Annotated in this window: 62 protein-coding genes and 1 riboswitch (2 of these 63 only partly in view); of the genes, 32 read left to right on the forward strand and 30 right to left on the reverse strand. The window is 67.5% G+C overall.

Annotated features, from left to right (window positions below; translation table 11 throughout):
• From ABIC32_RS03145 to ABIC32_RS03185, 9 genes are all read right to left on the reverse strand, one after another.
• Positions 1-510: the 5' portion of a hypothetical protein gene (locus ABIC32_RS03145; protein ID WP_307512605.1), read on the reverse strand. Its footprint begins 354 nt before the window's first position; 510 of the gene's 864 nt are visible here — the first part of the coding sequence; the start codon lies at positions 508-510; its stop codon lies off the left edge, out of view.
• A complete protein-coding gene (locus ABIC32_RS03150; protein WP_307512607.1) occupies positions 507-875 on the reverse strand; it encodes a hypothetical protein in 369 nt (122 codons plus the stop codon). The genes ABIC32_RS03145 and ABIC32_RS03150 overlap by 4 nt, the downstream gene beginning before the upstream one ends.
• A gap of 5 nt (positions 876-880) precedes the next feature.
• Positions 881-2,347 (reverse strand): alpha/beta hydrolase, encoded by a 1,467-nt coding sequence (locus ABIC32_RS03155; protein ID WP_354072267.1) that lies wholly within the window; start codon positions 2,345-2,347, stop codon positions 881-883.
• 57 nt (positions 2,348-2,404) lie between these two features.
• Positions 2,405-3,436, reverse strand: coding sequence for a Holliday junction branch migration DNA helicase RuvB (ruvB, locus tag ABIC32_RS03160; protein ID WP_199060003.1), 1,032 nt, complete (start codon positions 3,434-3,436; stop codon positions 2,405-2,407).
• Positions 3,437-3,449: 13 nt separating this feature from the next.
• Positions 3,450-4,067, reverse strand: a complete 618-nt coding sequence (ruvA, locus tag ABIC32_RS03165; protein WP_354072270.1) for a Holliday junction branch migration protein RuvA — start codon at positions 4,065-4,067, stop codon at positions 3,450-3,452.
• A complete protein-coding gene (gene ruvC / locus ABIC32_RS03170; protein ID WP_055753940.1) occupies positions 4,064-4,582 on the reverse strand; it encodes a crossover junction endodeoxyribonuclease RuvC in 519 nt (172 codons plus the stop codon). The genes ruvA and ruvC overlap by 4 nt, the downstream gene beginning before the upstream one ends.
• A gap of 46 nt (positions 4,583-4,628) precedes the next feature.
• The gene (locus ABIC32_RS03175) at positions 4,629-5,324 is read right to left on the reverse strand and encodes an MgtC/SapB family protein (protein ID WP_165118331.1); all 696 of its coding nucleotides are present in this window, start codon (positions 5,322-5,324) and stop codon (positions 4,629-4,631) included.
• A 76-nt stretch (positions 5,325-5,400) separates the two neighbouring features.
• Positions 5,401-5,919 (reverse strand): hemerythrin domain-containing protein, encoded by a 519-nt coding sequence (locus ABIC32_RS03180; protein WP_174087201.1) that lies wholly within the window; start codon positions 5,917-5,919, stop codon positions 5,401-5,403.
• Between the two features lie 84 nt (positions 5,920-6,003).
• Positions 6,004-6,777 (reverse strand): YebC/PmpR family DNA-binding transcriptional regulator, encoded by a 774-nt coding sequence (locus tag ABIC32_RS03185; protein ID WP_055753937.1) that lies wholly within the window; start codon positions 6,775-6,777, stop codon positions 6,004-6,006.
• A gap of 148 nt (positions 6,778-6,925) precedes the next feature.
• Here ABIC32_RS03185 and ABIC32_RS03190 point away from each other — a divergent pair, with 148 nt between their 5' ends.
• Positions 6,926-7,126, forward strand: a complete 201-nt coding sequence (locus tag ABIC32_RS03190; RefSeq protein ID WP_055753936.1) for a hypothetical protein — start codon at positions 6,926-6,928, stop codon at positions 7,124-7,126.
• A gap of 4 nt (positions 7,127-7,130) precedes the next feature.
• Here the strand turns inward: ABIC32_RS03190 and ABIC32_RS03195 are convergent, their stop codons facing one another.
• A complete protein-coding gene (locus tag ABIC32_RS03195; protein WP_354072274.1) occupies positions 7,131-8,414 on the reverse strand; it encodes an arsenic transporter in 1,284 nt (427 codons plus the stop codon).
• An 81-nt stretch (positions 8,415-8,495) separates the two neighbouring features.
• Between ABIC32_RS03195 and ABIC32_RS03200 the strand changes: the two genes are divergently transcribed.
• Together ABIC32_RS03200 and arsC are read left to right on the forward strand one after the other, a co-directional pair.
• Positions 8,496-8,831, forward strand: coding sequence for an ArsR/SmtB family transcription factor (locus tag ABIC32_RS03200; protein WP_354072276.1), 336 nt, complete (start codon positions 8,496-8,498; stop codon positions 8,829-8,831).
• Between the two features lie 5 nt (positions 8,832-8,836).
• Entirely contained in the window at positions 8,837-9,241 is a 405-nt protein-coding gene (gene arsC, locus ABIC32_RS03205) for an arsenate reductase (glutaredoxin) (RefSeq protein WP_354072278.1), read from the forward strand.
• A 15-nt stretch (positions 9,242-9,256) separates the two neighbouring features.
• On the opposite strand, the gene ABIC32_RS03210 is transcribed toward arsC, so the two are convergent.
• Positions 9,257-9,775 (reverse strand): PadR family transcriptional regulator, encoded by a 519-nt coding sequence (locus ABIC32_RS03210; protein WP_354072280.1) that lies wholly within the window; start codon positions 9,773-9,775, stop codon positions 9,257-9,259.
• Positions 9,776-9,832: 57 nt separating this feature from the next.
• Between ABIC32_RS03210 and ABIC32_RS03215 the strand changes: the two genes are divergently transcribed.
• A complete protein-coding gene (locus ABIC32_RS03215; protein ID WP_354072282.1) occupies positions 9,833-10,741 on the forward strand; it encodes a retropepsin-like aspartic protease in 909 nt (302 codons plus the stop codon).
• Between the two features lie 22 nt (positions 10,742-10,763).
• On the opposite strand, the gene ABIC32_RS03220 is transcribed toward ABIC32_RS03215, so the two are convergent.
• On the reverse strand, positions 10,764-11,297 hold the full coding sequence (locus ABIC32_RS03220) for a MarR family winged helix-turn-helix transcriptional regulator (RefSeq protein WP_295217572.1): 534 nt from the start codon (positions 11,295-11,297) through the stop codon (positions 10,764-10,766).
• A 47-nt stretch (positions 11,298-11,344) separates the two neighbouring features.
• The gene (locus ABIC32_RS03225) at positions 11,345-11,779 is read right to left on the reverse strand and encodes an acyl-CoA thioesterase (RefSeq protein ID WP_055806518.1); all 435 of its coding nucleotides are present in this window, start codon (positions 11,777-11,779) and stop codon (positions 11,345-11,347) included.
• 111 nt (positions 11,780-11,890) lie between these two features.
• Between ABIC32_RS03225 and ABIC32_RS03230 the strand changes: the two genes are divergently transcribed.
• Together ABIC32_RS03230 and ABIC32_RS03235 are read left to right on the forward strand one after the other, a co-directional pair.
• The gene (locus tag ABIC32_RS03230) at positions 11,891-13,021 is read left to right on the forward strand and encodes a zinc-dependent alcohol dehydrogenase family protein (RefSeq protein ID WP_354072285.1); all 1,131 of its coding nucleotides are present in this window, start codon (positions 11,891-11,893) and stop codon (positions 13,019-13,021) included.
• Between the two features lie 79 nt (positions 13,022-13,100).
• Positions 13,101-13,712 carry a hypothetical protein gene (locus ABIC32_RS03235; protein ID WP_354072287.1) on the forward strand — a complete coding sequence of 204 codons (612 nt, stop codon included), beginning with the start codon at positions 13,101-13,103 and terminating at the stop codon, positions 13,710-13,712.
• 4 nt (positions 13,713-13,716) lie between these two features.
• Here ABIC32_RS03235 and ABIC32_RS03240 read toward each other — a convergent pair whose 3' ends face one another.
• On the reverse strand, positions 13,717-16,200 hold the full coding sequence (locus ABIC32_RS03240; RefSeq protein WP_354072289.1) for a S9 family peptidase: 2,484 nt from the start codon (positions 16,198-16,200) through the stop codon (positions 13,717-13,719).
• 202 nt (positions 16,201-16,402) lie between these two features.
• Here ABIC32_RS03240 and ABIC32_RS03245 point away from each other — a divergent pair, with 202 nt between their 5' ends.
• Positions 16,403-17,185 (forward strand): hypothetical protein, encoded by a 783-nt coding sequence (locus ABIC32_RS03245; protein ID WP_199059994.1) that lies wholly within the window; start codon positions 16,403-16,405, stop codon positions 17,183-17,185.
• A gap of 28 nt (positions 17,186-17,213) precedes the next feature.
• Here the strand turns inward: ABIC32_RS03245 and ABIC32_RS03250 are convergent, their stop codons facing one another.
• The 8 genes from ABIC32_RS03250 to ABIC32_RS03285 form a co-directional block, all read right to left on the reverse strand.
• Entirely contained in the window at positions 17,214-18,059 is an 846-nt protein-coding gene (locus tag ABIC32_RS03250; protein ID WP_199059993.1) for a ribokinase, read from the reverse strand.
• On the reverse strand, positions 18,056-19,009 hold the full coding sequence (locus tag ABIC32_RS03255; protein WP_354072292.1) for a nucleoside hydrolase: 954 nt from the start codon (positions 19,007-19,009) through the stop codon (positions 18,056-18,058). Before ABIC32_RS03255 ends, ABIC32_RS03250 begins: the two co-directional genes overlap by 4 nt.
• Before the next feature lie 49 nt (positions 19,010-19,058).
• Positions 19,059-19,736, reverse strand: coding sequence for a cysteate racemase (gene cuyB / locus ABIC32_RS03260; protein ID WP_354072295.1), 678 nt, complete (start codon positions 19,734-19,736; stop codon positions 19,059-19,061).
• Positions 19,733-20,938 (reverse strand): chromate efflux transporter, encoded by a 1,206-nt coding sequence (gene chrA / locus ABIC32_RS03265; protein WP_354072297.1) that lies wholly within the window; start codon positions 20,936-20,938, stop codon positions 19,733-19,735. Before chrA ends, cuyB begins: the two co-directional genes overlap by 4 nt.
• 39 nt (positions 20,939-20,977) lie before the next feature.
• Positions 20,978-21,481, reverse strand: a complete 504-nt coding sequence (locus tag ABIC32_RS03270; protein ID WP_199059989.1) for a hypothetical protein — start codon at positions 21,479-21,481, stop codon at positions 20,978-20,980.
• A 130-nt stretch (positions 21,482-21,611) separates the two neighbouring features.
• Entirely contained in the window at positions 21,612-21,770 is a 159-nt protein-coding gene (locus ABIC32_RS03275; protein WP_199059988.1) for a DUF3253 domain-containing protein, read from the reverse strand.
• Between the two features lie 14 nt (positions 21,771-21,784).
• Positions 21,785-22,795 carry a D-cysteate sulfo-lyase gene (cuyA, locus tag ABIC32_RS03280; RefSeq protein ID WP_354072300.1) on the reverse strand — a complete coding sequence of 337 codons (1,011 nt, stop codon included), beginning with the start codon at positions 22,793-22,795 and terminating at the stop codon, positions 21,785-21,787.
• Between the two features lie 91 nt (positions 22,796-22,886).
• Positions 22,887-23,417: a hypothetical protein gene (locus tag ABIC32_RS03285; RefSeq protein ID WP_066555367.1), complete on the reverse strand. Its 531-nt coding sequence runs from the start codon at positions 23,415-23,417 to the stop codon at positions 22,887-22,889.
• A 110-nt stretch (positions 23,418-23,527) separates the two neighbouring features.
• Between ABIC32_RS03285 and ABIC32_RS03290 the strand changes: the two genes are divergently transcribed.
• Together ABIC32_RS03290 and ABIC32_RS03295 are read left to right on the forward strand one after the other, a co-directional pair.
• Positions 23,528-24,370, forward strand: a complete 843-nt coding sequence (locus ABIC32_RS03290) for a TIGR02587 family membrane protein (protein WP_354072302.1) — start codon at positions 23,528-23,530, stop codon at positions 24,368-24,370.
• Positions 24,371-24,374: 4 nt separating this feature from the next.
• Complete coding sequence (locus ABIC32_RS03295) at positions 24,375-24,752, forward strand: hypothetical protein (RefSeq protein WP_354072304.1); 378 nt, start codon at positions 24,375-24,377, stop codon at positions 24,750-24,752.
• Positions 24,753-24,759: 7 nt separating this feature from the next.
• Here the strand turns inward: ABIC32_RS03295 and ABIC32_RS03300 are convergent, their stop codons facing one another.
• Entirely contained in the window at positions 24,760-25,167 is a 408-nt protein-coding gene (locus ABIC32_RS03300; RefSeq protein WP_091750051.1) for a BLUF domain-containing protein, read from the reverse strand.
• A 133-nt stretch (positions 25,168-25,300) separates the two neighbouring features.
• Positions 25,301-25,410, forward strand: a riboswitch (TPP riboswitch).
• 140 nt (positions 25,411-25,550) lie between these two features.
• On the opposite strand from ABIC32_RS03300, the gene thiC reads away from it, so the two are divergent.
• A complete protein-coding gene (gene thiC / locus ABIC32_RS03305) occupies positions 25,551-27,380 on the forward strand; it encodes a phosphomethylpyrimidine synthase ThiC (RefSeq protein WP_354072942.1) in 1,830 nt (609 codons plus the stop codon).
• Here thiC and ABIC32_RS03310 read toward each other — a convergent pair whose 3' ends face one another.
• A complete protein-coding gene (locus tag ABIC32_RS03310) occupies positions 27,381-28,652 on the reverse strand; it encodes a DUF4062 domain-containing protein (RefSeq protein WP_354072307.1) in 1,272 nt (423 codons plus the stop codon).
• Positions 28,653-28,700: 48 nt separating this feature from the next.
• Here ABIC32_RS03310 and ABIC32_RS03315 point away from each other — a divergent pair, with 48 nt between their 5' ends.
• The 3 genes from ABIC32_RS03315 to ABIC32_RS03325 all read left to right on the forward strand — a co-directional run bounded on the left by ABIC32_RS03315 (position 28,701) and on the right by ABIC32_RS03325 (position 30,550).
• Positions 28,701-29,120, forward strand: a complete 420-nt coding sequence (locus ABIC32_RS03315; protein ID WP_354072309.1) for a zeta toxin family protein — start codon at positions 28,701-28,703, stop codon at positions 29,118-29,120.
• The gene (locus tag ABIC32_RS03320; RefSeq protein WP_336978546.1) at positions 29,117-29,290 is read left to right on the forward strand and encodes a hypothetical protein; all 174 of its coding nucleotides are present in this window, start codon (positions 29,117-29,119) and stop codon (positions 29,288-29,290) included. Before ABIC32_RS03315 ends, ABIC32_RS03320 begins: the two co-directional genes overlap by 4 nt.
• Positions 29,291-29,683: 393 nt before the next feature.
• Positions 29,684-30,550, forward strand: coding sequence for a hypothetical protein (locus tag ABIC32_RS03325; protein ID WP_354072312.1), 867 nt, complete (start codon positions 29,684-29,686; stop codon positions 30,548-30,550).
• A 163-nt stretch (positions 30,551-30,713) separates the two neighbouring features.
• On the opposite strand, the gene ABIC32_RS03330 is transcribed toward ABIC32_RS03325, so the two are convergent.
• Together ABIC32_RS03330 and ABIC32_RS03335 are read right to left on the reverse strand one after the other, a co-directional pair.
• On the reverse strand, positions 30,714-31,379 hold the full coding sequence (locus ABIC32_RS03330) for a DsbA family oxidoreductase (RefSeq protein WP_137722429.1): 666 nt from the start codon (positions 31,377-31,379) through the stop codon (positions 30,714-30,716).
• A 66-nt stretch (positions 31,380-31,445) separates the two neighbouring features.
• Positions 31,446-32,303 carry a DUF1206 domain-containing protein gene (locus tag ABIC32_RS03335; RefSeq protein ID WP_354072314.1) on the reverse strand — a complete coding sequence of 286 codons (858 nt, stop codon included), beginning with the start codon at positions 32,301-32,303 and terminating at the stop codon, positions 31,446-31,448.
• Positions 32,304-32,432: 129 nt separating this feature from the next.
• Between ABIC32_RS03335 and ABIC32_RS03340 the strand changes: the two genes are divergently transcribed.
• Positions 32,433-32,615, forward strand: a complete 183-nt coding sequence (locus ABIC32_RS03340; RefSeq protein WP_055806575.1) for a hypothetical protein — start codon at positions 32,433-32,435, stop codon at positions 32,613-32,615.
• Positions 32,616-32,740: 125 nt separating this feature from the next.
• Positions 32,741-33,439: a Crp/Fnr family transcriptional regulator gene (locus tag ABIC32_RS03345; RefSeq protein WP_153923351.1), complete on the forward strand. Its 699-nt coding sequence runs from the start codon at positions 32,741-32,743 to the stop codon at positions 33,437-33,439.
• On the opposite strand, the gene ABIC32_RS03350 is transcribed toward ABIC32_RS03345, so the two are convergent.
• From ABIC32_RS03350 to ABIC32_RS03360, 3 genes are read right to left on the reverse strand one after another with little or no spacing between them, the layout of a single operon-like run.
• A complete protein-coding gene (locus ABIC32_RS03350) occupies positions 33,436-34,893 on the reverse strand; it encodes a sensor histidine kinase (RefSeq protein ID WP_354072316.1) in 1,458 nt (485 codons plus the stop codon). The two genes, ABIC32_RS03345 and ABIC32_RS03350, sit on opposite strands and share 4 nt — an antisense overlap.
• Positions 34,890-35,570, reverse strand: a complete 681-nt coding sequence (locus ABIC32_RS03355) for a response regulator transcription factor (protein WP_017505887.1) — start codon at positions 35,568-35,570, stop codon at positions 34,890-34,892. The genes ABIC32_RS03350 and ABIC32_RS03355 overlap by 4 nt, the downstream gene beginning before the upstream one ends.
• Complete coding sequence (locus ABIC32_RS03360) at positions 35,570-35,905, reverse strand: hypothetical protein (protein WP_055806585.1); 336 nt, start codon at positions 35,903-35,905, stop codon at positions 35,570-35,572. Before ABIC32_RS03360 ends, ABIC32_RS03355 begins: the two co-directional genes overlap by 1 nt.
• A 228-nt stretch (positions 35,906-36,133) precedes the next feature.
• On the opposite strand from ABIC32_RS03360, the gene ABIC32_RS03365 reads away from it, so the two are divergent.
• The 17 genes from ABIC32_RS03365 (at position 36,134) to ABIC32_RS03445 (ending at position 53,863) form a co-directional block, all read left to right on the forward strand.
• Complete coding sequence (locus ABIC32_RS03365) at positions 36,134-36,499, forward strand: hypothetical protein (protein WP_354072319.1); 366 nt, start codon at positions 36,134-36,136, stop codon at positions 36,497-36,499.
• Positions 36,500-36,850: 351 nt separating this feature from the next.
• Positions 36,851-36,940 (forward strand): potassium-transporting ATPase subunit F, encoded by a 90-nt coding sequence (locus tag ABIC32_RS03370; protein ID WP_105625212.1) that lies wholly within the window; start codon positions 36,851-36,853, stop codon positions 36,938-36,940.
• Between the two features lie 18 nt (positions 36,941-36,958).
• Positions 36,959-38,668, forward strand: coding sequence for a potassium-transporting ATPase subunit KdpA (gene kdpA, locus ABIC32_RS03375; protein WP_354072321.1), 1,710 nt, complete (start codon positions 36,959-36,961; stop codon positions 38,666-38,668).
• An 18-nt stretch (positions 38,669-38,686) separates the two neighbouring features.
• Complete coding sequence (gene kdpB / locus ABIC32_RS03380; RefSeq protein WP_354072324.1) at positions 38,687-40,753, forward strand: potassium-transporting ATPase subunit KdpB; 2,067 nt, start codon at positions 38,687-38,689, stop codon at positions 40,751-40,753.
• Positions 40,753-40,908, forward strand: a complete 156-nt coding sequence (locus ABIC32_RS03385; protein ID WP_156363166.1) for a hypothetical protein — start codon at positions 40,753-40,755, stop codon at positions 40,906-40,908. Before kdpB ends, ABIC32_RS03385 begins: the two co-directional genes overlap by 1 nt.
• Positions 40,901-41,617, forward strand: a complete 717-nt coding sequence (locus ABIC32_RS03390) for a TorF family putative porin (protein ID WP_112861891.1) — start codon at positions 40,901-40,903, stop codon at positions 41,615-41,617. The genes ABIC32_RS03385 and ABIC32_RS03390 overlap by 8 nt, the downstream gene beginning before the upstream one ends.
• A gap of 10 nt (positions 41,618-41,627) precedes the next feature.
• Complete coding sequence (gene kdpC, locus ABIC32_RS03395) at positions 41,628-42,206, forward strand: K(+)-transporting ATPase subunit C (RefSeq protein WP_153923135.1); 579 nt, start codon at positions 41,628-41,630, stop codon at positions 42,204-42,206.
• Entirely contained in the window at positions 42,207-44,891 is a 2,685-nt protein-coding gene (locus ABIC32_RS03400) for a DUF4118 domain-containing protein (RefSeq protein WP_354072327.1), read from the forward strand.
• Positions 44,891-45,580, forward strand: a complete 690-nt coding sequence (locus tag ABIC32_RS03405) for a response regulator (protein WP_039246385.1) — start codon at positions 44,891-44,893, stop codon at positions 45,578-45,580. The genes ABIC32_RS03400 and ABIC32_RS03405 overlap by 1 nt, the downstream gene beginning before the upstream one ends.
• Before the next feature lie 74 nt (positions 45,581-45,654).
• A complete protein-coding gene (locus ABIC32_RS03410; RefSeq protein ID WP_354072329.1) occupies positions 45,655-46,596 on the forward strand; it encodes a histone deacetylase family protein in 942 nt (313 codons plus the stop codon).
• A 2-nt stretch (positions 46,597-46,598) separates the two neighbouring features.
• Positions 46,599-47,129 carry a 2'-5' RNA ligase family protein gene (locus ABIC32_RS03415; protein ID WP_354072331.1) on the forward strand — a complete coding sequence of 177 codons (531 nt, stop codon included), beginning with the start codon at positions 46,599-46,601 and terminating at the stop codon, positions 47,127-47,129.
• A 735-nt stretch (positions 47,130-47,864) separates the two neighbouring features.
• Entirely contained in the window at positions 47,865-48,497 is a 633-nt protein-coding gene (locus tag ABIC32_RS03420) for a DUF4129 domain-containing protein (protein ID WP_354072333.1), read from the forward strand.
• Positions 48,494-49,720, forward strand: a complete 1,227-nt coding sequence (locus tag ABIC32_RS03425; protein WP_354072335.1) for a DUF4350 domain-containing protein — start codon at positions 48,494-48,496, stop codon at positions 49,718-49,720. Before ABIC32_RS03420 ends, ABIC32_RS03425 begins: the two co-directional genes overlap by 4 nt.
• Positions 49,707-50,663 carry an AAA family ATPase gene (locus tag ABIC32_RS03430; RefSeq protein ID WP_354072337.1) on the forward strand — a complete coding sequence of 319 codons (957 nt, stop codon included), beginning with the start codon at positions 49,707-49,709 and terminating at the stop codon, positions 50,661-50,663. Before ABIC32_RS03425 ends, ABIC32_RS03430 begins: the two co-directional genes overlap by 14 nt.
• Positions 50,660-51,976 carry a DUF58 domain-containing protein gene (locus tag ABIC32_RS03435; RefSeq protein WP_354072339.1) on the forward strand — a complete coding sequence of 439 codons (1,317 nt, stop codon included), beginning with the start codon at positions 50,660-50,662 and terminating at the stop codon, positions 51,974-51,976. Before ABIC32_RS03430 ends, ABIC32_RS03435 begins: the two co-directional genes overlap by 4 nt.
• Positions 51,973-52,995: a stage II sporulation protein M gene (locus ABIC32_RS03440; protein ID WP_354072341.1), complete on the forward strand. Its 1,023-nt coding sequence runs from the start codon at positions 51,973-51,975 to the stop codon at positions 52,993-52,995. Before ABIC32_RS03435 ends, ABIC32_RS03440 begins: the two co-directional genes overlap by 4 nt.
• Positions 52,985-53,863: an RDD family protein gene (locus ABIC32_RS03445; protein WP_354072343.1), complete on the forward strand. Its 879-nt coding sequence runs from the start codon at positions 52,985-52,987 to the stop codon at positions 53,861-53,863. The genes ABIC32_RS03440 and ABIC32_RS03445 overlap by 11 nt, the downstream gene beginning before the upstream one ends.
• Before the next feature lie 12 nt (positions 53,864-53,875).
• On the opposite strand, the gene ABIC32_RS03450 is transcribed toward ABIC32_RS03445, so the two are convergent.
• On the reverse strand, positions 53,876-54,422 hold the 3' portion of the coding sequence (locus ABIC32_RS03450; RefSeq protein WP_354072345.1) for a DUF7847 domain-containing protein. It continues 380 nt past the right edge of the window; the window shows 547 of its 927 coding nt (coding positions 381-927); its start codon lies beyond the right edge, outside the window — the gene reads right to left on this strand; it ends in the stop codon at positions 53,876-53,878.

Raw genomic sequence — 54,422 nt, forward strand, 5'->3', positions numbered from 1 at the left:
GGCCGTCAGCGGCGCCAGCGTCTTCCACGACCCTCTCGCCGCCGTCAGCAACCCGGTCGCCCCCACGGCGAAAGCCAGGCTGGCGGCCCCGTCGAAGCCCGCGCCGAACGTCAGGATCGCCAGGGCGGCGACGCCTGCCGTCCACACATCGTCAGCATCCTGCGCCACGATCCAGAGCAGCGGCGCGCCCAGCAGCGAGGCGGGGTGGATCAGAACCGGCCCCAGCGCCAGCCAGCGATGCGCGCCTTGCATCTCCACGCCCGTCGTCAGCATAAAGACTGCGACGACCAGGATCGCCGCCGCAGAGGTCAGCTTCGGACCACGGCTCGGCCGCGCCATCCGCGACGCCGCCCACAGCGCCATGGCCCCGATCAGAAACGCCGCGGCCTGGACCGCAACCGACGCCGTCCCCGCACCGGCCGCCCGGATCGCCAGCAGGCTGATCGCCGCCGTCGCCGTGACCTGTGCGATCAGGGCGAGCGCTGGCCCCTTCAACCGCCGAGGGATCACGGCTGGCGGTTCGGCGCGGCCATGAAGCCGGGGCAGTAGCTTTGGCGCATTTCGCGGAACTCGGTCGGCAGGGGGTCGTCGCTGAACAGGATGCGATTGGGGATGGAGACGAAGCCCACCGCCGGCCCGCCCGCGACGCGCCCGACATAGCCGCACACCGATCGCCTTTCGCCGTTCTCGGCGTAGCGCAGCTCGGCGCCGCGCCCCGCCTGGGTGCGGATCTGGCGCATCACCCGCGCATCGGCCGGCTCGGGCGACGGGGTGTTCACCGGCTGCATCAGCACCCAGACGCCGACCGCGCACAGGGCGAGAACCAGCGCCGCCGCGATCATCAGGCGCTGCTGAAGCGGGCTGCGATGGCGCATCACCCTCATGCGGCGGGCGCATCCAGGGTGAAGTCCAGCGGCGTGTCGGCGGCGGGCAGGCAGGTCCGATCCACCGGCTTGGACGGATCACGCAGGAAGTCACGCGCCATCTTGCGCGTGCAGGGGCTGGCGTTGATGACGCCGTGGGTCGCATTGGTCACGATCACCACCTGGCTGTTCGAATAGCCCTTGGCGGCGGCCTCGGTCAGCGGCGGCGGACAGCCCGGATCGATCTCGGCGGCGACGAACAGGGTCGGGATGTCGGTCTGGACAGGCAGATTCTCGATCGGCAGCGCCGGCCGTTCGCCCACCGCCGCGCAGACGTCGAACAGCCGCGACAGCGACGGAACCAGCACCTCGGCAACCGGATCGCCCGCCGCCCCGGCCGCCAGCCGCGCCTTGGATTCGAACGGCAGTTCTTCCTTGCACAGATGCGCCATGTGCTGGCCCTCGAAATAATAGGTGCGGTCCTCTGCGATCTCCGCGACCGGCGTCAGGTCGCCGGCGATGATCTTGTCCAGATCGACCGGCAGGCTGCGCACGCCCGTCGCGCTATAGGTCGTGTCCATCAGGAAGGCCGACAGGTCGTCGACGTTGAAGGTGCGCCCGTCCTTGCCCGTCACCGGACCGGCCAGCCATTTGCGCACCTCGGCCTCGAACCGCGCCTGAAGGTTGGGATGCCGCGCCGCGCACGCCGTCTGGGCCGCGCATTTGGCCAGGATGATCTTCACCGCCGCCGAAACCTGTTCGGGTGTGCCGACGGCCCAGTTGCCCTCGGGCGGCCAGGGGCTGTCCATCACGGCGGCGCGCACGATCTGGGGCTGGTGGGTGATGACCGCCGCCTCGATGCGCGGGCCATACGATCCGCCCCACAGGTCGATCTTGGCCAGACCCAGGGCCTGGGCCATGTCCTTCACATCGTCGGCGATGGCGGCGGCGTTGTACTGGTTCAGGTCGATCCCTTGCGCCTGATATCCCTTCAGACAGGCGATCAGCCCGTCGCGGTCCTTGTCGGACGGCGGCCCCGCATCGGTCAGCTCGACGCCCGGACAGTCCATCGACGGAGTGCTCGCCCCGCCGCCCCGCTGGTCGAACAGGATCACGTCCTGATCCACCGCAAAGGCTTCCGGATTGCGACGCAGCGCCGCCAGCATCCGCCCCGCCCCCGGCGTCAGGGCCCCGCCCGGCCCGCCATGGAACATCACCATCGGCGGCAGCGCCTGACCCGAGGCGTCCTTGTAGGGCGCGCTGGCCTTGAAGATGACCACCGCGATGTCGATGCGCCGATCGCTAACCGAGCCATCGCGCGCCTCGTCCACCGTCAGGGTCCCGCACCGCACCTCGCGCAGACCCGTCGGCCAATCACTGGGACAGGCCTTGTCGGTGAAGACGGGGGCCGCCGCCCTCGCAGGCGGCGCCAGACCGGTCAGGCCGACCGCAAACGCCATCACGGCCAGGGTGCGCAGGATCATGGGACGACGGCTCCGGTTCGCCCCCAGCAAACCCCCGCCCGCCCCGCTTGGCAACGCCTATTCGAACAGGTCGCCCGGCACGGGTCCGGCGGCGGGTTGCGCCGGCGCGCTGAGGCCCAGATGCGCATAGGCCTTGGCGCAGGCCATGCGGCCGCGCGGGGTGCGCATGATGAAGCCCTGCTGCAGCAGATAGGGTTCGATCACGTCCTCGACCGCGTCGCGCGCCTCGGCGATGGCGGCCGCCAGGGTGTCCATCCCGACCGGCCCGCCGCCATAGTTCTCGATCAACGCCTTCAGGAACCGCCGGTCCAGGCTGTCCAGCCCGGCCTCATCCACCTCCAGCCGCGCCAGCGCCCGCGCCGCCACCAGTTTCGAGATCGTCTCCGCCCCCTCGGCCGAGGCGAAATCCCGCACCCGGCGCAGCAGGCGCCCGGCGATGCGCGGCGTGCCGCGCGCCCGCGACGCGATCTCGCGCGCGCCGCCTTCATCGATCCCCGCGCCCATCTTGCGCGCCGTGCCGCGCACCACCGCCGTCAGTTCGTCGGGAGTGTAGAACTCCAGCCGCAGCGGAATGCCGAACCGGTCGCGCAACGGCGTGGCCAACAGGCCCGCCCGCGTCGTCGCCCCCACCAGCGTGAACGGCGCCAGATCGATCCGCACCGAGCGCGCCGACGGCCCCTCGCCGATGATCAGGTCCAGCACATGATCCTCCATGGCCGGATACAGGATCTCCTCGACCTGGGGGCTCAAGCGGTGAATCTCGTCAATGAACAGGACGTCGCGCGGCTCAAGGTTGGTCAGGATGGCCGCCAGATCGCCCGCCTTGGCCAGGATCGGCCCGGAGGTCGCACGGAACCCCACGCCCAGCTCGCGCGACACGATCTGCGCCAGCGTCGTCTTGCCCAGTCCCGGCGGTCCGAACAGCAGCACATGGTCCAGCGCCTCGGCCCGCCCGCGCGCCGCATCGATGAAGACCTTCAAATTGCCTTTGGCCTGCGACTGGCCGACGAATTCCGACAACGTCTGCGGCCGCAGCGCGCGATCGAAGGATTCGCCGGTCTCGGCCTCGGGGGAGATGACGCGGGTCATGTCGATGCGGCTCTCATCGGCCCAACTCCTGCAGCGCCGAGCGGATCACCGCCGACAGCTCCGCCTCTTCGCCCAGACGGATCAACGCCTGATCCACGGCCCGGCGCGCATTGACCTCGGCGACGCCCAGCCCAAGCAGGGCGGACACGGCCTCGCCGGTGATGGACGGAACGGGCGGTGCGATCTCGACGTGCATCCCCGGCGGGACCGGCGCAAAACTGACGTCGCCCAAGGGCTTGCCCTTCAGCTCGGTCACGATCCGCAACGCCAGCTTCGGCCCCACGCCGTTGGCCCGCGCCACCGCCGCCTTGTCCTCGCGCGCCACCGCCGACGCCAGTTCGCCGGGCGGGAGGACGTCCAGCACCGCCAGCGCCGCCTTGGGCCCCACGCCCTGAATGGCCAGCAGGGTCGTAAACGCCCGCCGCTCATCGCGCGTCAGAAATCCATACAGGCGCGGCCCCGCATCCTCGCTCCACTGCGAATGGACATGCACCGTCGCCTCGTCGCCCGGCGCCGGCAGCCGCCCCAGCGTCCGCGCCCCGCACGACACGACATAGCCCACGCCGGCGCAGTCGATCAGGCATTCCGCCTCGCCGACCTCGGCCAGCACGCCTCTCAACCGCCCGATCACGCCGCCCCCCGGTGCATCGCTTCCAGCAGGGATCGCTTCCTGAGTTGCGCATGGGTGATCGCGACGGCCAGGGCGTCGGCCGCATCCGCCTTCACGTCGCCCGCGGTCGGCAGCAGCCGTTTGACCATGAAGGCGATCTGGCTCTTGTCCGCATGGCCCGCGCCCACCACCGCCTTCTTGATCAGGTTCGGCGAATATTCCGCCACCGTCAGACCCGCCTTGGCCGGCGCCAGCATCACCGCCGCCCGCGCATGACCCAGCTTCAGCGTTGAGGACGGGTTCACATTGACGAACACCTCTTCCACCGCCGCCTCCTCGCAGCCGTGGTCGGCGCAGATCGTCCCCAGCGCCTCGAACAGATGCAGCAGCCGCTCGCTGAACGGCGCGGTCTCGGGCGGGGCCACCACCCCGTGCGCCACCCACCTCAGGCGCGCGCCATCCGACACCACGACGCCCCAGCCGGTGCGTCGCAGACCGGGGTCCAGGCCGATGATTCTGACAGGTTCGTTCGCCATCCGTTCCCCTCATGCCGCAAAGAGGGTTATCGGGCAATGAACGGTTTCAGTCGTCGCGCGGGTCTAGGCTGTAGGCGACCACGCCCGGTATGGCGCACAGCTGTTCCGCCAGCCGCTTCAGCTGGCTTTCCTCGGCAGCCTTCAATCGCCAAGTCCGTCGAACGGTCTGTCCATCGATCAGCTCGAACCGGTCGTGTCGCGCGTCCGCGTCTATGGCTTTCAGCGCCGCCTCGATCGCCGGCTCCGGCGACGCCTCGCGCCGCTCCCAACACACTTCGGCGTCCACCACCGTGCGCGCGGGCAAACGCCCGTTGATCAGCCTCAACCCGATCAGGATCAGCGCCGTGACCACCGTCGCCGCCGTCCCCAGCGCATAGAGGCCTGCCCCGAACAGAATGCCGATCGCCGAGGTGATCCACAGCGACGCCGCCGTGGTCAGCCCATGGATCGAAAATCCGGTGCGGAAGATCACCCCGGCGCACAGGAACCCGATCCCTGTCAGCACGCCGTGCGCCATCCGCGTCGGGTCTGTGACGATGTTCTCGTCGGGCAGGGCGCGGAACGCCCAATCGGCCTGCGACATGGCAGCCAGCATCAGTAGGGCTGACGCCAGGCTGACCAGGATGTGCGTTCTGAGGCCCGCCGCCCGGCCCCGCCATTCGCGCTCGAAGCCGATGACCCCGCCCGCGATCACCGCGCCGAGGATCGGCAGGACGGCGCCTTCCAGACTACCCAGATTCATCCGCGCTCAACGACGGGCCGAGCGCTGATGTTCCTTGGACGGACGATGCTGCGACATCGTGGTCGCAGCGCCCGCCTCAGCCGTGCTTTTCGATATAGGTCTCGGGGTCCTTGTTCACCGGCTTGACGCCGGTGATGTGCTCGGCCTCGAAGGCGGCGAACTTGACCGCCAGCTCATGGCGCGTCTCGACGTCGGCGTTCATGCGGAAGTCGGTCAGCCCCTGCCGCTCTTCCTCGCCCATGTGTTTGGAGTTGACGACGTTCGCCTCGCCCACGGCGTCGAACCAGGCCTTGGTGCCGACCTTGTGCTTTTCGACCGCCTTGACCGCGTCGCGCAGCTTGTTGTGGTCTTCGATGGCGTCTTCGGTCTCGCCCTCGACCGTGCCGTCCTCGGCGTCATTGGCGCCCTCGCCCTGCTTCAGCAGCTCGGGATAGAAGAACCGTTCCTCGGCCTCGGCGTGCACATCCAGGAACGCCGACAACCGCGACCAGACGGCGCTCAGCGCATCGGTGTCCTTGGGGTCGATCTGTTCGATGATCGCAAACAGCCGACGCTGTTCGGCATGGTCGTCGAGGATCAGCTGGGTGATGTCCATAGGGGGCTCCAGGCGTAACGGTGAAGCCTCGTTACGCCCGGCGCACGACCCGGTTCCGTGCGAACGACTCGCGGTCGTTCGGGATCAGCCCGCGTACTTGGCCGCGTCCTCGTCGGAGATGTCCTCGTTCGAATAGACCGCCGACACGTCGTCCTCGGCGTCCAGCGCGTCCAGCAGCTTGAACAGGGTGCCGACGGCCTCGCCGGTCACCGGCACTTCGGACTGCGGCTTCCAGACGATGGCGGTGGACTTGGGATCGCCCAGCACCTTGGACATGGCCTCGGCGACGTCGTTCAGATCCTCGAAGGCGGTCCAGATCGTGTGGCCCGGCGCGTCCTCATAGATGTCGGGCTTGACCAGATCGCTCTCGACGTCCTGGGCGCCGGCCTCGATGGCGGCCTCCATGACGGCGTCTTCCGAACCGGCCTCGGCGGCGTAGGTGATCTTGCCCACCTTGTCCCACATGAAGGCGACCGAGTTCATCTCGCTCAGCGCGCCGCCGTTCTTCTTGAAGGCCGCGCCGATGTTGGACGCCGCGCGATTGCGGTTGTCGGTCAAAGCTTCGACGATAATGCCCACGCCGCCCGGACCCCGGCCCTCGTAGCGGACCTCTTCCATCGTATCGACGTCGCCGCCGGCGGCCTTATTGATCGCGCGCTGGATCACGTCCTTGGGCAGGCTTTCGGCCTTGGCGTTGTTGACCGCCAGGCGCAGGCGCGGGTTCGCCGCCGGATCCGGCAGGCCCGACTTGGCCGCCACGGTGATGTCGCGCGACAGTTTGGAGAACAGCTTGGAGCGCTGCGCATCGGCGCGCCCCTTGCGGTGCATGATGTTCTTGAATTTCGAGTGGCCGGCCATGGGATCGTCTTTGAGCGTTCTGAACCTGAGCCGCGCCTCCTAAACGAAGAGCGGCATCCTGTCACGATACGCCGATCGGGGGCGACAGGGGTGGAACCTGTACCGTTTGGGCGTATTGATCCGGGCAAGACAGACGGAGCGTAAAGCCATGACCGCAGACGACACCATCTATGAAGCCGAAGGCTATATGGACGAGGACCTGCACGAGGCCGACATTGTCGAGTGGTACGAAGCCCGCCCGGTGACCGTCTCCACCGCCGTCGCCACCGGCGCCATCGTCACAGCCTTCACCCTGGGCGCCCTGACCGCCGTCGGCGCCCTGTTCCTGATCGGCCGTCTGGACGACTAAGGCGCTAGACGCTTAGGCGTAAGGCCAGGGCCGCTAGGGCGACGCCCAGGACAGGCAGGGTGAGCACCACGCCCACCTTGAAATAATAGCCCCAACCGATCTTCACGCCCTTTCGCGCCAGGACGTGCAGCCACAGCAATGTGGCCAGCGAACCGATCGGCGTCATCTTCGGCCCCAGGTCGCTGCCGATGACATTGGCGTAGATCATCGCCTCCCTCGCCGCGCCGGTGGCGCCCGAGGCGTCGATCGACAGGGCGCCGATCAGGACCGTCGGCATATTGTTGGCGATGGCCGACAGGAAGGCCGTCAGGAACCCGGTTCCGAAGGCCGCGCCCCAGACCCCGCCCTGCGCGAATCCGTCCAGCAGGCCCGCGATCTGGCGTGTCAGGCCGGCGTTGCCCAGCCCATAGACGACCAGATACATCCCCAGTGAGAAGATCACGACCTGCCACGGCGCCTCGCGCAGCACCTTCGTCGTGCTGATGACCGCGCCGCGCCCCGCCACGACCAACAGGACGACCGCCCCCGTCGCGGCGACGGCGGACACCGGCACCCCTCGCGGTTCCAGCACGAAGAAGCCGATCAGCAGAAACGCCAGGATGATCCAGCCCCAGAGGAAGGTCGCCCGGTCCTTGATCGCGCTGGACGGCGTGGCCAGGCGCTCCACGTCATAGGCCTTGGGAATATCGCGCCCGAAGACCACAAACAGCACCATCAGCGTCGCCGCGATGCTCGCCAGGTTCACCGGCGCCATGACCGCCGCATAGCGGTCGAAGCCGATGTCGAAGAAGTCGGCTGAGACGATATTGACCAGGTTGGACACCACCAGCGGCAGGCTGCCCGCATCCGCGATGAAGCCCGCCGCCATCACGAAGGCCAGCGTCGCCATGGGGCCATAGCCGAGCGCCAGCAGCATGGCGATGACGATGGGCGTCAGGATCAGCGCCGCCCCGTCGTTGGCGAAGACCGCCGACACCGCCGCGCCCAGCAGGACGAACAGGACGAACAGCCTGCGTCCATGGCCGCCGCCCCATCGCCCGACATGCAGCGCCGCCCATTCGAAGAAGCCGGCCTCGTCCAGCAACAGGCTGATGATGATGATCGCGACGAAGGTCGCCGTGGCGTTCCAGACGATGTCCCAGACCACGGGGATGTCGGCCAGGGTGACGACGCCCAGCAACAGCGCCGCCGCCGCACCGCCCATCGCGCTCCAGCCGATCTGCAGCCCCTTCGGCTGCCAGATCACCAGGGTGATGGTGACCGCGAAGATCAGAAAGGCGACGATCATGGGCGGCTCCATCTCGGCCGACCGACGACCGCAGAGCCCCCTCTATCTTGCACGACACTACATTTCCAGTATCTTGGAATAATGGAATCCGAACCGGCCATTCTGGCGCTCGCCGCCCTGGCGCAATCCACGCGACTGGACGCCTTCCGGCTGCTTGTCCGCCATGCGCCGGACGGCCTGCCGGCCGGAGAGATCGCCGATCGTCTCGCCGTCCCGACCAATACGATGTCGGCGCATCTGGGCTTGCTGTCGCGCGCCGGACTGATCTCGTCCCAAAGGCGCGGCCGGTCGATCATCTACCGGGCCGATCTGGATCGACTGGGCGAGGTCGTGCTGTTCCTGCTCAAGGACTGCTGCCAGGGCCGCGCAGAGCTTTGCCAACCTTTGCTGGCCGAACTGGCCCCCTGCTGCGACTGAGGCCAATGGACGTCGTCATCTATCACAACCCCGCCTGCGGCACGTCGCGCAACACCCTGGCCCTGATCCGTCACGTCGGGATCGAACCGCATGTGATCGAATATCTGAAGACTCCGCCCAGCCGCGCGCTGGTGGCCCAAATGGTGGAACGGATGGGCGGATCGGTGCGCGACATCCTGCGCGAAAAGGGCACGCCCTACGCCGACCTCGGCTTGGAGGACACGAGCTTGTCGGACGACCAGCTGCTGGACGCCATCGCGGCGCATCCGATCCTGATGAACCGCCCCATCGTCCTCTCGCCCCTGGGGGTGAAGCTGTGCCGCCCGTCCGAGACGGTTCTGGACCTGCTGCCCGACCATCTCGCCAAGCCCTTCGTCAAGAAAGACGGCCAGGTCGTTCTCGGCGCCTAGGGGCGGGCGCGAAGTCTATGACGTGCGTTGCCCGTCCAGCCAGTCCAGGCGGCTGAGCTGCAGGCTGATGGCCAGTTCGATGCGGGGACGCTCGATCGGGTCCAGCGACACCACATACTGACGTAGGACGGCGATTTCCGCCTCCACCGTGCGCTTCAGGGCCGCCAGGGCCTCGGCCTTTCGGGCTGGCGGCAGGCGCTCCCACATGCCTGAGCGCAGGCGGAAGGGGTCCAGACCGACGCTCGTGGCGCGCTCGGCGTCGCAAATCCAGTCTTCCATCACCGCGACCCCCTGCGGCGTCAGGGACAGAAGAACCGTGCCCCGACCCGAGCCCGTCTCGGCCGCGTCGATCACGCCACGCTCCGTCAATCGTCGAATGGCCGGATAGACGGCGCCCGCGCTGCCCCTCCATTCCAGAGACATCGACTCCTGGAACGCCTTGCGGACCTTGAAGGCGGTCGTGGCGCCGCGATGATGGATTTCCGACAGGATGGCGCCTTCCAGCTCCGTCAGGCTTCCTTGCCGATTGTTCATTTGACCCGATCCGACTCGATAGTCCTAATCGGACTATCGACGTCCATGGAGGAATGCATGATCCGGTCCCTGTTCAAACGCGCCATGGCGGCGTCCTGCCTGGCCGGGGCCAGCCTATCGGCTGGCCTCGCTGCGGCGCAAGCCGCACCCGTCGCTCAAGCGACCCCTCAGGCGACCGCGTCGGCGCCGGCGGCCGCTGTGGCCCGCATCCCGCTCTATGTCTCGGACGGCCGGGCGCTTCTGATGATGCGGATCAACGGCGGCCATCCTGCGCCCGTCGTCTTCGACACCGGCACCAACGGCAACCTGATCTACAAGTCCTACGCCGACGACATCGGCATGCCGAACGTGGGCCCATCCCAGTCCAGGGACGGCAGCACGGGACTTATGGTGCCCGGCTATACGACCAGCCTGAAGGGCGTGACCCTGGGCGGCTATGCGATCACCGAGGGCCCCGCCACGGTCTTCGAGTTCAGGGACGAGGACGAAGTCGGCATCTTCGGCCCCAACAGCTTCCACGGAAAACTGGTCGAGATGAATCTGGCGAAGGGCGAGCTTCGCATCATGGCGCCAGACGCGCCCCAGCGTCCCGAGGGCCCCGGACACGCCTATTCCGACGACGAACACCTGCCGGTCGTCGCCCTGGACCTGCCGGGCGCCTCGGTCGAGGCCACCCTGGACACCGGCAACGACAGCGCCTTCCTCCTGCCGCTGTCTCTGGTCAGTCAGATCAAGCTGAAGGGCGAACCACGCAAGATCGGCATCGCGACCTCGGCCGCCGGAACCCAACCCGTCTACGAGGCCCAGGCCGATGGCCCGGTCAAGGTCGGCGGCGTCGTGGTCGACAGCCCCAAACTGCGCTTCATCGAGGGCGGAACTCCCAATGTCGGCCTGCCCATGATGCGCAAGTTCCGGTTCGTCTTCGACCCCACCAACGAACGCACCTGGGTTCTGGCGGGCGACTGATGGTCAGGGCGGTCCGATGTCTTCAGGCGTCGGACCGTTCGGGCGTCTGCGGGACGCGATCCGTCAACAGCTTCAGAACCTTGGCGGTGATGGCCAGTTCCTCGTCGGTGACGCCCGCCAGCAGTCGGGTGCGATCCTCGCGCGCCACACGATCAGAGGCGTTCAGCGCAACCAACCCCTTGGGCTCCAGCCGGATCAGATTGGCGCGTCCGTCGCCGCTCAGCGGATGGCGCGACACCAGCCCCTCTTCGATCGACAGCTTGACGCGGCGCGACAGCGACGCCTCCGATATCCGCAGGATCGCCGCCAGCTCCGACTGCGTCAGACCCTTGGGCTTGGACGCCAGAACATACAGGTGCGCACGCTGAGCCGCCGTATAGCCTCGACCGCGAAACAGCGCATTGGCCCGCGTGATCCACGCCCGGGCCACGAAGGCGATGCGCATGGACACGACCAATTCCAGGCTTCCGCGCGGATCGTCCCCGGTCGTCGCTGCATCCGCCTCCGTAAAGCTCAGATAGAAGGCGTCATCGAGATCGGCGGGGTCGGAAGACATCGGCATCACGCAAACAGGCGCTGGATTTCAGGCGAAGGGCGACAGCTCTACCCCGCGCGCAGGTTCTCTACCACGCTCCTCAACCGCGCCGGCAGCGGCTTGGGCCGGCGGGTTTCGGCGTCGACATAGACGTGGACGAAATGGCCGATGGCGGCGGGAACATCCACGCTGCGCTTGAAGACCGCAAAGCCGTAGGTGACGCTGGAGGTGCCGATCGCATCGACCTTGATCCCGACCTCGATCACATCGGGAAACTTCAGCGACGAGGTGTAGCGACAGCCCGAATCCACCACCAGGCCGATGGACTCGTCCAGCGCATTGGCGATCAGCAGGTGGGCGTTCACCGCAGAGTCCACGAACTCGTAGAATTTGGCGTTGTTGATATGCCCGTACTGGTCGTTGTCGGCCCAGCGGGTGGAGACCATGTGAAAGGCCTTGTAGGTCGCCCGTTGCGCCAGCGCGCCCTCGTCTCGTTTCGGCATCGTCGTCTCCCTCGGCGACGCGAACCGTCGCTCTCCATCCCGACGCTCTAGCTTGGACGACGTTAGGTCAAGCGCCTATCGGTAGCTTGTTGATGACGAAGGCTTGACCACATGATCCTTAAGACTCGCGCCGCCGTCCTGTCTGACATGGGCGCCGCCCGCCCCTACGCCGACAGCCGCCCCCTTTCGGTCCAGACCGTCACGCTGGACCCGCCCGGCCCCGGCGAAGTGCTGGTCGCGATCAAGGCGGCGGGCCTGTGCCACTCGGACCTTTCCGTCATCAACGGCGACCGCCCCCGCCCCCTGCCCATGGCCCTGGGGCACGAGGCGGCGGGCGTGGTCGAGGCGCTGGGGGATGGCGTCACCGATCTCGCCATCGGCGATCACGTCGTCATGGTCTTCATGCCGTCGTGCGGCCACTGCAACCCGTGCGCCGGCGGCCGTCCCGCCCTGTGCGAGCCTGGCGCCGCCGCCAACGGCCGGGGCGAGCTTCTGTCCGGCGCTCGCCGCATCTTCCGCGAGGGCGAGCCCGTCAACCACCACCTTGGCTGCTCCGCCTTCGCCGAGCGGGCCGTCGTCTCGCGCCGCTCCCTGGTCAAGATCGATCCCGACCTGCCGTTCGAAGAGGCGGCCCTGTTCGGCTGCGCCGTCCTGACCGGCGTCGGCGCCGTGGTGAACACCGCTGGCGTCAAGGCGGGCCAGAGCGTCGTCGTCATCGGTCTCGGCGGCGTGGGCCTGGCCAGCGTGCTCGGCGCCCTGGCCTCGGGCGCCAGCCCCGTCGTCGCCGTCGACCTGTCCGAGGACAAACTGGCCCTGGCCCGCACCCTCGGCGCGGTCGAAACCGTCAACGCCGCCGACCCCGATGCGGTCGATCAGGTCCGCGCCCTGACCAACGGCGGCGCTGACTTCGCCTTCGAAATGGCCGGCTCGGTCCGGGCGCTGGAGGCGGCGTGGAAGATGACCCGGCGCGGCGGAACCACCGTCACCGCCGGCCTGCCGCCGCCCGATGCGGCGCTGGCCGTCAACGTCGTCTCCCTGGTCGGCGAAGAGCGCACGCTGAAGGGCTCCTACATCGGAACCTGCGTCCCCAGCCGCGACATCCCCCGTTACGTCGCCCTGTATCGCCAAGGCCGCCTGCCGGTGGATCGGCTGATGAGCGGCGTCATTCCCCTGGATGACATCAACACCGGCTTCGACCGCCTCCACGCCGGCGAGGTCGTGCGACTGATCGTCAGACCCTGACGACACTGTAATCCCGCCGCCCGGTTTCGGCCGTAAATTCGCAGACCAATGTCCGCCCAAGCTTCAGCGGAGATCTCCCATGCGCCCGTCTCGCCTGTCCTGCGCCGCCGCGATGTCGGCCGTCGTCGTCGCCTTCGCCGTTCCGGGCCTGGCGCAGGCGCAGGAGACCTCGCCTCAAAACAACGCTGAGATGGCCGCCATCTTCGCCGCCGACCAGGCCGTAAGGCAGAACCTGACGCCGGACTTCTTCAAGGACCGTGCCCGCGTCACAGCAATGCTCGCCGAAGACGCCGCGCGCCGGGTCCAGACCCGCGCCCTGCTGGACGCCGGCGCGCTTAGCACCGGCGAGGACTATCGCGCCGCCGCCTTCGTGTTCCAGCACGGCTCCACGCCCGAGGATTATCTGCTGGCCCATAGCCTGGCCGTCGCCGCCGTCGCCAAGGGCTCGCCCGAAGGCGCCTGGATCGCCGCCGCGACGCTGGATCGCTATCTGCAGATGACCGAAAAGCCGCAGATCTACGGCACCCAGACCCGCAAGACCCGCGACGCCCCGGCCACCCTCGATCCCTACGACCGCGCCCTGATCCCCGACAGCCTGCGCGCCGTCTTCGGCGTCCCGCCCCAGTCGGAACAGGACGCCCGTCTGGCGGCCGTCAACGCCGCGGCGGAGGCCGCGGCGTCCAAGCCCTGATTGCTCAGTTCGCGGCGGGCTTCGGCGGGGCGTTCTTCACATACTGGTCTAGCCAGCGGGTCATCTCCCACAGGGTGTGGCCCACGGATTCTCGCGCGCGGTATCCATGCGCCTCCAGCGGCAGGGTGACGTAACGCGCCGTCGCCCCCAGCCCCTTCAGCGCCGCATAGAAGCGCTCGGACTGCACCGGGAAGGTGCCCGAGTTGTCGTCCGCCTCGCCGTGGATCAGCAGGATCGGTTCGTTCAGCTTGTTCGCATAGGTGAAGGGCGACATCTCGGTATAGACCTCGGTCGCCTCCCAATAGTTGCGCTGCTCGGACTGGAAGCCGAACGGCGTCAGGGTGCGGTTATAGGCGCCCGACCGCGCGATCCCGGTGCGGAACAGATCGCTGTGCGCCAGCAGGTTCGCCGTCATGAAGGCGCCGTAGCTGTGGCCGCCGACCGCGATCCGGTCGCGGTCCGCCACGCCCATGCCGACCACGGCGTCGACCGCAGCCTTCGCATCGGCGACCAGCTGCTCGACATAGGTGTCGTTCGGCTCGGCCCCGTCCTTGCCGATGATCGGCATGGAGGGGTTGTCGAAGATCGCATAGCCCTGGGTCAGCAGGAACAGATGGCTGGACCCGCCCGGCCGTACGAACCGGTTCTGCACGTCCACCGTCTGGCCCGCCACCGCCGCATCGGTGAATTCGGCCGGATAGGCCCACATCAGCATCGGCAGCGGCCCGTCGCGGTCCTTGTCGTAACCGGCCGGCAGATACAGCGTCCCCGACAGCTTGACCCCGTCGGCCCGCTCATAGGTCACCAGTTGCCGCGTCGCCTCGGCCAGTTGCGGCGCCGGATCGGGGAAGTTGGTCAGCCGCGTCGTCTGGCCCGTCGTCAGATCGCGGATCTGCAGGTTGGGCGGATCCAGCCGCGTCTCGCGCTGCGTCACCACCCGCTTGCCGTCCGCATCCAGGAAGCCGACCACGGCCTCGTAATCCGTATTGGCCGAGGTCCACAGCCGTTCGCTGCGTCCCGTCGCCGGGTCCATGGCGGCCAGGAAGGGGAACTCGCCCTGCGGCGTGGCGCCGGCGCCTGACATCAGAATGCGCCCCTGCGGATCGAAACGGATCACCGAACGGCCCTGCGCATTCGGCTGGGTCACCGGCTGGCCCGGATTGTCGTAGCGCGCCTGATAGTTCCGCTCCAGCAGCACCCGGCCCTCGCCAGGATTGGACGGATCGACCACGAAACGCGTCTCATGCCGGGTGTTGAACCAGCGGCTGTTGACGATGGCCAGGTCGTCCCGGCCCCAGACGACGCCGCCAAACCGTTCTTTCAGGTCGATCAGCTTCACGGGCTCGGCCGTGAACGGCGCCGCCTGCATGAAGACCCGGTCCCGGAACTCGGCCGCCTTGCGGATGTCCCCGCCGTCCAGCGCCTCGACCCAGGTCAGGGTCGCCGGCGCATCGGCCCGCCATTCGACCGAGCGCGGCCCCGGCGCCACGGCGTCGAAGGCGGTCGGCACATCGTCCCTCAGCGGCAGGTCGGCGACCGTGCGCACCACGCGACCGTTCAGATCCGTCACCACGATCTCGGTCGGGAATAGGTCGTCCGGCACCGCATAGGAGTAGGGCCGCTTGGCGATCTCATGCAGGATGTATTTGCCGTCCGGCGACACCGACGCGTCCAGATAGACCGCCGGCGCCCCGATCGTCCTTGCACGGCCGTTCAGCGGAACCAGCGTCAGCTGGCTGGTGAAATAATGGTCGAACAGGGCCTCGTCGCCAGGGTTCGACAACAGGTCCTGATAGGTCCGCACCGGCGCGACCCGCCCGGCCGTCTCCTCGATGTTCGGCCCCGTGGGCGCCGCCGTCACGTCCGGCGCCGGACCGCGTCCCGCCGGCACCGCCTCGACCAGCAGGCCCGAACTGTCGGGCAGCCACTCATAACCCGTCCCGCCGGTCATATTGACCACCGGATCGGTCAGCTTGCGCGCCCGCGCCGAGGCCACGTCCACCACCCACAGCTCCAGCCCCGTCGGCCGGTCCAGCACGAAGGCCAGCGACTTGGCGTCCGGCGAGAACCGCGGCGCCGTGAACCGCGCGCCGTCGGGCAGGGCCACGACGCGAGGTTGCCCGCCATCCACCGCCTGCAGGCTCAGACCCGTCAGCCACGCCACCCGGCTTTCGGCCGCGCCATTGTTCCTCGGATTGATCCGCGTCCCCGCCAACCGCAGCATCGGCTCGGCCAGGGCCTTGATGCTGGGCAGGTTGGACCGGTCCATCAACACCAGCGTCCGCCGATCCGGGCTCAGCATCGACGACGGCGTCGGCTTGGCGTCCAGGATGTCCGCGATCGGCGCCGGCGGCTGCTGATAGACCATCGGTCCCGCAGCCGGCCCCGCGTTCTGGGCCCCCGCGTTCTGGGCTAACGCCCCACCCGACACGCCGCTCAGCAGCACCGCCGCCAGAACCAGCCCAACCCCACGTCCACGCATCATCATCGTCTGAAGTCCCCACAAATCCCGAACCCCAGACCTAACCCCGCCTTTCCACCGCCGACAACCCGTTTCGGCGTTACAGTGTCACATTGGCGCGGCGACGCCTGCGCCTGGCCCAGTCGATCCTCGACATATCGCTGATATTCCAGATTGCCGCAGTCGGGCTTCGGCGTTAAGTTTCGCCGGAAACATCGGGGGGTGTGTCATGGCGACTGCGAACAGGATGGGCGGGGCCGACCGCACTTCGGACCGCGTCTTTCCGGGGCTGGCCGTCGTCATGGCGCTTGTCGTCGTGGCAGGCTTTTCGCTTCAGCTCGCCATGGGCCGTTCCAGCTTCGAGGCCCCGCTGCTGGTCCACGCCCACGCCGTGGTCTTCATGGGCTGGGTCGTCATCTTCCTGGTTCAGAACCTGTTGATCGCCACGGGCCAACTGCGTTGGCACCGACCGCTGGGCTGGCTGGCGGCTGCATGGCTGGCGCCCATGCTGATCCTGGGCTGGCTGGTCACCGAGGCCATGGTGCGTCGGGGCGACGTGCCCTTCTTCTTCCGGCCCTTGCAGTTTCTGGTCTTCGATCCCCTCTCGCTCGCGACCTTCGTCGGCCTCACCATCGCGGCGGTGTGGCTTCGTCGGTCGACGGACTGGCATCGCCGCCTGCACTATTCCGCCATGGCGATCCTGCTGGGGCCGGCGGTCGGTCGGCTTTTGCCCATGCCCTTGCTGATCCCCTGGGCCTGGGAGGCGACGACGCCCGTCACCCTGGCGTTTCCGGTCATCGGCATGATCATCGATCTGGCGAAGACCCGCCGGATCCACCCCGCCTGGTTCTGGGGTCTGGGGGTTCAGATCGCCATGATCGCGGCGATCGAGGCACTCACCTGGTCGCCGCTCGGCCTTCAGCTTTACCAGACCGTCACGGCCGGTTCTCCCGGCGCGACCGTCGCGCCGCTCGCCTTCCCGACGCCCCCCGGTCCGCCGCCAGGGGTCTGACCACGATGAAGAGGCGCAGACCGCGTCCCTACCCCGCCAGCAGCGCCTCGACCTGATCGCGCTCCGGCGCTGAGGGCTGCGCGCCCGGGCGGGTCGCGGCGAAGGCTCCGGCGGCGCAGGCGAAGCGCAGCGCCTCGGCCGGGTCCATGCCTTCCAGCAAAGCCACCGTGATGGCGGCGACGAAGGCGTCGCCTGCGCCCGTCGTATCGACCGCCTCGACGGCCGGCGGGGTCGCCCAGGCCATTTCGACGCCGCGCTGATACATGGCCGCGCCTCGTGCGCCCTTGGTGACGACGACCCGTCCCCCGCCCCGGTGCAGGCCGTCGCCATAGAAGGCCGCCTCGGTCTCGTTGACGACGATCAGGTCGGCGCGGCGCAGCAGCAGTTCCGACACCGGCGCGGCGGGCGCCAGATTGGCGCAGACGAAGCCCGTCGCCCGACCCACCGCCGCCTCGACCGTCTCGATCGGCAGCTCCAGCTGAACGATCAGCGCGCCCTCGATCCGCTGCGGCAGTTGTTCAGGGGTGACCATGTGGTTGGCGCCGGCCGCGACCACGATCTGGTTCTCGCCGGTCGGATCGACGGCGATCAGGGCCACGCCCGTCGGGGCCGCCACATCCACCTCCACCCCCGCCAGATCGACGCCCAGGTCTTCCATCAGGGCCAGGGCCTCGCCGGCCATGGCGTCGTCCCCGACCCGCCCGATCAGGCTGGCCTCGGCCCCCAGTTTCTCGGCCGCCAGCGCTTGGTTGGCGCCCTTGCCGCCGGGATGCCGCGCCAGGGTCGCCCCGGTCACCGTCTCACCCGGCGCCGGCAGTTGGGGCGCGGTGGCCACCAGATCCAGATTGATCGAGCCGACGACGGTGATCCTCATGCGGCGGCCTCCAGCGCCTGAGCCTTCAGCTTGCCGACGATCAGGTCGAACACCCCTTGCGCGTCCGCCGCGACCGCCCAGCGATGCCGCGCCGTCGCCGGATCGATCCGGAACTCCACCGCCGTATGCCCGCGCGTCAGGTCCGAACTTGTCTCCACCTCGATCCGGCAGGGATTCGTCTCAAACAGGTCGGGCTTGATCAGCCAGGCGATGGGACAGGGGTCATGCAAGGGGGCTGCATCCCACCCCACGATCTCGCGCTCCACCCGCTGCGAGAACCGCAGCGTCGACGCCGCCGCCCGCGCGGCCTCGCTGTCGATGGCCTCTATCGCCACGATCCGGTCCTCGGTCGCGCGCACCTGATGGGTCGCATCCAGGCCGAAGGCGACCACCTGACATCCCGATCCGAACACCACCGCCGCCGCATCCGGATCGGCCCAGATGTTGAACTCGGCGGATGCGGTGACATTGCCGCCTTCCGACCGCGCCCCACCCATGACCGCCACCGGCCCCAGTCGCTCGGCCAGCCGCCGCTCACGCCGCATCGCCAGCGCCAGATTGGTCATCGGCCCCAGGACGGCGATGGCGACCGAGGCTTCGGGCCGGCTCATCACCAGATCGACGATGGCGTTGGCGGCCGGCCCGTCGCCGACGATCCCCGTCGGTTCGAACGGCTCCAGATCGCCCAGACCCTCGACGCCGTGAAACTCGCCCGCCCCCGCCGGCGGACGTTTCAGCGGCCGCTCCGCCCCGCCGAACACCGGCACGTCCTCGCGCCCGGCGATCTGGCGGATGATCCGCGCATTGCGCTGGGTCTTGGCGCCGGGAACATTGCCCCCGACCGTGGTGACGGCCAGCAACTCCAGCTCGGGCGCGGCGAAGGCCAGAAACAGCGCCACGGCGTCGTCCACGCCGGGGTCGCAATCGATGATCAGGGACTGAATAGACACCGCCCATGACTAGGCAGGCCGGCCGCGCGGAGCAAGCCGCAACCGCGCCTCACACCCGACACGCCTGCACGCAGGCCTGGGCCAACACCTCGGCCGAATCCGTCAGCGGGATCGGCGCATCCTCGGCCTTCAGCAGCAGCGGCACCTCGGTGCAGCCGGCGATCAGCCCATGCGCGCCCGCATCCGCCAGGGCCTGGGCCAGGCGCGACATCCCTGCCCGCGCCGCCTCGCCGACATCGCCGCGCTTGACCCCATAGACCAGGCCCATGAAGGCCTCGCGGTCCGCCCCCTCCAGCAGCACGGTGTCGATACCGCGCGCCGCCAGCGCCTGCGTGTAAAGCCGCTCGCCCCCCGGCGTCGCCAGCACCCCGATCCGCTTAACTCCAGAAGTCGCCGCCGCATCCGCCGTCGCCGCGATCATGTCGATGAAGCGCAGGCCCTTCGCCTCGCACGCCGCGCGGATGCTGCCCGCCTGGGCGTGGGCGGTGTTGCACGGCATGGCGATCACCTCGGCCCCCGCCGCCGCCAGCCCCTCGGCCATCTGTCCCAGCACCACCTCGGCCTCGCCCGGCCGCGTGTTGCGATCGGGCACCTGGGGGTTCAGGTCCATCACCACCCGGATGTGATCGGCGTCGCCTTCCGCCGGCGTCAGCGCCTGCACCCGCGCCAGAAACGCCACCGTCGCCGCCGGTCCCATGCCGCCGATGACGCCCAGGATCTTGCTCATCGCATCACGCCCCATCCCACGACCGCGGCGGCGGCCAGAACTGCCGGCACGGCGTAGCGGCTCTTCCAAGCCCACGCCACCGCCAGGGCGCCCGCAAAGATCGCTGCAGCCGCCGCCATCGACGGCGCCCGCTGCAAGGTCGCCCAGCCCAGCTCCACGCTGGTCGCGGCGATGATCCCTACGACGGCGGCGGCGACCCCGGCCAGAAGATCGTGCAGCCGCCGGTCCTCGACCACCGCCTCCAGCCGCTCATAGAAGATCATCGAAAAGGCGAAGGCGGGCGCGAACACCCCGACCGTCATCGCCAGCGCCCCGCCCCAGCCCGCGACCACGAAGCCGACGAAGGTGCAAAAGATCACCAGCGGCGCCGGGATCACCCCCGCAAAGGCGATCCCGTCCAGAAACGCCCCATCGTCGATCAGCCCGCGCCCCACCGTATCGGCGCGCACATAGGGAATGGCGGTATAGGCGCCGCCGAACGTCAGCAGCCCCGCCTTCAGCCCCGTCCAGAACATCGCAACCCAGCCGACGTCGCCCGCCGGCCCCGCCGTCTGTCCGAGGACCGGCCCACCGTCCCCCAGCCCGTACATCGCCAAGGCTGCAACGACCGCCAGCACCACGACCCCGACGGCCAGGCCGACCCGCCCGGCCCAGACCAGCACATAGGCCGCCCCGCCCGCCGCCAGCACGATCCAGAACGCCGCCCCGGCCAGGGTCGCCACAAAGCCGACGACGGCGACGGCCCACAGCCAGCGATCCTCCAGGATATGCGATCCGATCTTGCAGACGGCGCGCACGATCACCGCCACCACCGCCGCCTGAACGCCCAGGAACGCCCCGGCCAGCAGGCCCACGACCGGCGACAGCGCCACATAGGCCCAGCCGATCCCCAGCATCAGCATCAGCCCGGGCAGCATGAACCCCAGGCCCGCCAGCAGGCCGCCGATCCGCCCCCGCGCCCGCATGCCCATGTGCACGCACAGCTCGTGCGCCTCCGGCCCCGGCAGGACCTGCAACACCGCCAGCAGCCGGTTGAACCGCGCGCTGGACATCCAACGGTCCTGATCGACCAGCTCGCGCCGGATCATCGCGATCTGCGCTACCGGCCCGCCAAACGCCAGCAGCCCGAACCGCGAGAACCGCAAAAACACCGCCGTCAAAGACATCGCCGGCGGGACAGGTTCGATCTCGCGCACCGTCATTTGATCACCTGATCTCGCCCAAACCGTTGGCGATAAAGGCTAGTCGGCGGAAGTTGCCATCCTTGCCTCAAATCGCTCGATCTTCGGTCTCAAAATCCAAACACCGAGCAGAGCAAAGAACATGAGGAACATTGTCACAACGATCTGTCCCGCCGATGCTTGGCCGTTGAAGACGTCAGCGTTTTCCAGCGCCTGAGCGGCAAACCATAAGGCGACAAAAAATACGATGAAGAACGCCAAGGCGGCGGGGCTGTTCTGCATCGACCAACCCGCCAATGCCGCAATAATCGGCATTATCGGGGGGACGGCAAACAACCATCCCCAAGTCACCCCAGCACCAGGCGCTCCGCAGGCTTTCGCCACCCTGAAAATCGACCAGCACCAAAGGCAGGTGGCGGCGATCGGCAAAGCCGTCACAATCCCCCGTATCAGTGGGGTTACGTGCAGCCCTGACAGCACAATCTGCACGACCATCGCAACGACGAGAACGGCGGTAAGGACTGCAGGGTGTAGTCGCGCGAAATATCTGGAAAGCTCAACCATAGATATCCGTTATCGGCATTCCGGGAAAACACAACCTTCGGATACCGCGTCAGCCAACGCCCCGCGCGATCCGATAGGGCCCCGCACGCATCGCCAGCGGCCGCCCCTTCCAGCTCAGTCGCACCGCGCCCTAGTTCACAAGGGCGTCCACCGCGGCGTGAACCTGCGGCATCGCCTCGCGCGACGCGCCGCCCTCGCCCGCGACCACCCGCGCGACCTCGCTGGGGCAGACGGTGGCGTCCTCGGCGCGGGCGGCCAGCAGCGCCAGGGTCGCCTCGCGCGGATCCATGACGGACGGCGCGCCTACAGCACCCCTTCGATCTCGGTCTGATAGCCGAACAGCCCCTGCGCCCCGCCGGTGTGCAGGAACACCACCGTCTCGCCCCCAGAACCAGAAGTGAACCGACCGGCCCGCGCCAGGGCGATCAGCCCCTTCATCGCCTTGCCGGAATAGACCGGGTCCAGCACGATCCCGTCCAGACGCGCGGCCAGGGTCAGGGCGTCGATCACCCCCTGGTCGATCAGGCCATAGCCCTCGCCGACATAGTCGCAGTCGGCGACCACCCTTTCCCTCGTCACCCGCCCCGGCTGGCCCAGCAGGGCGGCCGTTTCCTCGGCCAGTTTGAAGACGTTCGCCTCCTGCTTGTCCTTGGGCGCCCGCACCCCGATTCCCAACACGGGAATGTCCGCCCCCATGACCGCCAGCCCGGCGACCAGGCCCGCGTGAGTGCCCGCGCTGCCTGTCGCCGTCACGATCCGGTGGACCTCCAGATCCATCTCATCGGCCTGGACCACGATCTCGCGCGCGCAATCGACATAGCCCAGCGCCCCGACCGGGTTCGATCCGCCGCCGGGAATGACATAGGGCTTGCCGCCCCGCGTCCGCACCTCGGCCGCCGTCTTCTCCAGCTCGGCGACCATGTCCGTCCCGCCCGGCACGGTGCGCAGGGTCGCGCCGAACAGCCGATCCAGCAGCACGTTGCCGTTGCCGACATAGTCCGTCGCCTTGGACCCCGTCCGCTCTTCCAGAATGATCTCGCAGGCCAAGCCGTGCGCCGCCGCCGCCGCCGCTGTCTGGCGCACATGGTTGGACTGCACCGCCCCTTGCGTCACCAGCGTATCGGCGTCCTCTTCGAACGCCGCGCCCAGCAGGAACTCCAGCTTGCGGGTCTTGTTGCCGCCGCCGGCCAGGCCGGTGCAGTCGTCGCGCTTGATCCACAGATCCAGACCCAACTCCTCCGACAGGCGGGGCAGCGGCTCCAGCGGCGTCGGCAGATGGGCCAGGCGGATGCGGGCGAAACGGGCGAGATGCATGGGACGGTTTCCTGTTCGCCGTCTTGATAGCCCGCGCCCGTGACATTCAAAAGCGCCAGCCAAGCCGCCCGCCCCTTCGCCCGCCTCGACCTCAGCCCGGCGCGCCGGCCTCGGCCACACGCGTCGGCGCGACGAAGGCGGCGTCGCACAGGGCCTGGGCGAAGGCGTGGGACGTGACCGCCTGGCGATCCATCAGGGCGTCCAGCACCCCGGCCCCCGCATCCACCGTCACGACCAGCGGATAACGTCCGACCACCTGACCGCCCTGCGCCGGATCGCGCAGTTCCGCCGTCGCCCGCATCCGGTGTTCGGCGCGATCGCCGGCAAGAATGGCCAGGCGCGGCGCCCGGCTCAGCGCCTCGACATGGATGCTCAGGTTCAGCCGATGCCGGCCGCCGGCGCACAGCCCCATTTCGTTCAGCACCTCGTCGTTGAAGGTGTCGGCGAAGTCGTCCTCGGCGTCCAGCCAGCCGGTCGTGGTTGTGACGCTGCCGATCCGCGCCTGCTCGGCCATGGCGGGCGACAGGGCCATCGGCGCGCCGCCGACATCCACCGAGGCGCAGGCCGTCAAGCCCGCGCACGCCAGAACCGCGATCACGGCGGTCGTCTTGATCTGTTTCATCGTTCCCTCTCCCTAGAGTTGATACCAAGCTTGGCTGCGAATGAACGCCGCCTGAACGTCGTTCGACAAGCGGTCCGGAGCCAAAGCCGGCGTCCAAGCGTTGCCGTCGCATGACCGCCGCCGCGCCCCCTTTGGATCTGCAACGCGAGCGCGCCTATGTCCGCGATCTGGGCCGCGCCTTCGCCGGCGCCCTGGTGTTCAACATTCCGCTGTTGATGACGATGGAGATGTGGGCGCAGGGCGTGATCATGGACCGCTGGCGGCTGCTGACCTTCATCGTCGCCGGCCTGCCGCTGCTGTACGGCCTGGCCTATTACGCCGGCTTCTCCAAGCGGCGCGGGCCGGTCAACGATGCGCTGGACACCGCCGTGGCCCTGGCGGTCGGCTTCATCACCGCCTCGGTGCTGCTGATCCTGTTTGGCGTCGTCGAATGGGACGCGCCGCCGCGCGAGGGCCTGGGCATGGTCGCGCTTCAGGCCATTCCCGGCGCCATGGGCGCGCTTCTGGCCCGGCGTCAGCTCAGCGGCGCGGGTTCAGAGTCCGGGGGAGGCGACACGGACGAGGATCAGGCCTCCTATTTCGGCGAACTGTTCCTGATGGCGGCCGGCGCCCTGTTCTTCGCCCTGAACGTCGCCCCGACCGAGGAGATGATCCTGATCGCCTACAAGGCGACGCCCGCCCACATCCTGGCCCTGATCGCCGTCTCCATCCTTCTGCTCCACCTGATCGTCTTCAAGGCGGGCTTCGCCGGTCAGGAAGAGGCCGATCATCCGATCAAGGCCTTCCTGCATTTCACCTTGCCCGGCTACGCCATCGCCCTGGCCGTCAGCCTGTTCACCCTGTTCCTGTTCGGCCGCACCGACGGCCATGCCGTCGCCGGCGTGGTCCAGACCATGATCGTCCTGGGCTTCCCCGCCGCCATCGGCGCCGCCGCCGCCCGTCTGTTGGTCTGACCCCATGCCCACGAAGAAGAAGCCCGCCGCATCGACCCGCCCTCTGTTGCAATGGGGCATGGCCTTGCTCGGCGCCGTCATCACCCTGACCGCCATCGGCATCGTGGTGTGGGAGGCGCTCCAGCCCACGGCCGCACCGGCGCTCAGCGCCCGCATCGTCGCCGTGGACGTCACCGCCGCAGGCCAGGTCGCGACCGTCCGGGTTCAGAACGACGGCGACGACACCGCCGCCGCCGTGGATATCGAAGGGATTCTGGGCGATCAGACCGCGACCGCCAGCCTGGACTACGTCCCCGGCCACGGCCACGCCAAGGCCTACCTCCGCTTCGACGCCGATCCGCGCGCGGCGGCCGTCTCGGTCAAGGGTTGGTCGGCGCCTTAGAAGGCGTTCAGGCCGCCTGGGCCAGCACCGCGTCCTGCATCCGCTCGACCGTCTGCTGGGGCGCGCCGGCGCCGTCCACCGTGGCCCGCAGCGTCTCTTCCAGCGCCGGAGTCACGCGCACGCTGGCCATGGCCCAGCCGGAAAAGCCGCGCGCCGGGATCGGCTTGCGCTCGATCACCACCACCTCGTCATGACGCGGATCGCCCGCCAGCCGCGTCATCAGCCGGTCCAGATCCTGCGCCGCGCCCTCCAGCACCTGCAGGAACCGTCCGTCGTGGATCAGCAGCGCCCCGGTCAGGTCGTCGCGCGCATTGTTCCGCTGCGACGTGGCCAGGATGTCCACCTGCATCAGCAGGCTGTCGGCGTTCCCCCGCGCGCGGCTGGTGTAGAGGACGCGTTCCAGGTTCAGGCTCATATCCTCGTTTCACTCCGCCGACGCCGGCATCCGGCCCAAGCTTTGCGCATAGCCCAATAAATCCGCCGCGCCTACAACGACTTATGTGCGGTTTCGGACAACTCGACATCCGCCGCGACGCGGGTTAGCCTGCAGGCGTTCTCCGGGGGGTCGCAATCGAGCGGCTGAGATAGAGGTTTCTCCTCTGACCCGTCGAACCTGATCCGGGTCATGCCGGCGAAGGGATGAGTAACGCTATCGGTCCTCACGCGACAGGACCCTCGCGCCCGACGTCGGCGGACCTCAAACCGTTTGAGGCCGCCATGAACATCCAAGTCACCCCGCCCGCCCTGCCCGAAGAACCGAACGTCGAGTTGGCGTTGAAGGACGCGCGCGAACAGGTGATGAAGGAGACGGGGACCATCCCGACCGGCGAGCGTGCCGGATCGAGGAAGGTCTATGTCGCGGGCGAACTCTATCCCGACATCCGCGTCCCCTTCCGCGAGGTCGCCGTCCACGCATCCGCCAACGAGCCGCCGGTGACCATCTATGATTCATCGGGCCCCTACACCGACCCGACCGTCGCCATCGACATCAAGCGCGGCCTGCCCCACGTCAAATCCAGCTGGCAGCTGGATCGCGGCGACATCGCGCCGGTCGCCAATCCGCGCGAGGTCAAGCCCGAGGACAACGGCCATGCGTCGGGCCGTCACCTGGCCCCGCGCTTCGACACCTCCAATCACCGCGTCTTCAAGGGCGTCGAGGGCCGCCCGGTCACCCAGTACGAATACGCCAAGGCCGGCGTCATCACGCCCGAGATGGAATATGTCGCCATCCGCGAGAACCTGCGCCGCGAGCAGAACAGCCCCTGCATCCGCGACGGCGAGGACTTCGGCGCCGCCATCCCCGACTTCGTGACGCCCGAGTTCGTGCGGCAGGAGATCGCGCGCGGCCGCGCCATCATCCCGCACAACATCAACCACCCCGAGGTCGAGCCGATGATCATCGGCCGCAACTTCCTGGTGAAGATCAACGCCAACATCGGCAACTCCGCCGTCCTCAGCTCCGTCGACGACGAGGTCGACAAGCTGGTCTGGGCCACCCGCTGGGGCGCCGACAACGTCATGGACCTGTCGACGGGCCGCAACATCCACAACATCCGCGACTGGATCATCCGCAACTCGTCCGTCCCGATCGGCACCGTCCCCATCTATCAGGCGCTGGAGAAGGTGAACGGCGTCGCCGAGGACCTGACCTGGGAGGTGTTCCGCGACACCCTGATCGAACAGGCCGAACAGGGCGTGGACTATTTCACCATTCACGCGGGCGTGCGCCTGCCCTTCGTGCCGATGACGGCGAAGCGGGTGACGGGCATCGTCTCACGCGGCGGCTCCATCATGGCCAAGTGGTGCCTGGCCCACCACAAGGAGAGCTTCCTCTACGAGCATTTCGAGGACATCTGCGACATCATGCGCGCCTATGATGTGTCATTCAGCCTGGGCGACGGCCTGCGCCCCGGCTCCATCGCAGACGCCAATGACGAGGCCCAGTTCGCCGAGCTGCGCACCCTGGGCGAACTGACCAAGATCGCCTGGGCCAAGGGCTGCCAGGTCATGATCGAGGGCCCCGGCCACGTGCCGATGCACAAGATCAAGCAGAATATGGACGAGCAGCTGAAGCACTGCCACGAGGCGCCCTTCTATACGCTCGGGCCCCTGACCACCGACATCGCGCCGGGCTACGACCACATCACCTCGGCCATCGGCGCGGCCATGATCGGCTGGTTCGGCACGGCCATGCTCTGCTACGTCACGCCCAAGGAGCATCTGGGCCTGCCGGATCGTCAGGACGTCAAGGACGGCGTCATCACCTACAAGATCGCCGCCCACGCCGCCGACCTGGCCAAGGGCCACCCCGCCGCCCGCACCCACGACGACGCCCTGTCACGCGCCCGGTTCGAGTTCCGCTGGGAGGATCAGTTCAACCTGGGCCTCGACCCCGAAACCGCCCGCAAATACCACGACGCCACCCTGCCCAAGGAGGCCCACAAGACCGCCCACTTCTGCTCCATGTGCGGTCCCAAGTTCTGCTCGATGAAGATCAGCCAGGACATCCGCGACGCCGCCGCGGCCCAGAACGACGCCGGCGCCTCCCTGTCGGAAGCCGAAGCTGGCATGGCGGAAATGAGCGCGAAGTTCCGGGCTGGCGGCGGGGTGGTGGAGGTTAAGGTGTGATTAATTTCCAGGCTCGGCGTCAGCGCCGGGCTTAGATTTAGGCTTGTTCAAAACTCGTTTCGCGCGAGGAGCTTTTGAAGCGACCTCGGCATTGGCGGGCTTCTCTTCAGGTGCTGTTTTGCTATCTCGAGTCAAGCCAAATATAGGCCAAAACTGCCCCTCAGACGACCGTCGCTCTGCGGTCTCCTCCAGATACGTATGAACATTCTCTCTATTGTATCTGATAATAGGCATTGATGGCTCTGCTTCAGAAACCGCCAAAAGCACTTCTTTCTTCGAGTCTTCCGACAACTTCTTCCACGACTCCCAATCCTCCGCATACCTCTCATATCTAAAGGGAAGCCGAACACCAAAGAAAGTACCGTCTGCCAGCACTAAAAGATTACTGAACGGACCCGCTCTTTCGGATGGCACAATGTCAACCACTCCAACAACATCCAGGAATTCTTGGAATGATCCCTCAAATTTAACTGGGTCTGGCGCAGAAGGGACAACTCGCATCCCCCTCAAAATATCAAGTAGCCGGCGATATCGAATGACGCCACGAGCAACGTCTTTTGCATTAGCGCCAGATATTGACTGAAGCATCACAGCCTTAAGATCTTGAATCTGCTCTATTACGGCCGCCGTTCTACGTTCTTCAACTTGTTTTTCGCGCTGTTCATTAAGCAAAGTTTGGAAAAGCATAGACCACTGCTTGAGGAGATGCCGCTCTATCTCGGAAAAATCGCTAAAAGCAACCAAACCATTGTTGGTTACTCTATGAGTTAAGAAAGTTATAAACTCAAATATGTATTTTGCGCTGTCTTGTTTTGAAATTGAGGGATACTCAATATCTGATACAAACGGCTTTGCTTTATTTGTTTGATATATGTTATGGTCAGCATACACCCTTGATTCAACAAAAGCAAATACGGGTATTTTAGATTCTATGGCCTTCATTACCTCAAGTTGGGTAATTGAAAGCTTCTCTTTTAGAGCCTTTACGTCCGTCGATGACTGCTCAAACACTCTTTTCAAATCAACTAATGGCAAAGCATCAGGTATTGCAACGCCCCCGTAACGTGATCCTATTAGAACAATCATTATGTCAGACGACGGTACGTCTTTTACACAATTGGCGTGGGTATGACCTCTTGGATCATACAATATATCTGAGTAGTCACTCATGACTGGCTCGTAACCCATCCGCTCGAGCATTGAGCGTATCTGCCCTCTATGTGCGCCCATGTCGAAGCACGTCGATGACACAAAAATTCTAAGACCGGCCATTCTCACCCCAATGACACTCGCGAAAGGACGCACCCATACAATCAAAGAATGCGGACGAAAAGTTCCTCGTGTGTTGAAGCGCCTGCGGGGGCTGGCGAAGCGCGTGATCTGGCGGCCGGGCGACTGGTGCTGGAGCGGCTAGAGGCCCTGTTCCTCGAGCGGGCGGACGTGGTGCAGGAGACGACCCTGGCCACCCGCTCCCACGCGCCGCGCATCCGCCGGTTCAAGGCCGCCGGATACCGGGTCGAACTGATCTACCTGCGCCCGCCCTCGGCGGACTTCTCCGTCGCCCGCGTGGCGCGCCGCGTGGCCCAGGGCGGTCATGGTATTCCAGAAGACACGCTACGCCGCCGTTTCAAGCTCAGCCTCGACTATCTGGAGACGACCTACAAACCGCTGGTGGACGCGTGGGAGGTCTATGCGAGTAGCGACGACGGCCTCGAACTGTTAGATTGGGGGCCGAAATGAACACGCTTTTCGACCGAGAAACCGTTCTGAAAGCCGGACGCGACGCCGCCCGGATCGCGCGCGAAGGCACGCGCGAGGAGAAGTCCGGCAAGTTCCTGCCGCCGCCCGGCTGGAAGGGGCATCTGGTCACCGCCGCCGACGCCGCGCCTGCCCCGAAGAAGCGGGCCTAAGCTTTCCCTCTCCCGTTGGGAGAGGGACCGCGCTCATTCTCTTTCGTCATCCTCCGGCAAGCCGCGTCTGCGCGGCGCAGACCGGAGGACCCAGCGGCGCCGTCAGGCGAACTTTCAACGCCGCGCGATCTCTGGCGCCTCGTCCGCGACAGGTTCGCGCTCTCGCGCGCCGCTGGGTTCCGGGTCTCCCCCCGCTTTCGCGAGGGTTCGCCCGGAATGGCGAAAGGGAGGGATGCACAGCTAGCCGCCCTACCTATGCACGACGTCCCTGCCCCGGCCGTTGAAATCCCTCGTTTTTCGCGAAATCGACGCCCTCTACCCGGTCACGCTTCGGGGCGGCCTTAGACTGGCGGCGCGTCCTGTGTCGGGCGCGGGCGACAGGCCGGGGATGGGATGGACGACGACCACAGCTATGACGACGGCGGGTTCGAGGGGCCGCGCGATCCGTTTTACGATGCGATGACCCAGCAGGCGCTGGATCAGATCCGCATCCTGCGCGAGGCGGGTCTGGAGCAGACGTATCGGGACGCCCTGCATCACGATTCCTCGCCCGAGGCCGAGGCGGCCTTCTGGCGCGCGCACGGCCTGCCGATGCATCTGTTGCGGCTGCCCGATCTGGTCACCTCGGACCCCGCCGCGCGCGCGGCCGACCGGGTGCAGAACCGGGGCTATCGCCGCCTGTCGAAAGAGGCGTGGGAGGCGGCGGGCACGGCCTATCTGGCCGGCTCCACGGCCGAGGAGGTCAGCGCCGTCTATGGCATGGCGGTCAGCACCTTTCGCGCCCGCGCCAAGGACGCGGGCTGGCGGCGCGAGGATCAGCCCGATCCGCTGCGCGAGCCGATCGACCTGGAGGCCGAGACGGCAGACGGTCTGCCCGACTATGGCGCCATGGCGGCCCACGCCCTGGTGCGGCTGAACCGGGCGCTTCAGGCCGGGCGCGCGCTGGAGGCCGCGCGCTGGGTGCGGCTGCACGCCGACCTGACCCGCATGGCGGCCGCCCCGCCGCCGTCCCCGCCCGCGCCGCCGCCCGCCAAGCCCCCGGCCCAACCCAAGGAACCCGACCTGGGCGAGCGCGCCGCCGCCGTCGCCGAACAGGTCGGCCAGATCGCCCGCGAAGCCTGCGCCCTCAAACGCGGCGATTACGCCGGCCGCGACGCCCTGATGGCCCGCCTCAAGGCGCTCGACGACCTGAAACCGGCCCCGAGATCAGACGAATTAGACGAAATAGACGGTGTTTTTGTCCCCCGACCGCCGGACTGACCGTCTCCTCCCCATCGCCCGCGATGGGGAGGGGGACCGCGCCCTTCGGGCGGGGTGGAGGGGCTCTTGAGGCCTCACAGACGTCGATTTTACAGAAGGAACCCCTCCGTCACGGCGCCAGGCGGCGCCGCGCCGCCTCTCCGCTGCGCAAGGAGGAGACGGCCTAGACCTCCGACGCGATCTTGCGCAGGGCCTCTTCGAACACCGAGGCCGGCTGGCCGCCCGAGATCAGATATTTGCCCTCGACCACGACGGCCGGGACCGAGGTGATGCCGCGCGCGCGCCACAGGTCTTCGGCCTGGCGCACGGCCTGGGCGTAGCGGCCCGAGGCCAGCACCTCGCCCGCCTCGGCCCGGTCCAGCCCGGCCTTTTCGGCGGCGGTGGTCAGAACCCCGGCGTCGGTCAGGTTCTTGTTCTCGGTGAAGTGGGCGGTGAACAGCGCCTGTTTCAGCGCCTTCTGCTTCTCCGGCGCCGTCTCATGCGCCCAGTGCAGCAGCCGGTGGGCGTCGAAGGTGTTCCAGATGCGGCTGTCGTCGGTCATGCGCATGTCGAAGCCCACCTCGCCCGCCCGCTCGCGGATCATGGCGCGGTTGGCGGCGGACTGCTCAGGGCTCGCGCCGTATTTGCGGCCGATGTGTTCGACGATGTTCTCGCCCTCGGGCGCGATCTGGGGGTTCAGCTCGAATGGCTGAAAGGCGATGTCGGCGGCGATCCCCTCGTCCTTCAGCGCGTCCAGCGCCGTGTCCAGCCCGCCCAGCCCCACCACGCACCAGGGGCAGACGACGTCGGAGACGAAGTCGATCTTCAGGGTCTTGAGCGGAGCGTTCATGGCGCGGCCTTCTGGAACAGCGTGTGTTGCATAAGGATATGGCGACGCCGCGCCGCGCGACAAGTCTCAGCCCAGGCTCAAATCCCTGGGCGGCCGGATCCGGCGCCAGCGCGCCTCCACGAAGGCGAAGGCGCCGAAGGCCATCAGCCCCGCCGCCGTCAGCCCCAGGATCCACGATCCGCCCGGCTGGGCCTCCAGCGCATCCAGCGCCGCCGCCGTCGTCGTCACCTCGCCCGAGCGCGCATGCAGCCCCGCCAGAACCACGAACACGCCCAGCGGCAGATAGGCGAACCCTCGCGCCGCATAGCCCGCCCGCGCCAGCGCGGTCGCCGTGGCGCAGAAGGCCTTGGGGCAGGCCAGGGCGTCGTCGAAGTCGTCGCGGATGGCCCTGACGATATTGCCGACGCCGACGCCCAGTACCACCAGCCCCGCCCCGATCAGCAGCACCTCGCCGAACGGCATCCCCAGCAGCATGGCGGCCTTCTCCTGGTTCTCGGCGACGCTCTCGGCCTGGGCCGCCGAAGCGTTCGTCGCCTCGCCGAACTCGTCCAGATATTCGAACACCCCGGACGCCAGCACGCCGTAGAACAGGCCGCTGACCGCCTGACCCGCCCGGGTCGTCCAGCCTTTCAGGTCGCTGCCCTCGTGGTCCGCGTCGAACACCGCCTGCAACACCCGCCAGCCGACGAAGGCCCAAAGCCCCAGCCCCAGCAGCACCAGCCAGACCTTGCCGAACGGCTGCTCGGCCAGCCAGCCCGCCGCCCCGCTGGTCCCCACCGCATCGCCGATCCGGTCCGTCGCCGCCAGCAGGGTCAGCGCTCCAGCCGACAGGTAAACGAAGCCCCGCGCCCCATAGCCGACCCGCGCCGCCCATTCGATTAGGGTCGCCAGCGGCGGCAGGCGAAGGGTCTTGGCGGCGTTCATGATGTCTCCCACGTCAGGACGCCCTCAACGCACCGGCCGAGGCAAAGGCTCCGCTTGTGGCTGTGTCGACATCCGACAGACGCCGGTGGGCGTTTGCCGCTACGGTTCGCATCGTTGGGAGCCGTTCGCTTGAACATTTACGAGTTTCACTTCTTCGACGAGGCGGATCGCCGTCCGCTGCTCGACTTCTTCGACGGCGCCGATGACGCCACGGCGCTGGAAGCTGCGCGATCGCAGCTGGCGCGCCATGCCTCCTGCGCAGGTGTCGAAGTGCTGGAAGCCGGGCGTCTGGTCGGCCGCGTCACCCGCTAAGCCTCGGCCACTCTCTGCCCGATCGCGTACACAACGCGGTAAAGACACGACTTTTCCCCAGAAAGCCGCGTGATATATAGCAACGCTGTGTCGAGATTCGACAGACGCCACGCTCAGATCGCCTTATGCGCGAACTTATGAACCGCCTCTCGCCTGGCAACCGATTGATCCAAGGGCTGAACCCCGACGATCGCGACGCTCTCCTCGCCATCGCCACTCCGGTGGAATTCGCGCCCGGCCATGTGTTCAGTGAGCCTGACGACGCCATCGAACACCTGCATTTCATCGACAGCGGCTTCTGCTCCTCGGTCGCAGTGCTGGAGGACGGCCGCACCGTGGAGACCGTGATGATCGGGCGCGAAGGCGTGCTGGGCGTCGTCGCCTCGGTCGTGCCGCACCATGCCCACACCCGCAGCGTGGCTCAGGTCGCCGGAACGGCGCGCCGGGTGGACGCCGCCAAGTTCCGCGCCCTGTCGGCTCAACGGCCGGGCGTTCGCGACGCCGTCGCCGAATACATGGCGCGGCTTCAGGGCGAGTTGGAGCAGTCGGCCGCCTGCAACGCCCTGCACCACGCCGGCCAGCGGTTCGCCAAATGGCTGCTGCGCTGCCACGACCGGGTCGAGGGCGACACCCTGAACCTGACGCAGGAGTATCTGGCCTCCATGCTGGGCTCGCAGCGGACCACGGTGAACGAGGCGGCGCAGGGGCTTCAGAAGGCGGGGGCCATCGCCTATTCGCGCGGCCGGATCACGGTGCTGGATCGCGCCGCCTTGGAGCGGGCGGCCTGCGAATGCTACCGCCGGGGCGGAGACCGGCAGCCCTAGTCGACCTGGGCGGCCGGTAGTTCGAGCACCGCCTTCAGCCCGCCCATGTCGCTGTCCGACAGCATCAACCGCCCGCCGTAGGCGCGCGTCAGGTCGTCCACGATCGACAGGCCCAGGCCCGAACCCGGCGCGCTCTCGTCCAGCCGCGCGCCACGCTGCATGACCGTGTCTCGCTGATCCGCCGGCAGCCCCGCACCATCGTCCTCGACCACCAGGATCATCTGGCCCAAGCCGCTGCCACCCGCCGAGACGCGCACGCGGCGCCTGGAGAACTTGGCGGCGTTCTCGATCAGATTGCCCAGGATTTCCTGCAAATCCTGACGCTCGCCCAGGAAGGACAGGCTGTCGGGCGCGCGCCAGTCGATCTCGACGTTCTTGTCGCGGAAGACCTGTTCGATCATCACCGCCAGCTCGTCCAGCACCTCGGCGACGGGCGTCGTCTCGCCTAGACCGTGGGCGGCGCGGGCGGCGGCGCGGGCGCGGCGCAGGTGGTGATCGACCTGGCCCTGCATGATCTTGGTCTGGCGCCGCACCAGTTCGGGCAGATCGCCCTCGTTGGTCCCCGCCTCGGCCAGCATGACCGAGATCGGCGTCTTCAGCGCATGGGCCAGGTTGCCGACGTGGGTGCGTTGGCGATCCACGACCTCCTGATTGTGATCCAGCAGGCGGTTCACCTGCTCGGCCAGCGGCTGGATTTCCTGAGGGTACGAGCGGCCGATCCGCGCCGACCTGCCCTTGCGCACATCCGCGATCTCATCGCGCAGGTCGAACAGGGGGCGCAGGCCGATACGAACCTGGATGAAGACCGCCGATACGAGTCCGAGCCCCAGGATCAGGAAGGCGATCCAGGTCACGCGGGCGAACTGACGCGTGTCCGCATCGACGTCCGAGCGATCCAGCGCGGCGATGAAGATGACCGGATGTTCGTGCCGGGGGATGGACTTCATGCTGGCGGCGACGCGCAGCGGCTCGCGCGTCTCGGCGTCGTCCTTGGGGCCGGTGGTGTTGAAGGTGATGACGTCGCCGAAGGCCGCATCCAGGCGCGCGGGCAGGTCGGCGGGCAGTGCCAGGTCATAGCGCCACAGCGAGGTCGATCGCGCCAGGCTGACCAGCCGCCCGTCGGGGCGAACCTCCATGATCTGCCAGTATTTGCCCGACAGCAGCCGCAGAGTTCTGGCGTCCTGAATCTGCGGAATGGCCTCGCCTTGCGGCGTGCGACTGGCGCCGACCACGATCTCGTCGATCGTCTCGTTGAGCATGGCGCCCAGACGCCGCAGCGCGGATTCCTGAAAGGCCTGGGTCAGCACCAGCGCTGAAATGACCAGAGCGACCACGATCCAGGCCGAGGCCAGCCAGATCAGCCGGCGCGTCAGGGAGCGACCGGGGCGACCGAACCAGCGGCCCCAATCGTGGAGCCCACCGGCGTTGGGTTTCGAAGCCGTCGCCTCGGTCACGCCGGATCGGATTCGCCCGCCAGCGGCGTCAGCCGATAGCCGAGGCCCCGCACAGTCTCGATCCGGTCCGATCCGACCTTCTTGCGCACCCGGCCGATGAAGACCTCGATGGTGTTGGAATCGCGGTCGAAGTCCTGATCGTAAAGGTGTTCGACCAGTTCGGTGCGGCTGATGACCCGGCCCTGATGCATCATCATGTAGTGCAGCAGCCGGTATTCCAGCGAGGTCAGGCGCAGGGGCTCGCCATTGACGCTGGCCCGCGCCGCGCGGGGATCCAGCCGCAAGCCTCCACAAGACAGGGTCGCCGAGGCGATGCCCGCCGAGCGGCGCAGCAGCGCCCGCAGACGCGCCAGCAGTTCTTCGGTATGGAAGGGTTTGGTCAGATAGTCGTCGGCGCCGGCGTCGAAGCCCGCCACCTTGTCCGACCAGGCGCCGCGCGCTGTCAGGATCAGAACCGGCGTCGTCTTGCCCTCGCGCCGCCAGCGCTCCAGCACCGACACGCCGTCGATCTTGGGCAGCCCCAGATCCAGGACAATGACGTCGTAGGGTTCGTTCTCGCCCAGATAATGGGCTTCTTCGCCGTCCGGCGCATGGTCCACGGCATAGCCTGCGTCGCCCAGCGCCGCCTTAAGCTGACGCGACAGATCCGCGTCGTCCTCGACCAGAAGCACGCGCATCAGTTCGGCCTGCGACGTTGATTGTTGTTGTCGGGACGCGCCTGTCCGGTCTGGCCATCGACCACGACCTCCCGCACGCGTCCGTCGCGTTCGACCAAGACGGAATAGTTACCGTCGCGGCGAGGTTGGGTGTCGATGGGGCGACCGCCGCCGGCCTCGCCGCCACGACGACGGGCCTCGTCGGGACTGACGCGCGGACCACGGTCCTGCGAGCGCTGGTCCTGATCGCGCGACTGGGCCTGCGCCGACGTCGTCATGACGGGCGCGAAGGCCAGACCGAGAGCCAGGGCCAGGGCCGGAGGGGCGATCAGGAGAGGGGCGGGTTTACGAAACATGGCGACCGATCTAGTCCCGATCATCTGAACGGGCGCTGAATACGTCGTATAGTTTAAAGCGAACGCTGCTCCAAACCGGAGACCAAATCAGAAGACGGCGGTGTGACGTCTTTTCTATCCAGATGAACCGAACCTGATCGATCCTGTTCAGAACCGGCTCAGTCGCCGGGTGATCAAATCGCCTCATCGCTGGTCACCCCGACCGGCAGAACATTTGAGGAGATCGCCATGCGCAAGCTCATCGTCCCCGCCATCGCCCTGGCCGCCGCTTCGGTCGCCGCGCCGTCCTTCGCCCAATCCTATCACTACCGCCCGGCCCCGCCCCATCACGCCAGCTATGGCTCGTGGCAGTCGATCAACGCCCGCCAGGCCAACCTGGATCGCCGCATCGATCAGGGCGTCCGCAACGGCCAGCTGAGCCGCCGCGAGGCCACCCGTCTGCGCGGAGAATTCAACAGCCTGCTGCGCCTGGAAGCCAACTATCGCCGCGGCGGCCTGACCGCCTGGGAACGCCAGGACCTGGACCGTCGCTTCGACCGCCTCTCGGCCCAGATCCGCTACGAACGCCGCGATTACGACAACCGTCGCGGCTGATCATCTCGACGAAGACACCTGGAAGCGCGGCCGCAAGGCCGCGCTTTTCTCATTTGATCTGAAGCCGCACGGCCGGGGCCTGCGCGGCGCATCCTCAAGCGCGTCCTTGCATTAGAAAGTCCGCCCGCCGGCCCTTCACACGTCGCCCGCGCTGCGACCGACCCAGCTTCCCTGGTTTTATGAATCCTTTAGGTCGGCGGGCCGGACTCGCATCGCGCCATTATGCCGCCCGGTGGTCTGTTCCCGCTCGAACTTGAGCGAGGAGGCCGGATTGGCCGATGTGATTTTTCTGGCGGTGGGTGCGGGGGCGTTCGCCGTCTTCGCCTTGCTGGCCACAGCGTTGAAACGGGTATGACGATGATCGCCATGCTCTGGGGGGCGGGGGCGCTGGTCGTCGCCGTATACATGGTCGCGGCGCTGCTGCGGCCCGAGCGGTTCTGAGGAACCGGGACGGATTTCATGAACATGCAAGGATGGGGCGAGATCGCCCTGACCCTTGGGCTGGCCGTAATGCTCGGCTGGCCCATCGGCGTTTATATGTCGCGCGTCTGGAATGGCGAGCGGACCTGGCTGGACCCGGTGCTGAAGCCGGTCGAGGCCGTCTTCTACGGCGCCGCCGGCCTCGATCCGAAACGCAGCCAGGGCTGGCTGGGGTACGCCGGCGCCCTGTTGGCCTTCAATCTGGCGGGCTTTGTCCTGCTCTATGCAATCCTGCGTCTGCAGGGCGTGCTGCCGCTGAACCCGCAAGGGTTCGCAGGCGTGTCGCCGCATCTGGCCTTCAACACCGCCGTCAGCTTCGTGACCAACACCAACTGGCAGAGCTATGGCGGCGAGGCGACCCTGTCGACCTTCACCCAGATGGTCGGCCTGACGGTGCAGAACTTCGTCTCGGCGGCGACGGGCGCGACGATCGCGGCGGCCCTGGCGCGCGCCTTCGTGGCCAATCGCGGCGAGGGGGTCGGCAACTTCTGGGCCGATTTGACGCGCACGACCCTGTACGTCCTGCTGCCTGCCGCCCTGATCCTGGCCGTGGCCCTCTCCGGTCTCGGCATCGTTCAGAGCCTGGCGGCCCATGTGACGGCGACCGGCGTCGAGGGCGGGTCCCAGACCTTGCCGCTGTTCCCGGCCGCCAGCCAGGTGGCGATCAAACAGCTGGGCATCAACGGCGGCGGCGTCTTCAACGTCAACGGCGCCCATCCGTTCGAGAACCCGAACGCCATCACCAATCTGCTGACCGCCGTGGCGATCAACGTCATGGGCTGGGCGGCCTTCTTCGCCTTCGGCCGCACCGCCATGGCGGGACGCGACATCCGCGCCCTGGCGGCGGCGGCTCTAATCCTGCTGAGCGCCGCCAGCGCGGCCATGTATGTGATCGAAACCCAGCCGGCCCCGGCGCTGGTCGCGGCCCAGGTCGACGCCTCGGTCAATATGGAGGGCAAGGAGGTCCGCTTCGGCGCCCCCGCCTCGACCGTGTGGTCCGTGGTCACGACCGGTGCCTCGAACGGCTCGGTCAACGCCATGCACGCCAGCTTCATGCCGTTGGGCGGCGGGTTGCAGATGTTCCTGATGCAGCTGGGCGAGATCCTGCCCGGCGGCGTCGGGTCGGGCATCGCCATCATGGTCGTCATGGCCCTGCTGTCGGTCTTCGTCGCCGGCCTGATGGTCGGACGGACGCCGGAATATCTGGGCAAGAAGATCGAGGCGCGCGAGATCCAGTTCGCCATGATCGCGGTGCTGATCCTGCCGCTGGCCATTCTGGGTTTCACCGCCGTGTCAGCCGTCTTCCCGACGGCGCTGGCGGGCCTGCTGAACAAGGGGCCGCACGGCCTGTCGGAGATTCTTTACGCCTACACCTCGGCGGCGGCGAACAACGGCTCGGCCTTTGCGGGCCTGACCGCCAATGCCCCCTGGTGGAACACGACCCTGGGTCTGGGGATGCTGTTCGGGCGGTTCATTCCGGCTGTCGCCGTCCTGGCCATCGCCGGCAGTCTGGTGGCCAAGCCCAAGCTGGCGCCCAGCCCCGGCACCCTGCCGACCGACAACGGCCTGTTCATTGGCCTGCTGATCGGCGTGATCCTCATCCTCGGCGGCCTGCAGTTCCTGCCCGCCCTCGCCCTGGGACCGATCGTCGAGCACTTCCAGGTGCTCGCGGCGGTCGCCGGCGCCTGATCCTTCGGACATCCTGACATGACACAAGTAACTCTGGATCCGCGCGAGGGCGGCCGTGCGTCGCCTCTCGCGGGCGGCCTCTCGGGACAGATGATCGGACGCGCCGTCGGCGACGCCTTCGTCAAGCTGAACCCCGTCAAGCTGATCAACAATCCGGTCATCTTCACCACCTGGATCGTGGCGCTGCTGTCCACGCTGTCGGCGGCTGCGGCCATCGCGAGCGGTCAGTCGGCGGGCTTTGCGGTGCAGCTGGCGCTGTGGCTATGGGCCACGGTCCTGTTCGCCAATGTCGCCGAAAGCATCGCTGAAGGGCGGGGCAAGGCGGCGGCCGATTCCTTGCGCGCCACCCGCGTCACGACCAAGGCCAAGCTGATCGTCGATCCGAAGACCGGCAGCGTGGTCCCGACCAACGCCTCGGAGCTTGAAGTCGGGTCGATCATCCTGGTCGAGGCCGGCGACGTGATCGCCTCGGACGGCGAAATCATCGAGGGCGTCGCTTCGGTCAACGAGGCCGCCATCACCGGCGAGAGCGCCCCGGTGATCCGGGAAAGCGGCGGCGACCGGTCCGCCGTGACCGGCGGCACCACCGTCGTCTCGGACTGGATCAAGGTGCGCATAACCGCCAAGCCCGGCTCGACCTTCCTCGATCGCATGATCGCCATGGTCGAGGGCGCGGATCGTCGCAAGACGCCGAACGAACTGGCCCTGGCCGTGCTTCTGGCCGGCCTGACCCTGATCTTCCTGATCGCGGTCGTGACCTTGGTGGGCCTGGGCGCCTATTCCGGTGTCGATCTGGACCCGATGGTGCTGGGCGCCCTGTTCATCACCCTGATCCCGACCACGATCGGGGGTCTGCTGTCCGCCGTCGGCATCGCCGGCATGGATCGGTTGCTGAAGGTGAACGTGCTGGCCACCTCGGGCCGTGCGGTGGAGGCGGCAGGCGACGTCGACACCCTGCTGCTCGACAAGACCGGCACCATCACCTTCGGCAACCGCATGGCGACCGAGGTCATCCCGGTTCCCGGCGTGCGCCCCGAGGCCGCCCTGGCCGCCGCCGTCATGGCGTCGCTCGCCGACGAGACGCCGGAGGGCCGCTCCATCGTCGAGCTGGGCAGAAACGCCGGCGTCTCGGTCGATCAGCCGGCCGGCGCCGTCGCCATTCCCTTCACCGCGGTCACCCGCCAGTCGGGCCTGGACGTCGGCAAGGACAGCTGGAGGAAGGGCGCGGTCGATGCGGTGCTGAAGGATCTGAACCTGACCGACGGTTCGGCCCCGGCCGAGTTCCGCCAGGCTGTGGACCGGATCGCCCGTTCGGGCGGCACGCCTCTGGCCGTCACCCAGAACGGCGTCCTGGTCGGCGTCATCCACCTGAAGGACGTGGTCAAGCCGGGCGTGAAGGCGCGCTTCGCCGACCTGCGCCGCATGGGCCTGCGCACCGTGATGATCACCGGCGACAATCCGGTGACGGCCGCAGCCATCGCTTCGGAAGCCGGGGTGGACGACTACCTCGCCGAGGCCACGCCCGAGGACAAGATGCGCCTGATCAAGGCCGAACAGGCCAAGGGGCGTCTGGTCGCCATGTGCGGCGACGGGGCCAACGACGCCCCGGCCCTGGCCCAGGCCGATGTCGGCGTGGCCATGCAGACCGGCGCCCAGGCCGCGCGCGAGGCCGGCAACATGGTCGATCTGGACAGCGACCCGACCAAGGTCATCGAGATCGTCGAGGTCGGCAAGCAACTGCTGATTACGCGCGGCGCCCTGACGACCTTCTCGGTCGCCAACGACGTGGCCAAGTATTTCGCCATCATCCCGGCGATGTTCGTGGTGGCCCTGCCGTCGCTCGGCGCGCTGAACGTCATGCGCCTGCACAGCCCCGAGAGCGCCATCCTGTCGGCGGTGATCTTCAACGCCCTGGTCATCGTCGCCCTGATCCCGCTGGCGCTGAAGGGCGTCAAATACCGGGCCATCGGCGCCGGCGCGCTTCTGGGTCGTAACCTGCTGATCTACGGCCTGGGCGGCCTCATCGCCCCCTTCGTCGGCATCAAGCTGATCGACCTGCTCATCTCCGGCCTGGGTCTGGCGTGATGCGTCGGGAGGTCTCTCGCATCCTGCAACTCGTCGTCGCGGTGCTGGTCATCGCCGTGATGTGGGGTGTGGCGACGCTGCAGCAGACCGATCCGCGCACCCGCTCCAACCCCATGGCCATTCATCCTGTTCGAATAGAGAAACCCAATGCGTAAATCCTTCTCCAACGCCTCGGGCCGCAACGACGCCTGGTTCGCCGCCGCCTGTATCGTCGGTCTCGCCGGTCTGGGCCTGTGCAGCGAAGCCAAGGCCCAGGACGTGTCGGCTAACGTCGCCGTCACCTCCGACTACGTCTTTCGCGGTGTCAGCCAGACCCAGGAAAACCCCGCCCTTTCGGCCGGCGTCGATCTGACCAGGAACGGCTTCTACGCCGGCGGCTGGGCCTCCAACGTCGATTTCGGCGACGACACGGACGCCGAGGTCGATCTGTATGCCGGCTATCGGCCCGAGGTCGCCGGCTATGCGCTGGACTTCGGGGTGATCGGCTATCTCTACGCTGGCCAGCCCGACGGCGCCGACTATGACTATGTCGAGTTCAAAGCCGCCGCTTCGCGCGCCTTTGGCCCGGCCACCCTGGGCGCCGCCGTCTATTATTCGCCCGACTTCTTCGGCGCGGCCGAGGACGAGGCGACCTATGCCGAGGTCAACGGCGCGGTCAGCCCTGCCGACAAATGGACCGTCTCGGGCGCCGTCGGCCGTCAGTGGGTGTCGTCGGACCTGGACTACACCACCTGGAACCTGGGCGCGGCCTATCAGCTGACTGACAAGCTGGCGGTGGACCTGCGTTATCACGACACCGATCAACACGACTTCGGCGACATCTACGGCGCACGCGCCGTAGCCACGCTGAAGGCGACCTTCTGAGGCGACGACCATGGTCAACCAACTTCGCCCGGCCCTCGTCATGACGGCCCTGTTCACCCTGCTGCTGGGCCTGGCCTATCCGCTGGCCGTCACCGGCATCGCCCAGGTCGCCTTCCCGGACCAGGCCAACGGCAGCCTGGTGCGCGACGCCGGCGGGCGGGTCGTCGGCTCGTCCCTGATCGGCCAGCCTTTCGTCGGCGCGACCTATCTGCATCCGCGCCCGTCGGCGGCGGGCGACGGCTATGACGCCGCCGCCTCGTCCGGCTCCAACATGGGGCCGCTGAACCCGGACCTGATCGCTCGCGTCGCCGAAAGCGCCCAGACGATCCGCGCCGAGGATGGCCCCGGCGTCATCCCCGCCGATGCGGTCACGACATCGGGTTCGGGCCTCGACCCGGACGTGTCCCCGGCCTACGCTCGGCTTCAGGCCGCGCGGATCGCCCGCGCCAGAGGCGTTCCCGTGCAACAGGTCCAGAGCATCATCGACGCGCATATCGAGGGGGCCTTCCTGGGCTTCATCGGCCAGCCGCACGTCAATGTCCTGCTGACCAACCGCGCGCTGGACGCCCGCTTCGGGGCGGAGGGCTGATTGCCCGAAACGGCGCCGGAAACGCCCGCGATTTCAGCCGTTCCGCGCCGCAAGCGCGGGCGGCTGAAGGTGTTTCTGGGCATGTCGCCCGGCGTGGGCAAGACCTATGAAATGCTGCGCGCCGCACGCCGTCGAAAGGCCGAGGGGCTGGACGTCGTCGTCGGCGTGGTCGAGACCCACGGCCGCAAGGAGACGATGAGCCTGCTGCGCGGGCTGGACGTCATGCCGCGCGCGCCCATCGAACACCGCGACCGCGCCCTGATGGAGTTCGACCTCGACGGCGCCCTGGCGCGACGGCCCGAACTGCTGCTGGTCGACGAATACGCCCACTCCAACGCGCCCGGTTCGCGCCATCCCAAGCGCTGGCAGGACGTGGAGGAACTGCGCGACGCCGGCATCGACGTCTGGACCACGCTGAACATCCAGCATCTGGAAAGCCTGTCCGACGTCATTTTGCGCATCACCGGCGTGCGCCAGCGCGAGGCGGTGCCCGACAGCGCCCTGACCGGCGCCGATGACATCGAGGTCATCGACATCACGCCCGAAGACCTGCGGGCGCGTCTGGCCGAGGGCAAGGTCTATGTGCCCGAAACGGCGCGGGTGGCGTCCGAGAACTTCTTCAAGATCGAGAACCTGACGGCGCTGCGCGAACTGGCCCTGCGACGCGCGGCCCAGACGGTGGACGACCAGCTTCTGACCCACCTGCGCGAACGGGGCGTGTCGGGGCCGTGGGCGGCGAACGAGCGGATCCTGGTCTTGGTCGGCGGCGACGCCATGACCGCCTCGCTGGTTCGCACCGGGCGGCGAATGTCCGACATGATGATGGACGCCCCCTGGTCGGTCGCCCATGTCGAACGGCCCAGCGGATCGCGCGCCGACGCCCGGTCGGCGGGACGGTTGTCCGAAGCCTTCAAGCTGGCCGAGCAGCTGGGCGGACGGCCCGTAACGATCAGCGGCGACGACGTGGTGCGCGCCGTTCTGGACCACGCCCACCGCAACAACGTCACCCAGATCGTCATCGGCAAGACGCGCGGCGGGCGGTTCGCCGAATGGACCGGCCGGGCCTTGGCGACCGAACTGCTGCGCAAGGCCCAGGGCGTCGCCGTCCACGTCGTGACCGAGGGCGATCTGGTCGCGCCCGAACCGGCGGCCAAGTCCGGCGTCAGGGCGGCGCTGGACTGGCGCGGCTATCCGGCTGGGGCAGGGTTCGTCCTGGCGGCGACAGGCGCAGCCCTATTGCTGGACACCCGGTTCGAGCGGGTCGATCTGGGTGTCATCTATCTGGCGGCGGTGGTGGCGGCCGGGGTGCTGAACGGCCTCAGACCTGCGCTGGCGGCGGCGACCCTGGCCTTTCTGACCTACAACTTCCTGTTCCTTCAGCCGCGCTACAGCTTCCTGATCGGTTCACCGACCGACTTCCTGACGCTGCTGCTCTTCTGGGGCGTGGCCCTGGGCACCGGCGCCCTGGCGGGGCGGGTGCGCGAACAGGCCAGAGCCGCCCAGCGGCGCGCCGCCGCCGTCTCGGCCCTGCTGGCCGCCAGCCAGACCCTGTCGGCGGGCCAGGATCGTGCGACCACGGCCCGCAGCCTGGCCGAACAGGCGTCAGCCGCCGCCGGCGCGGGCGCCGTCGTCCTTCTGCCCGACGGCGAGGACATTGTGCTGACGGCGGCCAGCCCCGAGGGCGTGACCCTGGCCCCCGACGCCATGGCCGCCGCCCGCTGGGCCTGGACCCACGGCGAGGTGACGGGCCACGGCACCGGCACCCTGCCGCAAACCCACTGGCGGTTTCAGCCCCTGCAGGGCGTGCGCGGCCGGGCCGGCGTGGCGGGCATTGACGCCTCGGCCGTGGCGGCGGGCTCGGACGAGGAACGTCTGGCCATGGCCCTGCTGGACCAAGGCGCCGTGGCGCTGGAGCGCGCCGATCTGGCCGGTCAGGCGCTGGAGACCGAGACCCTGCGCCGCGCCGATCGTTTCCGCGCGGCCTTGATGAACTCGGTCAGCCACGACCTGCGCACACCCCTGTCCACCGTCCTGGGCTCGGCGACGACCCTGATCGACTATGGCGCGACCCTGAAGCCCGAGGTCCGCGACGACCTGCTGCTCAGCATCCGCGAAGAGGCCGAACGCCTGTCGCGCTATGTCGGCGATCTTCTGGACATGACCCGGCTGGAGGGCGGCGGCCTGAACGTACGCACCGACTGGACCGATGTGCGCGACATCCTGAACGCCGCCGCCGACCGGGTGTCGCGCCGCCTGGGCCGGCGCAAGGTCACGCGCGATTTTCCGGCCCAGCTCAGCATGGTCGAGGCCGATCCGGGCCTGCTGGAACAGGCGGTGGTCAACATCCTGGAAAACGCCATCGCCTATAGCCCCGACGGCACGACCATCGAACTGGCGGCCTATGAGGATCGCGGCGCCGTCGTTATCTCCATCGAGGACGAGGGACGTGGCATCCCGACCGCCGAGTTGGAACGGGTGTTCGACAAGTTCCGCCGCATGGAAGAATCCACCGACCGCGCCAAGGGGGCCGGCCTGGGCCTGGCCATCGCCAAGGGCTTCGTCGAGGCCATGCGCGGCCGTATCGCCGCCGCCAGCCCGATCCAGGACGACGCCGACGGCAAAGGCGGCACCCGCATCCTGATCAGCCTGCCCAAGTCCATCGCCACCCACCCGGATCTGCTGTGATGTCCGCCGTTCGCCCCCAGGTTCTGGTCATCGACGACGAGCCGCAGATCCACCGCTTCCTGGCCCCCGCCCTGGACGCCGCCGGCTATGAACCGCGCCGCGCCGACAGCGGTCAGGAGGGCCTGCGCGCCATCGCCCTGTGGAGCCCCGACGCCGTGGTTCTGGACCTCGGCCTGCCCGACATGGACGGCAAGGACGTTCTGACGCGAGCGCGCGACTTCTATCAGGGGCCGATCATCGTCCTGTCCGCCCGCGACCGCGAGGCCGAGAAGATCACGGCCCTGGACCTGGGCGCCAACGACTATGTCGAAAAGCCGTTTGGCGTCGGCGAACTGCTGGCGCGCATCCGCGCCGGTCTGCGTCAGGGCGCGCTGACGCCGGTCGCGGGCGGGGTGGTTACGGCCGGCGATGTCGTCATCGACCTGGACCGCCGCATCGTCACCCGCGCCGGCGAGCGGGTGAAGCTGCGCCCCAAGGAATACGACGTCCTGGCCTACCTCGCCCGCAACGCCGGCAAGGTCCTGGGTCATGCCGACCTGCTCAAGACCATCTGGGGCGCCGGCCACGCCGATGACGTTCAATATTTGCGCGTCGTTGTCGGCCAGCTTCGGCACAAGCTCGAGGCCGATCCGGCTCAGCCCGTCCTGCTCGTGACCGAACCGGGCGTGGGGTACCGACTGGCGGACTGAGGCCTTCGGCGAGAGGGTTCGACTACCTTTCCCAATGCAGCCTCATAAAGGCCGGCGCGTTGTCTGCGGAACTCATGTCTGAATCAGGCCCCCTCCCCCCGATCGTTTACCACCCGGCGTACAACGCCGAACTGCCTTCGGGTCATCGCTTTCCGATGCAGAAGTATGCGCGCCTGGTGGAGGTGCTGAGAGCGGAAGGGCTGATCGGACCGGAGGGGCTATGGGAGCCCGAACCTGCGGACTATTCACTACTCGCCGCCGTGCATGACCCCGACTATGTGCGCCAGGTCCTGGACGCCCGTGTTCCGCCGAAGGTGGAACGGGTCATCGGCCTGCCCATCACCCAAAGCGTCGTCAAACGCACGCAGGCCGCCGTCGGCGGCACGCTGACCGCAGCCCGTCTCGCCCTTCGCCATGGCCTCGCCTGCAACACGGCCGGCGGCAGCCATCACGCCGGCCCCATGGGCGGTGCGGGCTTCTGCGTGTTCAACGACATCGGCGTCGCCGCGCGAGCTCTGATCGATAATGGCGAGGTCGGACAAGTCTTGGTGGTCGATCTGGACGTCCACCAAGGCGATGGAACTGCCTTCATCTTCGAGCACGAGCCCCGCGTCTTCACCTTTTCCATGCATGGCGAAAAGAACTTTCCAGTGCGCAGGGGGCCCAGTGATCTGGATATCGACCTGCCCGACGGAACAGGCGACGCGGCCTATGTCGCACGGCTCAAAGACGTTCTGCCCGACCTGCTTCAACGCGTTGCGCCGGATATCGTCTTCTACATCGCCGGCGTCGATCCGCACGAAAGCGACCGGCTCGGGCGGCTGTCGCTGAGCGACGAGGGATTGGCTGAACGCGACGCTTATGTGCTTGAAGCCTGTCTGGCGGTCGCGCCGGTCGTCGGCGTCATCGGCGGTGGATACGACCACGATATTGATCGTCTGGCGCGCCGCCACGCGACACTTCACCGCGCGGCCGCCCAGGCCTGGCGGCGCGGTCTGGGCCGGCGGGAGGCTTGATCGTGGCAGACCCGGCGCCGCTCATCATCACCGCAGCCCTGGACGACGGCGCCTTCGACTGGTTCGACGGCTTGCGCCAGGCGCACTTTCCTCGCCACCGCAATGTCGTCCCGGCCCATCTAACGCTGTTCCACGCCCTCCCCGGAGCGCAGGAAGGCTTCGTGTTGGAGACGCTGAAGTCGGCGTGCCGACGCCAGGCGCCCATCCGCCTCGATGTGCGCGGCCCGTGGTCCCTGGGGCGTGGCGTGGCCTATCGCCTGGCGTCCGCCGATCTGGATCGACTGCGTGGACAACTCGCGGATGCCTTTTCGCCCTGGCTTACGCGCCAGGACCAGGCCCCGTTCCGGCCGCACATCACGGTCCAGAACAAGGTCGAGCCCGCAGACGTCAAACAACTCCTAGAGCAGCTTCAATTTGAGTTCGAACCCTTCGACATTCTCGCTGAAGGCCTGCTCGTCTGGCGCTACCTCGGCGGTCCGTGGGAGGCTATCGACAACGTCCCGTTCGAGGGCAAGCCGACCTTTCACGACTGAAATGCAATCCAACATGAAGCCTCAAAACCTCATGATTTGCACATGATTCATAAATTTCTAAAATCGCTTACCTCCAAGCACGTTTGTATACCTTCGTCTTACCGTTTTAACAAAAAACGACACCGCATTTATCATTTTTTTATATGCGATACACTTATCGAAAGTATACAATTTGATCATTTCTAATGATTTGTAAATATTTTATATGTCAATGAGTATTTATCGAGCCCGCTTATTTAAAAATAACGCAAGACTATCAATTTATCTTAGAGGTTTACCTAGTACACAGTCGAATGAAATCTCAACTATCTACTTTGCCAACTTATACAACACCTCTCTCCAACTTGTGCTGACCGTGAGAGGAATGGAAAGCGCGCATTTTCCGGTCTTTTTGCAGGCGAGGAGACCTGCGTGCGCTTGAGATTTGGGGTACCGTAAGCTGCGGGTCTAGATCGATCAACCGCATCCATTGATCTACCACTCTCGCATACTGGCGCGAGAGACGGTCATTGCCCCCTCCACCGAAGAAGCGACGTTTGCTCAGGCGGCGATAGTTCTAATTTCGTCATTGCACCAAGCCCGCTGTTAACCTCGCAATCACCCAACGAATGTGTCTGGACACCGAAGTCTTGCCGCCATGGATGATAGCATAGGGCGTATCAGACAGGCGCCTGCGGTTGACTCGATCTGACGGGGCGGTATGGCTTGGCCGTTGGGTAGGGGTGCGTTTTCGAGATGCAGGATCGGGCTTCGCCCACAGATGAAGCCCTGGCCAAGGCGCATGCCCGCCTGCTGAAGGACGGGTCTCTCCAATTCGACCGGGTCGGTTTCGAGCGCCCCGACATCAAGCCGCCCGGCTGGTTGCATTGGATCGGCGACGCGCTTCAGTTCGTCGCACCCGCGCTGAAATGGGTCTTCTGGGTCGGCCTGGCCCTCGTCGTCGGCTTGATCGTCTACGCCATCGTGCGCGAGATTCTTCGGATGCGCGCCCCGCCGGCGAAACCGAAGAAACCCAGGATCGTAGCGGAGGCGCAGTGGCGTCCGGAGGCGCAGGCCGCGCGCGATCTGCTGGCCGACGCCGACGCCTTGGCCGCGCGCGGCCTGTATGCCGACGCCGCCCATCTGCTTCTTCTGCGCAGCGTTCAGGACATCGAACAGCGCCAGCCGCGCGCCGTTCGGGTTTCCCTGACCACCCGCGAGATCGCCCGATTGAAGGCCCTGCCGGACGCCGCACGACCCGCGTTCGACCTGATCGGCCGGATGGTGGAGCGCAGCCTGTTCGGCGGAGCACCCGTCGGCGCTCTGGATTTCGCCGACTGCCGCAAGGCCTATGAGGCCTTCGCCCTGCCCGAGGGCTGGCGCGCATGAGCCGTTCTGAAGGCGCGGCAAGCGGCGGTTTCTCGCCGGTCACCATGATCGTCGTGCTGCTGGTGGGCGTGGTCACGCTGGCGGGGCTCGGCGTCCTCTCGGCCTATGCGCCCGAACTCAAGTCCGGCAACGACGGCGGCGGCCATGCCCTGTCGCGGTCATCCACTGGTTTCGGCGGTCTGCCGACCCTTCTGCGTAACCTGGGTGTGCCGGTTGTGATGAACCGGGGGACGCTTTCGGAAACGTCGGACGAAAGCCTGCTGATCCTGACGCCGTCGATCCAGACCAAAGCCCAACAGATCGACGACATCGAGCATTACGGCGCGACCTTGATCGTCCTGCCCAAATGGACCTCCATCCCGGATGCGGATCATGCCGGCTGGGTGAAGACTGTGGGCGTTCAGTCGGCCCAGAGCGTCGTGGCGTCTCTGCCCAAGGATTTGCGCAACGGTCTGAAACTGACCGAGCGCAAAGGCGGCGCGACCGTCGCCCTGCGCCGTCCCAACGGCGCTTCGTTCGGACGGCCCGTCCGGATCGAGGCGCTGCGCACGCTGGAGGGGCCCGACTGGATTCCCGTCGTCGTCGACGATCAGGGCCGCGCCGTCCTGGCCATGCACCGCGAACTGCGGACCTATGTTCTGGCCGATCCCGACCTGATCGACACGGCTGCGCTGAAGACCCTTGATGGCGCGAAGACCGCCGTCGCCCTGATCGACATCCTGCGCGCCGATGAAGCGCCGGTAATGTTCGACCTGACGCTGCACGGCTTCCAACGCACGCGCAACATGCTGCGGCTGATGCTGGAACCGCCGCTGTTGGGCATGACCCTGGTGCTGGTCGCGCTTGCCGCCTTCGCCGGTTTCCAGGCCGCCGTTCGCTTCGGCCCGGCGCGCGAGAGGAGCCGTGTCATCCCCTTGGGCAAGCGCGGCCTGGCGGACAACACCGCCGGTCTCGTTCGCCTGGCGCGGCGCGAACACCGGATGGCCGCCCCTTACGCCCTTCTGGTGCGCGCCGCAGTCGCCCGCGCCATCGGGGCGCCGCGCAATCTGGACGAGGAGGCGCTGGACGCCTTCCTCGACCGTGTCGGCCGCACCGGCGGCGCGACCGAAACCTACACCGCCCTGGCCGAACAGGCCCGGGCCGCCAAGACGCCGACCGATCTGATGCGGGTCGCCGGCGCCCTTCATCGCTGGAATCAGGAGCTGACCCGTGCACGTCAATGAGGTGAAGACGATCGCCGAGCGCATCCGCGCCGAGATCGCCAAGGCCGTGGTCGGCCAGGAAGACGCCGTCGACATGCTGCTGACGGCCCTGTTCGCCGGCGGCCACGTCCTGTTGGAGGGTCCGCCAGGCACGGCCAAGACCCTGCTGGCCCAGACGTTCGCGCGCACCCTGGGTCTAGACTACGGCCGCATCCAGTTCACGCCCGACCTGATGCCCGGCGACATCATCGGATCGAACCTGTTCAACTTCCAGACGTCCAGCTTCACCCTGACGCGCGGGCCGATCTTCTGCGAACTGCTGCTGGCGGACGAGATCAACCGCACGCCGCCCAAGACCCAGGCCGCCTTGCTGGAAGCCATGCAGGAACGCCGGATCACCATCGACGGCGAAGCTCACGGCCTCAGCCCGCGCTTCACCGTCGTCGCCACCCAGAACCCCATCGAGCAGCAGGGCACATACCCCCTGCCCGAGGCCCAGTTGGACCGCTTCCTGTTCAAACAGGTGCTGGACTATCCCAGCCTGGATCAGGAGCGCGCCATCGTCTCGGCCCACGGTTCCCGCACGGGGCTGATGGACCCCATCGCCCTCGGCGTCGAGGTCGTCGCCGACGCCGCCGTCATCGATGCGGCCGTCAATACGGTGGCGGACGTGCGCCTGAACGACGAGGTGATCGGCTATATCACCGGCTTGGTGCGGGCCACCCGAACCTCGGCCGATGTCGAGACCGGCGCGTCCCCGCGTGCGGGGGCCATGCTGGCCGTCGCGGCGCGGGCGCGAGCCGCGCTGGATGGTCGCGACTATGTCATTCCCGACGATGTGAAGGCCCTGGCCATTCCGGCCCTGCGTCACCGCCTGGTCCTGTCGCCTGCGGCCGAGATCGAGGGTCGGCGCGTCGAACAGGTGTTGGCCGGCCTGGTGGATCAGGTGGCGGCGCCCCGGTGATCTATCCCACCCGACGCGCGGTGACGGCGATGGCGGCGGGCGTGCCCGTCGCCCTGCTGGCCGGCGTCCTGACGCCTGCAGGCTGGCTCGCCGGGCCGGTCTGGATCGCAGGAGTCTTGCTGCTCGTCGCCGTGGACGCCCTGCGCGGCGGCTCGCGCTCCCGGCTGGAACTGGACCAGCCTCGGCCGGTGCGCGCGGCCGTGGGCCGGTCAGACCGGGCCGAACTGACCGTACGTTTCGAGGCCGGAGGCCCGGCTCCCAAGAGCGTTGAAGCGGCCCTTTCGGGTGACGCCCGGCTGGGGCTGGAAGAGGTTTCGCGCCGCGCCGCGGTCTCGGATCGCGCCGCGGTCCTGGCCTTTCCTTTCACGCCAAATCGCCGAGGCGCCGCCGACCTGAAGGCCTTGTGGGTCCGTTGGCATGGGCCGATGGGCCTGGCCTGGAAGCAGAAGACTTTCGCTCTGGACCTGGCGGCGCCGGTCCTGACCGACCTGCAATGGGTCCGCGATCAGGCGGTGCGTCTGTTCGCCCGCGACGCCCTGTTCGGCGCCAAGACCCAGTTAGAGATCGGCGAGGGGTCGGAGTTTCAGGCCCTGCGCGACTTTCAGGCCGGGATGGACCGCCGCTCCATCGACTGGAAGCAGTCGGCGCGTCACGCGGCCCTGCTGGCTAAGGAGTTCCGTACCGAGCGAAACCATAATGTCATCATGGCGCTGGACTGCGGTCGGTCGGCCAGCGAGCCGGTTGGTGGGATGCCGCGCATCGACCGCTTCATCCATGCGGCTCTGCTGCTGTCCTACGCCTGCCTGCGATCGGGCGACCGGACGGGCGTCTTCGCCTTCGACTCCCAGCCGCGTGTGACCACCGGCGCAGTGGGAGGGCTGGATGCCTTCCGCACCCTTCAGGCCGTGGTGGGCCGCATCGACTATTCGACGCATGAGACCAACTACACCCTGGCCCTGGCGACCCTGTCGGGACAGCTCCAGCGTCGCTCGCTGATCGTGGTCTTCACCGACTTCACCGACACCACCTCCGCCGAGTTGATGATCGAGTCGCTGGGGCGGCTTTTGCGGCGGCACCTCGTTCTGTTCGTCGTTCTACGCGACGATGAGCTGGAAGGCCTGACCGGCGTCGATCCGCAAACGCCCGAGGACGTCTCGCGCGCCGTCGTCGCCGGAACCCTGCTGCGCGAACGCGAGACGGTGATCGGACGGTTGCGGCGTATGGGCGCGCACATCGTCGACGCCCCAGCCGATCGCGTCGGAACCGAGGTCGTCAACGCCTATCTGGATCTGAAGCGGAGGGATCTGCTGTGACCGACGTGCCTCCCTCCGGGCTGCTGAAGAGCCAGCGCTTCCGCCAGGCGCGCGAGGACGACTGGCGTCGCCTGGAACGGCTGATGGATAAGGCCGAAAAGGGGTCCGCGTCCAAACTGACCGACGCCGAGATTCTGGCGGTTCCGGTGCTTTACCGTTCGACCCTGTCGGCCCTGTCGGTGGCGCGCGAGACCTCGCTGGATCAGGGGCTTATCGACTATCTGGAGACCCTGTCGGCGCGGGCCTATTTCTTCGTCTATGGCTCGCGGGCGACGATCCAGGATCGACTGGTCGCCTTCTTCCGCACCGACTGGCCCGCCGCCGTGCGCGGTCTGTGGCGCGAGACCCTGGTCTCGACAGCCCTGATGCTTCTGGGCGCCCTGGTCGCCGGCTGGCTGGTGATGCATGAGCCGGAATGGTTCTACGCCTTCGTGCCCACCGACCTGAGCGGCGGGCGCGATCCTGCCGCCTCGACCGAGACCCTGCGCGCCACTCTGGACGGCGCTGACGGGGCTCAAGGCCTATCGGCCTTCGCCGCCTATCTGTTCACCCACAACGCCCAGGTCGCCCTGCTCGCGTTTGCGCTCGGGTTCGCCCTGTGCCTGCCGACGGGCCTGCTGATCCTCTACAATGGCGCGACGCTGGGCGCATTCTTCGCCCTGTTCGCCAGTCGCGGGCTGGGCTTCGAACTGGGCGGCTGGCTGTTGATCCACGGGGTGACGGAACTGTTCGCTGTCATCCTGGCGGGCGCGGCAGGCCTGAAAATCGGCTGGGCCGTCGCCTTTCCCGGCCAGAAGCGAAGGCTGGACGCTGCCGTGGAGGCCGGGCGCACGGCCGGCATCGCCATGGGCGGCGTAGTGGTGATGCTGATGTTCGCCGGCCTGCTTGAAGGGTTCGGCCGCCAACTGATCGTCGATACAGGCTTGCGTTATGCGGTCGCGGCGGCGACCGCCGTGATCTGGGGCCTCTATTTCTATGCGCCCCGCCCCGCCGTCGCGGAGTCGATCCATGTCCGCTGACCTGACCACGGCCAAAACGGAACGCGCCTTCGTCACGCCCGAGGGCGTGGACCTGCGGCTGAACATCGGCGACGCGGGTCAGAGAGCCGGAGCGCTTTTATTGGACGCGGCCATCATCATCGGCGTCCTGATCGTTTTCACCATAGCCTCGGCCTTCGCTTTCGCCTCAGGGGCCGCCGTGGCCGGCGTGACGGGGGCCGAAATGGTCGCTGTCATTTGGCTGATCGTCTTCTTCCTGCTGCGAAACTTCTACTTCACCGCTTTCGAACTGTCGGCGGCGGCTGCCACGCCGGGCAAGCGGATCATGGGACTGCGCGTCGCCTCGCGCGACGGCGGACGGCTGAAGGCCGAGGCCGTCTTCGCCCGCAATGCCATGCGCGAACTGGAGGTCTTCCTGCCCTTGTCCATCCTGGTCGCCCGCAGTCAGGAAGGCGGCGTCGATGGCTGGATGTATATGCTGGCCTTCGTCTGGGCGGCGATCTTCGTCTTCTTCCCCCTGTTCAACAAGGACCGGCTGCGCGTTGGCGACCTGATCGGGGGCACCTGGGTCGTGCGCGCGCCGCGTCGCAAGCTGATCCGCGACATGGCCGAAGACGGGGCCACGCGGATGGCCGCCTACGCCTTCACCCCGGCGCAACTCGACGCCTATGGCGCCAAGGAATTGCATGTTCTGGAGACCCTGCTTCGACAGGGCGACCGCAAGACCTTTCGAGACGTCGCCGATCGCATCGCCAAAAAGATCGGCTGGACGCGTGGCCCGTACGATACGGATCGAGACTTCCTCAGCGCCTATTATGCCGCCCTGCGCGGTCGGCTGGAGCAGAAGCTGCTGATGGGCGTCAGACGCCGCGACAAGCACGACGTCTGACGGCCCGCGCGATCAGTCGAAGATCGAGGCCAGTTCCTCGGACCCGCCGCCTTCCTTGGCCGAGCGCAACTCGTAATACAGCGCCGCCACGCCCGCCGATGCGACGACCCCGGACAGGATGTTGACCATGGGCTCGGTGATCAGATTGACGGCCAAATTGGGCGTGCCGCCGGTGAAAGTCCCCCCGGTCGCCAGACTGAGACCGCCGATGGCCGCGCCAATGATCCAAGACAGGATCACATAGATCACCAGCAGGCCGAACACTTGCCAGCGATAACCCTTGGTCAGCTCTCGGCTGCGCTGCAGGCTGGCGAAGACGCCGCGCTTCTCGACCACCACGGACGGAGCGCCGACCGACCACATGACCGCCAGGATGATGCCCGGCACGATCAACAATAGAAAGCCCAGCATCATCCCGATGGAGGCGAAGATCGCCAGACCCAGCAGCGGCACGAAGTTCTGAACCCCGACATTGAAGGCGTCGCCGAAAGCGGTCGTCTTGCCGTTGAAGCCGTTCACGGCCGCCTTCACCACCATACCCTGCAAAAGATAAAGTCCG

It is taken from the genome of Brevundimonas sp. 1080, assembly GCF_040545985.1.
In the GTDB taxonomy this organism is placed as follows: Bacteria; Pseudomonadota; Alphaproteobacteria; order Caulobacterales; family Caulobacteraceae; genus Brevundimonas.

Bases quoted from the DNA above. Each gene is read 5' to 3' on its own strand.
- ABIC32_RS03360 (WP_055806585.1), bottom strand. From the start codon at position 35,905: ATGTTTCGTAAACCCGCCCCTCTCCTGATCGCCCCTCCGGCCCTGGCC.
- ABIC32_RS03355 (WP_017505887.1), bottom strand. From the start codon at position 35,570: ATGCGCGTGCTTCTGGTCGAGGACGACGCGGATCTGTCGCGTCAGCTT.
- ruvC (WP_055753940.1), bottom strand. From the start codon at position 4,582: ATGGCGAACGAACCTGTCAGAATCATCGGCCTGGACCCCGGTCTGCGA.
- ABIC32_RS03370 (WP_105625212.1), top strand. From the start codon at position 36,851: ATGACGATGATCGCCATGCTCTGGGGGGCGGGGGCGCTGGTCGTCGCC.
- ABIC32_RS03410 (WP_354072329.1), top strand. From the start codon at position 45,655: ATGTCTGAATCAGGCCCCCTCCCCCCGATCGTTTACCACCCGGCGTAC.
- ABIC32_RS03320 (WP_336978546.1), top strand. From the start codon at position 29,117: ATGAACACGCTTTTCGACCGAGAAACCGTTCTGAAAGCCGGACGCGAC.
- ABIC32_RS03180 (WP_174087201.1), bottom strand. From the start codon at position 5,919: ATGGACATCACCCAGCTGATCCTCGACGACCATGCCGAACAGCGTCGG.
- ABIC32_RS03425 (WP_354072335.1), top strand. From the start codon at position 48,494: ATGAGCCGTTCTGAAGGCGCGGCAAGCGGCGGTTTCTCGCCGGTCACC.
- ABIC32_RS03185 (WP_055753937.1), bottom strand. From the start codon at position 6,777: ATGGCCGGCCACTCGAAATTCAAGAACATCATGCACCGCAAGGGGCGC.
- ABIC32_RS03220 (WP_295217572.1), bottom strand. From the start codon at position 11,297: ATGTCTTCCGACCCCGCCGATCTCGATGACGCCTTCTATCTGAGCTTT.
- ABIC32_RS03270 (WP_199059989.1), bottom strand. From the start codon at position 21,481: ATGGTTGAGCTTTCCAGATATTTCGCGCGACTACACCCTGCAGTCCTT.
- kdpC (WP_153923135.1), top strand. From the start codon at position 41,628: ATGGTCAACCAACTTCGCCCGGCCCTCGTCATGACGGCCCTGTTCACC.
- ABIC32_RS03420 (WP_354072333.1), top strand. From the start codon at position 47,865: ATGCAGGATCGGGCTTCGCCCACAGATGAAGCCCTGGCCAAGGCGCAT.
- ABIC32_RS03385 (WP_156363166.1), top strand. From the start codon at position 40,753: ATGCGTCGGGAGGTCTCTCGCATCCTGCAACTCGTCGTCGCGGTGCTG.
- ABIC32_RS03150 (WP_307512607.1), bottom strand. From the start codon at position 875: ATGCGCCATCGCAGCCCGCTTCAGCAGCGCCTGATGATCGCGGCGGCG.
- thiC (WP_354072942.1), top strand. From the start codon at position 25,551: ATGAAGGAGACGGGGACCATCCCGACCGGCGAGCGTGCCGGATCGAGG.
- ABIC32_RS03245 (WP_199059994.1), top strand. From the start codon at position 16,403: ATGGCGACTGCGAACAGGATGGGCGGGGCCGACCGCACTTCGGACCGC.
- ABIC32_RS03210 (WP_354072280.1), bottom strand. From the start codon at position 9,775: ATGAACAATCGGCAAGGAAGCCTGACGGAGCTGGAAGGCGCCATCCTG.
- ABIC32_RS03445 (WP_354072343.1), top strand. From the start codon at position 52,985: ATGTCCGCTGACCTGACCACGGCCAAAACGGAACGCGCCTTCGTCACG.
- ABIC32_RS03235 (WP_354072287.1), top strand. From the start codon at position 13,101: ATGCGCCCGTCTCGCCTGTCCTGCGCCGCCGCGATGTCGGCCGTCGTC.
- ABIC32_RS03365 (WP_354072319.1), top strand. From the start codon at position 36,134: ATGCGCAAGCTCATCGTCCCCGCCATCGCCCTGGCCGCCGCTTCGGTC.
- cuyB (WP_354072295.1), bottom strand. From the start codon at position 19,736: ATGAGCAAGATCCTGGGCGTCATCGGCGGCATGGGACCGGCGGCGACG.
- ABIC32_RS03215 (WP_354072282.1), top strand. From the start codon at position 9,833: ATGATCCGGTCCCTGTTCAAACGCGCCATGGCGGCGTCCTGCCTGGCC.
- ABIC32_RS03195 (WP_354072274.1), bottom strand. From the start codon at position 8,414: ATGATCGTCGCCTTTCTGATCTTCGCGGTCACCATCACCCTGGTGATC.
- ABIC32_RS03335 (WP_354072314.1), bottom strand. From the start codon at position 32,303: ATGAACGCCGCCAAGACCCTTCGCCTGCCGCCGCTGGCGACCCTAATC.
- ABIC32_RS03390 (WP_112861891.1), top strand. From the start codon at position 40,901: ATGCGTAAATCCTTCTCCAACGCCTCGGGCCGCAACGACGCCTGGTTC.
- ABIC32_RS03240 (WP_354072289.1), bottom strand. From the start codon at position 16,200: ATGATGATGCGTGGACGTGGGGTTGGGCTGGTTCTGGCGGCGGTGCTG.
- ABIC32_RS03300 (WP_091750051.1), bottom strand. From the start codon at position 25,167: ATGAGCCTGAACCTGGAACGCGTCCTCTACACCAGCCGCGCGCGGGGG.
- ABIC32_RS03190 (WP_055753936.1), top strand. From the start codon at position 6,926: ATGACCGCAGACGACACCATCTATGAAGCCGAAGGCTATATGGACGAG.
- ABIC32_RS03345 (WP_153923351.1), top strand. From the start codon at position 32,741: ATGCGCGAACTTATGAACCGCCTCTCGCCTGGCAACCGATTGATCCAA.
- ABIC32_RS03325 (WP_354072312.1), top strand. From the start codon at position 29,684: ATGGACGACGACCACAGCTATGACGACGGCGGGTTCGAGGGGCCGCGC.
- ABIC32_RS03155 (WP_354072267.1), bottom strand. From the start codon at position 2,347: ATGATCCTGCGCACCCTGGCCGTGATGGCGTTTGCGGTCGGCCTGACC.
- ABIC32_RS03315 (WP_354072309.1), top strand. From the start codon at position 28,701: ATGCGGACGAAAAGTTCCTCGTGTGTTGAAGCGCCTGCGGGGGCTGGC.
- cuyA (WP_354072300.1), bottom strand. From the start codon at position 22,795: ATGCATCTCGCCCGTTTCGCCCGCATCCGCCTGGCCCATCTGCCGACG.
- ABIC32_RS03290 (WP_354072302.1), top strand. From the start codon at position 23,528: ATGACCGCCGCCGCGCCCCCTTTGGATCTGCAACGCGAGCGCGCCTAT.
- ABIC32_RS03295 (WP_354072304.1), top strand. From the start codon at position 24,375: ATGCCCACGAAGAAGAAGCCCGCCGCATCGACCCGCCCTCTGTTGCAA.
- kdpA (WP_354072321.1), top strand. From the start codon at position 36,959: ATGAACATGCAAGGATGGGGCGAGATCGCCCTGACCCTTGGGCTGGCC.
- ABIC32_RS03275 (WP_199059988.1), bottom strand. From the start codon at position 21,770: ATGGATCCGCGCGAGGCGACCCTGGCGCTGCTGGCCGCCCGCGCCGAG.
- ruvB (WP_199060003.1), bottom strand. From the start codon at position 3,436: ATGACCCGCGTCATCTCCCCCGAGGCCGAGACCGGCGAATCCTTCGAT.
- arsC (WP_354072278.1), top strand. From the start codon at position 8,837: ATGGACGTCGTCATCTATCACAACCCCGCCTGCGGCACGTCGCGCAAC.
- ABIC32_RS03200 (WP_354072276.1), top strand. From the start codon at position 8,496: ATGGAATCCGAACCGGCCATTCTGGCGCTCGCCGCCCTGGCGCAATCC.
- ABIC32_RS03250 (WP_199059993.1), bottom strand. From the start codon at position 18,059: ATGAGGATCACCGTCGTCGGCTCGATCAATCTGGATCTGGTGGCCACC.
- ABIC32_RS03405 (WP_039246385.1), top strand. From the start codon at position 44,891: ATGTCCGCCGTTCGCCCCCAGGTTCTGGTCATCGACGACGAGCCGCAG.
- ABIC32_RS03285 (WP_066555367.1), bottom strand. From the start codon at position 23,417: ATGAAACAGATCAAGACGACCGCCGTGATCGCGGTTCTGGCGTGCGCG.
- ABIC32_RS03225 (WP_055806518.1), bottom strand. From the start codon at position 11,779: ATGCCGAAACGAGACGAGGGCGCGCTGGCGCAACGGGCGACCTACAAG.
- ABIC32_RS03230 (WP_354072285.1), top strand. From the start codon at position 11,891: ATGATCCTTAAGACTCGCGCCGCCGTCCTGTCTGACATGGGCGCCGCC.
- kdpB (WP_354072324.1), top strand. From the start codon at position 38,687: ATGACACAAGTAACTCTGGATCCGCGCGAGGGCGGCCGTGCGTCGCCT.
- ABIC32_RS03175 (WP_165118331.1), bottom strand. From the start codon at position 5,324: ATGAATCTGGGTAGTCTGGAAGGCGCCGTCCTGCCGATCCTCGGCGCG.
- chrA (WP_354072297.1), bottom strand. From the start codon at position 20,938: ATGACGGTGCGCGAGATCGAACCTGTCCCGCCGGCGATGTCTTTGACG.
- ABIC32_RS03310 (WP_354072307.1), bottom strand. From the start codon at position 28,652: ATGGCCGGTCTTAGAATTTTTGTGTCATCGACGTGCTTCGACATGGGC.
- ABIC32_RS03330 (WP_137722429.1), bottom strand. From the start codon at position 31,379: ATGAACGCTCCGCTCAAGACCCTGAAGATCGACTTCGTCTCCGACGTC.